The organism is Micromonospora echinospora (genome assembly GCF_900091495.1).
GTDB classification, from domain to species: Bacteria; Actinomycetota; Actinomycetes; order Mycobacteriales; family Micromonosporaceae; genus Micromonospora; species Micromonospora echinospora.
The window spans coordinates 53,857-111,527 of sequence record NZ_LT607413.1 but is presented as its reverse complement, the minus strand read 5'-3'; the positions used below and the strand labels follow the sequence as shown (position 1 = coordinate 111,527).

The following is a 57,671-nucleotide window of genomic DNA, read 5'->3' as shown; positions in this document are numbered from 1 at the left end:
TGCCTCCACCCCGTCCCGCCCCTGCTACCGCGCTGATCGTGGTGGGAAACGGCCCTCAGTGGGGCCGTTTCCCACCACGGTGTGCGGGACAGCGAGGAGCAAGTCCCGAGGGCCTGCCGCGGCGTTCCGCGACCGGCCCGGGGTGTCGCCGGGCATCTTGCCGACCAGTGAGCCCTTGCCGTGTACCACCTCGTCGTGGCTGATCGGCAGTACGTAGTTCTCGCTGAAGGCGTATGCCAGGGAGAAGGTGAGCTGATGGTGGTGGTGCTGCCGGTAGACCGGGTCCTGTCACCGCCCGCTGCCGCCGCCCCTGGCGTTTGCCGTGCCCGAGAGCACGGGAGACACTCGTCCAGGTCTTAGCCGTAGACCAGGGTCCGGTCCGACCTGTCAGAAGCCGTTGATGATGATCACGGGTTCATCCTGGATCACGCTTTGTAGCTTCTTGTACTGCGGGAGATGCGCACACTCACTCGGGGGAGATCATGTTCGGGAGTCTCATCGGAGCCGTCGTTTCGCCGACGCACAGGGTCCGGGGCCGCGGCAAGCCCGGCACGTTCACCCAACGGCGGGGGAGCCGTCCGCGCACCCGCCGTCCTGCCTCGGTGGCGCTCGCCGCCGCGGCGTGCATCGCCCTGGCGGCCTGCCAGTTCTCACGGCCCGCTGAACCAGCCCTTCCATCACGTACGGTGAGCTCGTCGGAGTTCTCCGCGCTGGATGCCGCAGGCGTCGAGAGGATCCGCAGCGAGCTCCGGGCCCGGCTGGACCTGCGCAGCGGCAAGCTGACGAAGGCGGCGGTCGGGCTGACCGACAGCAGCTACGGCCCGGAGATCAACACCCGACGCGAAGGCAAGATCGCCCTGAGCATCGCCGCGCCCAAGGGAACGATCGAAGCCCGCACAGACCGCATCCGCTTCAACACCACCGACGCCCGTCCCGACTTCAGCCAGGTGACCTACTTCCTGACTGCGTCATCGGCCGACGAGTTCTTCGCGCTGATCCGCGACGGAGTGCAGAAGTACGGAATCGACAGCGACCCCGCCGAGGGCTGGATCAGTTCGGCGAGCGCCGATCCGAGAATGCGGAGCGACTTCTCCATCACCAGCGGCACCAGCACAGGACTTGAGGTGAACTACGACCTGCGCTTCGACGGCAGCAAGGACACCCAGGTGATCATCGTGCACATTCTGCCGGCGGAATAGCCGGCCAGGGGCCAGACGATGACGGTGCGAAGCCCTTCCGGGTCTCGCACCGTCATCGTTCACGCGGGTGTATTGCTGACGCTTCGACTCATCAGCCGGTCGGGCGGAGCCAGATCGCGCCGAGTGGGGGGACCTGGAGGGCGGCAGACGCGGGCAACCCGTGCCAGGGGACGGACTCCGCTCGTACCGTGCCGAGGTTGCCGACACCGGACCCGCCGTAGTGGTGGGCGTCGGTGTTGATGATCTCCGTCCAGGTGCCGCCGGCTGGCAGGCCGATCCGGTAGTCGTGCAGCGGGCGGGCGGAGAAGTTGACCACGCAGACCAGGGTGGAGCCGTCCGGGGCGATCCGGATGAAGGAGGCGGTGTTGTTGGCGACGTCGTCTCCGGCGATCCAGCGGAAGCCGGCCGGCTCGGTGTCCTGCGCCCAGAGTGCCGGGGTGTCCCGGTAGACCGTGTTCAGGTCCTTGACCAGTCGTTGCACGCCGGCCCGCGCGGGGTCGTGCAGGAGGTACCAGTCGAGGCCGCGTTCCTCGCTCCACTCCCGTTCGTCGCCCAGTTCGCAGCCCATGAAGAGGAGCTGCTTGCCGGGGTGTGCCCACATGTACGCCAGCAGCGCGCGTACGTTGGCCAGTTTCTGCCAGGTGTCGCCGGGCATCTTGCCGACCAGTGAGCCCTTGCCGTGCACCACCTCGTCGTGGCTGATCGGCAGCACGTAGTTCTCGCTGAAGGCGTACGCGAGCGAGAAGGTCAGCTGATGGTGGTGGTGCTGCCGGTAGACCGGGTCCTTCGAGGTGTAGAGCAGGGTGTCGTGCATCCAGCCCATGTTCCACTTGAACCCGTAGCCGAGCCCGTTGTCGCTGGTCGGTCGGGTCACGCCGGGCCAGGCGGTGGACTCCTCTGCGATCATCACCACCCCGGCGTGGTGCTTGTAGACGGTGGCGTTGACCTCCTGCATGAAGGCGATCGCCTCCAGGTTCTCCCGGCCGCCGTACCTGTTGGGCTCCCACTGCCCCTCGCCGCGCGAGTAGTCCAGGTAGAGCATGGACGCCACCGCGTCGACCCGCAGCCCGTCGACGTGGAACTCGTCGAGCCAGTAGAGCGCGTTGGCGACCAGGAAGTTGCGCACCTCGCGGCGGCCGAAGTCGAAGACGTACGTGCCCCAGTCGGGGTGCTCGCCGCGACGCGGGTCGGGGTGCTCGTAGAGCGGGGTGCCGTCGAACCGGGCGAGGGCCCACTCGTCCTTGGGGAAGTGGGCCGGCACCCAGTCCAGCAGCACGCCGACCCCGGCGTTGTGCAGGGTGTCGACCAGGTGGCGGAACTCGTCCGGGTCACCGAACCGGGACGTCGGGGCGTAGTAGCCGGTGACCTGGTAGCCCCAGGAACCACCGAACGGGTGCTCCATCACCGGCAGGAACTCCACGTGCGTGAAGCCCAGGTCGGTGACGTACGCCGTCAACTGCTCGGCCAGTTCCCGGTAGCCGAGGCCGGGCCGCCAGGAACCGAGGTGCACCTCGTACACGCTCATCGGCTCCTGGTGCGGCTGCCGCTTCGCCCGGCGCTCCAGCCAGGCCGCGTCGGTCCACACGTACGTCGAGCGGTGCACCACCGAGGCGGTGGCCGGCGGCACCTCGGCGTACGCGGCCATCGGGTCGGCCTTGTCCCGCCAGTGCCCGTCGGCACCGAGGATGCGGTACTTGTACCGCTGCCCGACGCCTGCCCCGGGGACGAACAGCTCCCACACGCCGCTCGACCCGAGCGAGCGCATCGGCCAGCCGTCGTCCGGGCCCCAGCCGGTGAACTCGCCGACCAGCCGGACCCCCTTGGCGTTCGGGGCCCACACCGCGAACGCCACCCCGGCGTCGGTGACCCGCGCGCCGAGCGCCTCCCAGAGCCGCTCGTGCCGGCCCTCGCCGATCAGGTGCAGGTCCAGCTCACCCAGGGTGGGGGCATGGCGGTACGGGTCGTCGTGCGCGATGCCGTCCACCTCGACCCGGTAGTCGAGCACCGTGCCCGGGACGGTCGCCTCGAACACGCCCACGTCGTGCACCCGGCGCATCGGGTGCCGTGCCCCGTCGGCCAGCAGGGTCACCTCCGCCGCGCCCCGGCGCAGGGTCCGGATGGTGGTGCGCCCGTCGGCGGGGTGCGCGCCCAGCACGGCGTGCGGATCGTGGGCCACACCGGCGATCAACTGGTCCATTCCACATCCTTGTCAGCGGGGGCGACCGGTGCGGTGCCGCCGGAGAGATCGTCCGGAACCGCCTCGACGGTCAGCTCGGTGGGGGCGGTGGGGGAGGTCGGCGTGGGCTCGACGGGAGCGGGACGCCGCACTGTGAACACGTGCGCGGGTTGCAGGAACGGGTCGAGCCGGACGGCGTTGCGCTGCCCCCACTCGTACGTGGCCCCGGTCAGCTCGTCGTGCACGGTGAAGCGGTCGTGCCAGTCGAGGCCGAGGGCGGGCATGTCCAGGGTGGTGTTGCCCCACTGCACGCTCCGCGAGTCGAACGAGCAGACCACCAGCACGGTGTTCCCGGTGTCCGGGTCGCGTTTCGACCAGCAGAGCAGCGTCGGGTTGTCGATCTCGTGGAAGACCAGGTTGCGGAGCTGGTGCAGGGCCGGGTTCTCCTGACGGACCCGGTTGAGCGTGGCGATGAACGGCGCGAGCGACCGGCCCTGCGCCTGCGCGCCGGCCCAGTCCCGGGGCCGCAGCTCGAACTTCTCGTTGTCGAGGTACTCCTCCGCGCCGGGACGGGCCTCGTGCTCGAACAGCTCGTAGCCGGCGTACATGCCCCAGGAGGGGGAGAGCAGGCTCGCCAGCACCGCCCGGATCTTGAACATCGGCGGGCCGCCGTGCTGCAACGTCTCGTGCAGGATGTCCGGGGTGTTGGGCCAGAAGTTCGGCCGCATCCAGTCGACCGAGGCGACCAGCTCCTCGCAGTACTCCCGCATCTCGGCCGGCGTCGTCCGCCAGGTGAAGTACGTGTACGACTGGGTGAAACCGATCTTGCCGAGTCCGTGCATCATCGCCGGCCGGGTGAACGCCTCGGCGAGGAAGAGCACGTCCGGGTCGGCCTTCTTCACCTCGGCGATCAGCCAGTACCAGAAGTCGACCGGCTTGGTGTGCGGGTTGTCGACCCGGAAGATCTTCACGCCCTCGCCGACCCAGTGCAGCACCACCCGCAGGATCTCCGCCCGGATGCCCTCCGGGTCGTTGTCGAAGTTCAGCGGGTAGATGTCCTGGTACTTCTTCGGCGGGTTCTCCGCGTACGCGATCGTGCCGTCGGCCCGGGTGGTGAACCACTCCGGGTGCTCGGTCACCCACGGGTGGTCCGGCGCGCACTGCAACGCCAGGTCCATCGCCACCTCCAGGCCCACGTCGGCGGCGGCGGCGATGAAGTCGCGGAAGTCCTCCGGCGTACCCAGGTCGGGGTGGAGGGCGTCGTGGCCGCCCTCGGCCGCGCCGATCGCCCACGGCGAGCCGACGTCGTCCGGGCCGGCGACCAGGGTGTTGTTCCGACCCTTGCGGTTGACCCGGCCGATCGGGTGGATCGGCGGCAGGTAGAGCACGTCGAAGCCCATCGCGGCGACCCCGGGCAGCCGCTCCATCGCGGTCACGAAGGTGCCGGACTGGGCGGGCGCGTCGACCGTCGCCGGGATCGCCCCCTCGGAGCGGGGGAAGAACTCGTACCAGGCGGAGAAGAGCGCGCGGGGCCGGTCCACCCAGAGGGCGTACTCGTCGGCCGGGGTGACCAGCTCGCGGACCGGATGCTCCCAGAGCAGCTCGGCCAGCTCCAGGGCCGGGGCCACCCGGCGCGGCACCGGCAGCTCCTCGTCGCGCAGCGCCGCAGCGGCGGCCCGGATCCGGTCGCGCTCGTTTCGTGGTACGGCGGTCGCGGCGGCGTCGAGCACCCGGGCTCCCTCGGCCAGGTCGTTCGCCAGGTCCTCGGCCCCCTGCCCGGCGGCGATCTTCTTCGTCACCGCGTTCTGCCAGGTCAGGTACGGGTCGGCGAACGCCTCGACGGTGAACGTCCAGCGGCCGACCGCGTCCGGGCGGATGGTGGCGTGCCAGCGGTCCTGCCCCGGCTCGCCGGGACGCATCCGCACCGCCGGGCGCTCCCGCCCGTCGGGGCCCTGCCAGCGCACCGCGCAGCCCAGCGCGTCGTGCCCCTCCCGGTACGCGCGGGCGGACACCGGCACCACCTCGCCGACGACCGCCTTGGCCGGGTAGCGACCGCAGGCCACCGAGGGGGTGATGTCTTCGATCGGGAACCGTCCAGTCACCCCGTCAACCTACTGCGCGAGATCCCTTCGCGCTCGGCCGAGCGCTCCTGTCGTCGACTTGCGTGGCCACCGGTACGGCAGGACGCGCCAGGTCGTACCCCGGCGGGCTCTCTCGATCACCAGATCCGGAGCGTTCGTGACCTCGGGCTGGCCGCGTTGCGGCATCCGGTGTCGGACCCGCTCGCTAGCATCGCCGCGAGCGTCAACGGGAGGGAAGCGTCGTGGCACAGGAAGACGTCACCACGTTCGTCGACAGGGACCTGCGGGGCGCGTGGTTCAACAGGTCGACGTTGGCCGGCGCGGTGATGCGCGGCGTCGACGTGCGCGGGCTCGACATCGATGCGCCGTGGCTGGCGGACGGCCCATTGCTGATCAACGGGGTCGACGTCGTGCCGCTCGTCGAGGTCGAACTCAACCGGCGGTTTCCCGGGCGCGAGCTGCGGCACGCCGAGGATCCCGACGGCCTGCGTACGGCGTGGGCGGCGCTCGAACGGGCCTGGGAGGCTGCGGTCGACCGGGTCGAGTCCATGCCCGAGGGCGCTGCCGACGTCACGGTCGGTGGCGAGTGGTCGTTCGCGCAGACCCTGCGGCACCTCGTGTTCGCCACCGACGCATGGCTCGGAAAGGCGATCCTGCGCCTGCCGCAGCCCTTCCATCCGCTCGGGCAGCCGCACGCCGAGTACGAGACGGATGGATACGACATGTCGATTTTTGCCGCCGGGCGGCCGAGTCTCGCCGAGGTGCTCGATCTGCGTGCCGGGCGGCAGGCCATGGTCCGGGATTTCCTCGCGGGCGTCACGCCGGAGCTGCTCGCCGAGCCTCGGCCGACCGCGTGGTCACCCGACCACGAGGAGCCGGTCCTGCACTGTCTCCACGTGATCCTCGATGAGGAGTGGGAGCACCTTCGCTTCACGCTACGCGACCTCGACGCTCAGGAGCACGGCCTGGCGTGAATGTGCTCCAAGGCGGCCGTCACTCGTATCCCATGGCCGGGATGACCGTGCCGAGTGCTTCTTCGACGAACTTGCGGGTTTCGCCGTCGAACTGGTGGCTGCGGTTCGTCAGCCGGTGCGACTGGAACGTCGAAGGGGTGGCGAAGTCGTCGACGTCGAGCCGCTCGAACAGGGCACGGCGCTGCCCGGGCCAGTCGGCTGCGAGATCTTCCGCTTTCACCTCGATGTATCGCCTGCCCGTCAGGTCGACCGTGTTCTTCCAGGTCAGCCATCGGTGGTAGATCGGCTTGAGGTAGGCGAGCGCGCCGTCGACGGTGGACGGTGCCCACGGCTGGGCCAGGTGGGACGCGAGCACTGAGACCGGGTGACGCTTGATGTGCACGATGGTCGCCTCGGGGACCAGTTCCCAGAGGAAGTCCATGCACAGCAGGTTGAACGGTGTCTTCTCGCACCAGGTCGGCTTGCCCGCGTCGGCGGCTGCTCCGCCGAACAGGGTGTCGACCATGCCACGGAGGATCCCGAGCAGTTCGCCCCGGTCGCCGAAATGCCGGGGAACCACCCGCCGACGGCTCGAACGGCCCGGCCGGCCGGTCGGCGTTCCCGAAGCCCTCCGCGGGCGCAGGCTCGTCGTACGTGTACGCGATCAGCTGCGGCCAGAGCTGGTGCACCGCGTCCCGGTAGCGCTCCTCGCCGACCAGCTCGGGAACGGTCTTGCCACGATCGTCTCGCCGGCCGGGCACCCTTACGGTGAGAACGTCGCCCAGCCGGTGCAGGGCGTCCTCACCGACGGTGGGGTCGTATCGATCGGTGAGCGCGTCGGTCAGGTCCCGCAGGCCACCCGGGTCGACGAGAAACCTGGTCTCCATGGGAATCCGATGGATCAGCGGATGCTCGCCGATGATGTTGGCGATCCGTGACGTTCCCGAACGACCCGTACCCGCGACGAAGACCGGTGAGGGGGTAGGCATGGCGAGCAGTCAAACTCGCCGTCCGGCGCCTGGGCAAGCCATATCCCCTTCGTAGGCCTCTGAAGATGACAGCCTCCCCGGGCCGGACCGGCACGGTTCAGGAGCGCCCGAGGCGGTCCAGCAGCTCGCCGAGGAGCGCGTGCTCCCCGGCGGTGAGCCCGGTCGAATCCTGCTCCAGCAGGGTCCGCAGCGCCAGCGCGGTGCTGGCGCGGGTCGCCGCCGGGGACTCACCGCGCGCGGTGGTGTCGAGGACGCCGGCGAGTGCGGCCTCCCGCACCCGATTCGAGAGGCCCGGGTCGCGCGCCTCCTCGGGCTGCGTGATCAGGCTGAGGGTGACGCCGACGTTGGCTGCGAGGATCTGCTCGGCCGCGTCGTCGACCGGTACCCGTAGCAGCCCCTGGCGCGCGGCGGCGCCCAGCAGGTCCCGCAGCATGGCGTGGGCGGGCGCGGTGATGGCGCAGGGTCGGCCGGGCTCGACCCGCCCGTAGAGCAGGGCGTAGAAGGTCGGATGTTCCAGTCCGAACCGGACGTGCTCGTCCCAGCCCCGGCGGATGTCGTCCAGCGCGTCCCGGGTGTCGCCGGAGGGCCGCGGCGAGTGGACGTACTGGCTGAAGCCGTGGTTGATCACCGCGTCGATCAGGCCCTGCTTGCTGCCGAAGTGGTGGTAGAGCGTCGGCGCCTGCACCCCGGCGCGCTCGCAGACCGCCCGGGTCGACACGTCACGGTCGCCGGAGCTGTCCATCAGCTCGGCGGCGGCCAGGAGGAGACGGTCCCGGGCATTACCGCTCAGCGCACGACGAGGCATAGCGCTATGGTAACTCATGTAGCGCTACACTATGCTGTGTAGCGTGTATAGCGGCAGAGGGGGAGAGACATGGACGCGGCAGTTCCCAGCGTCATCCGGGACTACTTCGACGCGAGTGCGAGTCGCGACGTCGAGCGCGTCGTCGGCCTGTTCACCGAGGACGCGGTGGTAGTCGACGAGAACGAGACCCGGCGCGGCCGGTCGGAGATCCGGGCCTGGCAGGAGGGGCCGGCGTCGCGGTACGAGTACACGACCGAGCTGCGCCGGGTGGAGCCGGCCGGGGCGGACGCCTTCCTGGTCAGCGGCCGCATCGAGGGGAACTTCCCAGGCGGTACGGCCGACCTGATCTGGCGGTTCACGCTCTCCGGCGACCGGATCAGCCAGCTGGAGATCGCACCCTGACGCCCTCCGCTCCCCAGGACCGGCGAACCGTTTCAGGAAGGGAATCGGGAAGGAAGTCATGAGGACCTGGTTCATCACCGGAGGCACCCCGGGCGGCTTCGGTATGGCGTACGCGGACGTCGTGCTCGGCCGTGGCGACCGGGTGGTGCTGACCGCGCGGCGCCCCGACGAGTTGCGCGACTGGGCGGCGCGGCACGGCGACGACGCGCTCGTCCTGCCCCTGGACGTCACCGACGCCGAGCAGATCCGGCTGGCCGTGGCGGCGGCCGAACGGCGCTTCGGGAGCATCGACGTGCTGGTCAACAACGCCGGACGCGGCTGGTACGGCTCGGTCGAGGGAATGGACGAGGCCGCCGTACGCAACATGTTCGAACTGAACTTCTTCTCGGTGCTACGGGTGACGCGCGCCGTGCTGCCCGGGATGCGGGCCCGGCGCGCCGGCTGCATCGTCAACATGTCCTCGGTTGCCGGCCTGGTCGGTGTACCCGGATTCGGTTTCTACACGGCGGCGAAGTTCGCCGTCGAGGGGCTGACGGAGGTGCTGCGGCAGGAGGTCGCGCCGTTCGGCATCAGGGTGCTCGCGGTGGAGCCCGGCGCTTTCCGCACCCGGGCCTACGCCGGCTTCGCCGACGAGCCGGTCGAGGAGGGCGTCGAGGAGTACCGGTCGATGCTGGCGACCGTGCGGGCCAGCATGATCGAACAGAACGGCCGGCAGCCCGGCGATCCCGTGCGTGGCGTCGAGGCCGTGGTCGCGGCGGTCGACCGCGGCCAGGCCCCGAGGCGCTTGGTGCTGGGCAGCGCGGGGTACGACCGGGTGGCGGACAACCTGGAGGCCATGCTCGCCGAGCTGCGGGCGGACGAGGCGGTCAGCCGGGGCGCGGACTTCCCGGTCGCGGCGGACACCGGGACGGGCACCCGCAGGTGACCGCCCCGCCGGGGTCCGTGCTCGGGACCTTCGCTGGTGGCATGACGGTGGAGTACAGCTAGGCCGCGACGTAGCCGTTGAACACATGGACCCCGTCGTACGCGCCGCTTGAGTTCGCCCGGTTGGTGTTGAAGTACAGTCTGCCTCCGCTGATTCCCACGCCTTCGATCTCGAACTTGGACGAGTACGCCGAGGACGTGATGCGGAAGGAGAGGTCGGTGGCCGCAGGCGCGGTCCCTGTCGTAGTCGGCGACACATTCCGGTAGACAAGCACGATGCTGCGGTTGTCCTTGGTCAGTGGGTAGTAGAGAACCTTCTTGGACGCGTCGTAGAAGAACCCCTGGTTGACGAAGGTCCCCAGGTCGGGCACGGTGGCACCGTTGACGAGGGCACCCTCGACCTGCAAGGTGAACGCTTTCGTCAGGTCGATGGTCCCGGAGCTGGCGCGCAGCGGGAGACTGCCGTTGTAGATCGTCCTGCCACTCTTGAACATGAACGTGATCGCGCTGCTGCTGACCGAGACCCGATTGATCCCGGACGGTGTCGCCACAGCCCCGTTGAGACGAATTTGGTACGACCCGGCGTGGTAGTAGGTGGTGCCGTCGTAGCGGAGCCTGACGAGCTGCGCGCCGCTCGACTTCATGGTGACCACGAACATGTGGTGCTTCCCGTCGATGTCGACGATCGTCATGTCGTTCGCGTGCCCGAGCCAGGTGTTGGTCGACGTGTTGTTGGTGCCGTTCGTCATCACCACTCGCGCGCCGGTGTCCTTGTGGACACGGTAGATGACGGAGACGTCGTCGTAGTTGGTGCGCGTCTTGACCGAGTAGAGGTAGGTGGCTCCGGCGGCGAAGCCCTGTACCCCGGTGCAGCATCCTGTGTCGGGTGTGCTGGCAATGTCGCTGTACGTGTTGTAGTAGGCGGCCTGGGCCGGCTGCCCAGACAGGACCAGAAGGCTGAGAACCATCGCGACCGAAAGCGTCAGTCGTCTAGCGAACCGCATGTCGTCCTCCCCGGACTCCCGACGACCTGAGGCCGGGTGCCTCAGAGATCGCCAAGTGCAGGGTCATTGTGCGGCATCGACGGTCTTGAGATCGACATCTGTCAGGTTGTGCCTGGTGGGTGAGGGTGGCGTGGGCAGCGTGGCCGAGGGCGGGGTCACCGGCTGCGGCGCGGGTCAGGACTCCGGCCTGGCGGGCATCGTCGACATCGGTCGCGGCACCGAGAGGCACGCGGTCTTCAAGGTCAGGGCGTCGGTCTACACCTGTCCGGCGACGCGCCCTCAAGCTGCTCGCGCGGCAGGTCATTTGATCACCCCCGCGTGCGCGGGGAGCAGTCCGGCGTTTCCTCCGGACTCTGCGCCGACACCGGATCACCCCCGCGTGCGCGGGGAGCAGGGCGTCAGCTCCGAGTAGCGCGCGCCGGAGTCCGGATCACCCCCGCGTGCGCGGGGAGCAGCGACGCTCGCCGGGCGCGACCGGGTGCGAGACGGGATCACCCCCGCGTGCGCGGGGAGCAGGGGTCGTACGGCCCGAGGCTGCCGGGCGTGACCGGATCACCCCCACGTGCGCGGGGAGCAGTAGCCGCAGTGCAGGCAGTGCTGCTGGCTGGTGGGATCACCCCCGCGGTGGCGGGGAGCAGAGCGGTCATGCCCGCTGGACGTTCACCCACGAGGGATCACCCCCGCGTGCGCGGGGAGCAGGGCCGACATGATGCGGCTGACGGCGCGGCAGTACGGATCACCCCCGCGTGCGCGGGGAGCAGGAACGCGGCAGCGCCTCCAAGTACGCCGACCAGGGATCACCCCCGCGTGCGCGGGGAGCAGACCACCTCCGTGGAGGAGATCCAAAAGGAGTGGGGATCACCCCCGCGTGCGCGGGGAGCAGGGTGCGTTCGACCTGGGCCACGACCACGGCCTGGGATCACCCCCGCGTGCGCGGGGAGCAGCACCTGGTCGCCGTTGCGGTCGATGACGACGTGGGATCACCCCCGCGTGCGCGGGGAGCAGTGGTGGTGGTCGGCGACGATGCCGCCGTGGCCGGGATCACCCCCGCGTGCGCGGGGAGCAGTGGCCGCACACGGCGGCGGGCCCGACCGGTGACGGATCACCCCCGCGTGCGCGGGGAGCAGGGCACGGATCACCGGCAGCAGCGAGTGAGCGGCCGGATCACCCCCGCGTGCGCGGGGAGCAGGCTCGTGGCTCCAACCCTTCAACGTGGTCTGTAGGGATCACCCCCGCGTGCGCGGGGAGCAGAACGCATCGGTGGGCATCCTCTCCCCGGACCAGGGATCACCCCCGCGTGCGCGGGGAGCAGGTGCTCGCGTCGGTGCGCGTAGCGCGGGGGCTGGGATCACCCCCGCGTGCGCGGGGAGCAGATCGTCATATGTCACGTCGGCCCCGCCGCCTACGGATCACCCCCGCGTGCGCGGGGAGCAGACTTCTTGACCTGAGGCTCTAAAGATCAACTACTGCGTTTTCGTTCACTTTGACTCTCAAGATCAATTTCCCGAGTGGTAGTGGGTGGTTGTTCAGCCTTTAGGCTATCGGTCGTACGTCTGAGGGCTTGCCTGATCTAGGCGGGCGGGCTTGGTGCCACGTAGGACCCCTTGCCCTGCCGGGTGATGATCCAGCCGCGCTCCTCCAGGATCCGGAGGGCGTACCGGACTGGCCACGCGCTCGACTGGTACTGCTCGCGCAGTTCGGCGATAGACGGCAGTTTGTCACCCGGTTGCAGCGTGCCTTCGCGAATCGACGCTGTCACGTCGGCGATGAGCTGCTCGTATAGCGGTGCCTGCGGCATGGTCGTGCCACCTCTCGTCAGCGGCCCGATTTTCGCACCAGGAGTGACACACCGTGCATGCTCTGTTGACTGTGCAGGCACTGCCTTCTAAGTTCCTCCCTGTGAGGTCCTCTCGTCAGCAGGGGAGTGCCTCCCTACCGGGCGGGGTGGTTCCTCCCCGTGCCACCCCGCCCTCTCCTCGTCCCGACCTCGAAGGAGGCACGGATGCGTGAGCGTCCCCATGACGGGCCGCCGCCGACGGCGCGTCCGGTGCCGGGTGCCCGGCCGCCGCACCCCGACGGTGACCGGGTGCCCCATCCGGTCCGCCCGCCCCGTCCGCCGCTGAGCCGCCGGCAGTACGCCTACGGCCTGACGGTCGCGCTGATCATCCTGGTCCTGCTCGTGGTCGGGATCCTTCGGTGAGCGGGGGTCGGCGGTGAACGAGCTACCGGTGGGTCGCCGGGTCGCCCAGTGGCGGGTCCGGCGGAACATGACCCAGCAGCAGTTCGCCGACCGCCTCGGCAGGTCGAAGAGCTGGGTGGACAAGGTCGAGCGCGGGGTGCGCCGGCTGGAGCGGGTGTCCAGTCTCCGCGAGGTCGCCGACGCGCTCCGGATCGACCTGGGGGTGCTACTGACCGACCAGCCCGGCCGACCGGACCCCGCCGCCGCAGGCGTGGAAGGGGTACGCACCGCCCTGTCCCGGTACCACGTCGAGCCGCCGGCCGGGCCGGTCGGCCTGACGGAGTTGCGGGCCCGGCTCGACCATGCGGAGCAAACCTACCGGCACGCCCGCTACCCGCAACTGCTTGCCCTGCTGCCCGGCCTGCTCGACGCCGCCCGCCTCGCGCGGGCCGCACGTCCCGACCGGACGACCGCTGGATTGCTGGTCTCCGGGTATGCCCTCACTGCCCTGGTGCTGGTCAAGGTGGATCAGGGGGAGTTGGCCTGGTTGGCCGCCGACCGGGGGATGGCGCTCGCCCAGGCTACGGGCGACCCGCAGGTCGCCGCCGTGGCCACGGTGTCCCTGGTGCAGGCCCTGCGCCTCGGTGACCGGCGACGTTCGGCGATGGAGGCGGCCGTCGTCGCCGTACACCGGCTGCGGTCGACCCGGCCCGGTGTCCCGGATCCGTGCCTGCTGGGGACGCTGCTGGTCCAGGCCGCGCTCGCTGCCGCCGGCCGGGGGCTGGACCGGGACGCGGAACAGTTGCTCGACCAGGCGGCGGAGGCCGATCGGGAGGCCGGTGCGGGTGCCGTCGGGGCCGGCCGGGCGGCGGTGGAGGCGGCCCGCGTGGTGGTCGAGACGATCCTCGGGGACGCCCCGGCGGCGACGGCCCGGCACGAGCGGTTCACGGCGGGCGGCGGGTGGCGGTGGCTGCCGACCGAGCACCGGGCCGCGTACCTGCTCGACGTGGCCCGCGCGTACGTGCTCGCCGGTGACCTGCGGCGGGCGGGCCGGGCGCTGCTGGACGCCGAACGTACCGCGCGGGGCGAGGTGCACGACCGCCCGGCGGTCCGGGACCTGGTCGCCGTCGTGGCCCGGTCCGCCGCCGCCCCGGCCGACCTGGCCCGCCTCGCCGCCGCCCTGCACGTCACCTGAGCCGGACGGGTGACGGGCGTCAGGTGGTGGCGCCGACCGAGCGGTACACCTCCACGGTGCGTTCGGCGATGGCGTCCCAGGAGAAGTGTTCGACGGCCCGGCGGCGGCCGGCGCGGCCGAACCTCTCCACCCGCTCCGGGTCGGCGAGCAGCGCGTTGACCGCCCCGGCCAGGTCCGCGACGAAACGGTCCGGGTCCAGCGGGGTGCCGCTGCCGTCGGTCGCCTGCTCGATCGGGACGAGCAGCCCGGTCTCGCCGTCGGCGACCACCTCGGGGATGCCGCCGGTAGCGGTCGCCACCACCGCCGTCTCGCAGGCCATCGCCTCCAGGTTGACGATGCCCATCGGCTCGTAGACGGACGGGCAGACGAAGACGGTGGCGTGGGTGAGCACCTGGATCACCTCGTGCTTGGGCAGCATCTCGGCCACCCAGACGACCCCGGACCGCTTCGCCCGCAGCTCGTCGACGAGCCCCTCCACCTCGGCGGCGATCTCCGGGGTGTCGGGCGCGCCGGCCAGCAGCACGAGCTGCGCGTCCGCCGGCAGGTCCCGGGCCGCCCGGAGCAGGTACGGCAGGCCCTTCTGCCGGGTGATCCGCCCGACGTAGACGACGCTGGGGCGGGTCGGGTCGACGCCGAGCCGGGCCAGCACGTCGGTGCCGTGGTCCGGGGCGTACTGCGCGGTGTCGATGCCGTTGTGCACCACCCGGACCTTCGCGGGGTCGACGGCCGGGTACGCGGTCAGCACGTCGCGCATCATGCCGGCGCTCACCGCGATGACCGCGTCGGCGGCCTCGATCGCGGTCCGCTCGCACCAGGAGGAGAGCGCGTACCCGCCGCCGAGCTGTTCGGCCTTCCACGGGCGCAGCGGCTCCAGGCTGTGCACGGTCACCACGTGCGGCACCCCGTGCAGCAGCTTCGCGGTGTGCCCGGCGAGGTTGGCGTACCACGTGTGGCTGTGCACCACGTCGGTGCCGGCGCATCCGGCGGCCATCGCCAGGTCGACGCCCATGGTGCGCAGCGCCGCGTTCGCCCCGGTCAGCTCGACCGGCTCGGGGTACGCGGTGACGCCCGGCTCGGTGCGGGGCGCGCCGAAGCAGTGCACCCGTACGTCGGCCAGTCGGCGCAGCTCACGGGCCAGGTACTCGACGTGCACGCCGGCCCCGCCGTACACCTCCGGCGGGTACTCCCGGGTGAGCAGGTCGACGCGGAGCGGGGTGGTGCCGGCGGCGCGCGGCGACGCGGAGTCGGTCATGCCCGCAATGTAGTGCACGCCGGGCCGCGCCACCCGGTGTAGAACCAGCCGTGAAGTGTGCCCGTACGAGTGGTGGGATCGCACTCGGGTGGTTAGCGTCTGAACATGGCTGAGAAGGTGCTCGCGATCGTCCTGGCCGGTGGGGAGGGCAAGCGCCTGATGCCGCTCACCGCCGACCGGGCCAAGCCCGCCGTGCCGTTTGGCGGGATGTACCGGATGGTGGACTTCGTCCTGTCCAACCTGGCGAACGCCGGGTTCCTCAAGATCGTCGTGCTGACCCAGTACAAGTCCCACTCGCTGGACCGGCACATCACCAAGACCTGGCGGATGTCGACCCTGCTCGGCAACTACGTCACCCCGGTCCCGGCCCAGCAGCGGCGCGGCCCGTGGTGGTTCGCCGGCTCGGCCGACGCGATCTACCAGAGCTTCAACCTGATCTACGACGAGCAGCCGGACTACGTGATCGTCTTCGGCGCGGACCACATCTACCGGATGGACCCCCGGCAGATGGTGGACGAGCACATCGCCTCCGGGGCCGCCGTCACCGTCGCCGGGATCCGACAGCCGCTGTCGATGGCCGACCAGTTCGGCGTGATCGAGGTGGGCGAGGACGGCCGGCGGATCCGCGCGTTCCGGGAGAAGCCCACCGACGCGGTCGGGCTGCCGGACGCCCCCGACCAGATCTACGCCTCGATGGGCAACTACGTCTTCTCGACCAGAGCGCTGATCGAGGCTGTCGAGCGCGACGCGGAGGACAAGACGAGCAAGCACGACATGGGCGGCAGCATCATCCCGATGCTGGTCGAGCGGGGTGAGGCGAACGTCTACGACTTCCGCGACAACGAGGTGCCCGGCAGCACCGACCGGGACCGGGGCTACTGGCGCGACGTGGGGACGCTCGACTCGTTCTACGACGCGCACATGGATCTGATCAACGTCCACCCGATCTTCAACCTCTACAACTTCGAGTGGCCGATCTACACCGGGCAGTTGACCTACCCGCCGGCGAAGTTCGTGCACCAGTGGGGCGAGCGGGTCGGCCGGGCGGTCGCCTCGATGGTCTCGCCGGGCGCGGTGATCTCCGGTTCGTTGGTGGAGAACTCGATCGTCTCTCCGAAGGTGAAGGTGCACTCCTGGGCGCACGTGGACGGCGCGGTGCTGATGGAGGGAGTCGAGATCAGCCGGCACGCGGTCGTCCGCCGGGCCATCCTGGACAAGAACGTGTTCGTCCCCGAGGGCGCCGAGATCGGCGTCGACCTCGAGAAGGACCGGCAGCGCTACACCGTCTCGGACAACGGCATCGTCGTGATCGGCAAGGGTCAACGCGTCGAGGTCTGAGGCACCGCCGTCCCCGTTCCACCCCGTCAGCAGGAGGTTGCAGAAGTGGTCCACGCCCGTGCCGGACAGCCCGCCGAGCCCGCCGACCTGGTCGACGTGCCCCGGCTGGTCACCGCCTACTACGCCGAGCACCCCGATCCGGCCGACCCGGCGCAGCAGGTCTCCTTCGGCACGTCCGGGCACCGTGGGTCGAGCCTGCGCAACGCCTTCAACGAGCACCACATCCTCGCCGTCACCCAGGCGCTCTGCGACTACCGGCGGGCCAACGGCGTCGACGGTCCGCTCTTCCTCGCCCGGGACACCCACGCGCTCTCCGCCCCGGCGGCGGTGACCGCGCTGGAGGTGCTCGCCGCGAACGACGTGACGGTGCTGGTCGACAGCCGGGACGGCTACACCCCGACCCCGGCGCTGTCGCACGCGGTGCTCACCCACAACCGGGGCCGCACCGCGGGGCTCGCCGACGGCATCGTCATCACCCCGTCGCACAACCCACCGGACGACGGCGGGTTCAAGTACAACCCCACCAACGGCGGCCCGGCCGACACCGACGCGACCCGGTGGATCCAGGACCGGGCGAACGCGATCCTCGCCGCCGGGCTCGCCGAGGTGAAGCGGGTGCCGTACGCGCGGGCCCGCGCCGCCGACACCACCGGGGAGTACGACTTCCTCGCCGGCTACGTCGACGACCTGCCCGCCGCGCTGGACATCGCCGCGATCCGGGACGCCGGGGTACGTATCGGCGCGGACCCGCTCGGCGGGGCGAGCGTGGCGTACTGGGGCGAGATCGCCGAGCGGCACAAGCTCGACCTGACCGTGGTGAACCCGACGGTCGACCCGACCTGGCGGTTCATGACCCTCGACGGGGACGGCAAGATCCGGATGGACTGCTCCTCGCCGAACGCGATGGCCTCGCTGATCGCCGCCCGCGCCGACTACCAGGTCTCCACGGGCAACGACGCGGACGCCGACCGGCACGGCATCGTCACCCCGGACGGCGGTCTGCTCAACCCCAACCACTACCTCGCGGTGGCGATCGCCCACCTGTTCCGCACCCGTACCGAGTGGGGGCCGGACGCGGCGGTCGGCAAGACCCTGGTCTCCTCCTCAATGATCGACCGGGTCGCGGCCGACCTTGGGCGACCGTTGCTGGAGGTGCCGGTCGGCTTCAAGTGGTTCGTGCCGGGGCTGCTCGACGGCACGGTCGGCTTCGGCGGCGAGGAGAGCGCCGGGGCGTCGTTCCTGCGCCGGGACGGCAGCACCTGGACCACCGACAAGGACGGCATCCTGCTCTGCCTGCTGGCCGCCGAGATCATCGCCACCACCGGCCGGACGCCGAGCCAGCACTACGCGGACCTGACCGAGCGGTTCGGCGCGCCCGCGTACGCCCGGATCGACGCCCCGGCCAACCGCGAGCAGAAGGCGGTGCTCGGGAAGCTCTCCCCGGAGCAGGTCACCGCGACCGAGCTGGCCGGTGAGCCGATCACCGCGACGCTCACCACCGCGCCGGGCAACGGGGCGTCGATCGGCGGCCTGAAGGTGACCACCGCCTCGGGCTGGTTCGCCGCCCGCCCCTCCGGCACGGAGGACGTCTACAAGATCTACGCCGAGTCGTTCCAGGGTCCGGAGCACCTCACCCGGATCCAGGAGGAGGCGCGGGACCTGGTCTCGACGGTGCTCGGGCAGGGCTGACGCCGTCCCGGTCCCGGGTGCCGGGGACGCGTCACCGCACTGGCCGTCGGCTCGTTGGCCCCTCCGTGGCGTCGACGAGGGGAGCACGACCGTGACCAGGGTGATGACCGTGGTCGGCACCCGGCCGGAGATCATCCGGCTGGCCCGGGTGATGGACCGGCTGGACCGGACCGTGGACCACGTCCTGGTGCACACCGGGCAGAACTGGGACCACTCGCTCTCCGAGGTGTTCTTCAGCGAGCTGCGGCTGCGCCGGCCGGACCGGTTCCTCGACGTGGACACGTCGTCGCTGGGGCGCACCCTCGGCGGCGTGCTGGTCGGCATGGAGCAGGTGCTCGCCGAGGTGCGCCCGGACGCCCTGCTGGTGCTCGGCGACACGAACAGCTGCATCGCCGCGCTGATGGCCCGCCGGATGCGGGTGCCGGTCTACCACATGGAGGCGGGCAACCGCTGCTACGACCTGAACGTGCCGGAGGAGACTAACCGTCGCCTCGTCGACCACGTCGCCGACTTCAACCTGGTCTACACCGAGCACGCCCGACGGAACCTGCTCGCCGAGGGGCTGCACCCGCGCCGGATCCTGCACACCGGATCGCCGATGCGGGAGGTGCTGGAACACTACCGTCCGGACGTCGACGCCTCGACGATCCTCGACCAGCTCGGCCTGGCCCCGGGTGGGTACTTCCTGGTCAGCGCGCACCGGGAGGAGAACGTCGACGCCCCCGCCCGGCTCGGCCGGCTGCTGGACTGCCTGCGGGCGGTCCGGGACGAGTGGGGCCTGCCGGTGCTGGTCTCCACCCACCCCCGGACCCGCAAGCGGCTGGAGACGCTCGCCCCGGACGACAGCACCCTGGACGGGATCACGTTCCACGAGCCGTTCGGCCTCTTCGACTACGTCCGGCTCCAGCTCGGGGCCGGGTGCACCCTCTCGGACAGCGGGACGATCAGCGAGGAGGCGGCGATCCTCGGGTTCCCGGCGGTGACGCTGCGCGAGTCGATCGAGCGCCCCGAGGCGCTGGACGCCGGGGGCATCATCATGACCGGACTGGACCCGGCCGGCGTGGTGGAGGCGGTTTGGGTGACCGTCGACCAGGTGACGGCCGACGGGGTGCCCTGCCCGGCCGACTACCGGGTGCCGGACACCTCCCGTCGGGTGGTCGACTTCGTCCTCTCCACGGTCCGCCGGCATCACGACTGGGCCGGTGTCCGCCGCTGACCCACTTCCTGCCCGGATCCCGCCCACCCCGCCCCGTCCCGCCCGGCCCGGCCTTGTCCGCCCGACGGCCCGTCTTGCCGGGCGGTCGGGCGATGATCGACTCCGATTGCGGCATCTTGGGGTGTCGGAGGGACCGGGACACCCCAAGATGCCGCATGTCGCGTCGATCATCGGCCCGGGAAGGGCCGAGGAGGGCCGGGGAGGGCCCCGCCCCTGGTGGGGACCACCGGGGCCGGGGCCGGGCGGGAAAGGTAGGTCAGGGGCGGGGGCGGCCGAGCAGGTGGGTCAGTGAGCGGGCGACCAGGTCGTTCCGGGCGGCCGGGGCCAGCCCTTCCAGCCCGAACCCGAGGTAGACGGTGTCGGCGGTGACCACCGCCGCGCCCTCCTCGAAGGCCCGCTGGCTACGTGACCAGTCGTTCGAGGCGGGCAGCGAACCGGGCGGCGGCCCGGAAACCGTCCAGCCGCCCAGGTCGGCGGTCTCGAACGAGGTCTCCGCGACGGTGGCCCCGTCGACGATCACCCGGGCGTCGTCCAGGAAGACGCCGAGCCCCTGGGTGCCCCAGTCCGAGACGTACGAGATCGCCACCTCGACCTGCTTGCCGGCGTACGCCGACAGGTCGACCGAGAACTCCTTCCAGCCGTTGGAGGCCCCGGTGGCGGCGTGCCACTGCCCGGTGCTGCCGGTCGGCGAGCAGTCCGCGCCCTGGTAGTGCAGGAGGAACGGGTGCAGCTCGGTGGCCAGGCCGCTCTCGCAGCTGTCCCCGGTGTCGGTGCTGGTCTTGCCGTTGCGGTCCGGCAGGGTGGTCCAGTCGTCGGTGCCCACCTCGTGCGCCTCGACGATCATGAAGTCCCAGTTCGGCTCGATGTCGTACGAGGCGAAGAAGCGCAGCTCACCGCTGGTGGCCGAGGTCAGGTCGACGGTCCGGGTGAGCCGCTTGTACGCCTCGTCGGCCCGCCCGCTGTAGACGTACCAGTCGCCGGTGCGGGGGTCGAAGGGCGCGCCGCCGGGGCGGACCCAGTCCACCGTCGTGGTGGAGGAGAACTGCGGGAACTGGTCCGGCGGCAGGAAGCTCGACGTGCTGAGCAGGGACGCCGTGTGGTCCTGGTTGCCGGCCGAACCGGGGGCGTTCAGGGTGCCCTGGAAGCCGGCGAACGCCCCCTCGGAGCCCCGCACCGGGTACGGGGTGCCGTCCGCGCTGCCGCCGTCGCTGACGTAGTTGTACGCGCCCAGCCAGTACTGGAGGAAGTCGTTCGACAGCGGCAGGCAGGTGGGGTCGTCCGGATCGGCGCACTCGGCGGGCCCGGTCGGCTGGTAGGCGTACGCCCCGTCGCCTGCCTGCGCGTAGAGCGCGTACTTTCCGCTGACCAGCACCTTGCCGCCCTCGTTGAGGTAGTCCCGGACGGCCAGCTCGGTCTCGGCCGCCGCCCGGGCCGCCGTGCCGGGGACCTGGCCGGGGGAGCGGGGGATGACGTCGTCGCCGGTCTCCCAGACCACCGCCCGGTAGTGCGACAGCACGCCCAGGTGGTGCGGGGCCGTCCGGCCCATCGCGTCGAGGTCGTAGACGTCGCTGGTGCGTCCGGCGGCGGTCAGCGCGGCGGTCACCTCGTCGGCGTACTTCGCGCCGGTGCCGTCCTGCTCGGGGCTGAGGCCGGTGACGTCCTCGGCGGCCAGCACCAGCACCTCGCCGCCGATGTCGGTGTGCACCCGGTAGGTGAAGTGCTCGCTGGCGACCACGCCCCGGCCGCGCTTGGTGCCGGTGAACCAGACCTCCACCCGGTCACCCGGCCGGGCTCCGGTGACCGTGCCGCGCAGCTCGGCGTAGTAGTCGTCGTGGGTGTCGCCGTACCGTTCGCCGCCGCGCCACTCGCGGACCGCGACGGTCTTCGGTCGGCCGCCGTTGACCGTGTAGTGCATCCGCACGTTGCCCAGGGCCCGCCGGGTGATCGCGGCGACCTGCTGGGTGCGGCCGTACGAGGTGTCGAAGGCGTCGACCACGAAGTCCGGGGTGCTCCGGCCGACCACCGAGACCGGGTCGTCCGGGTCGTGGGTGGACTGTGCGACGGCGAGCGCGAACGGCAGGTTCTTCGCCACCTCGGCGGCGATCAGCTTCTCGTCGTCGGGGAAGACGAAGCCGCTCACGCAGTCCTCGGGACGCCACTGGTCGTCCGGGTCGGACGCGGCGGCGACCTGGCAGGTGGACATCTCCGGGGTGAAGCCGAGCGCGCCGTACCGCGCGACGGCGTGCGCGTCGGTGTCGCCGTTGGCGACGTACAGCTCGGCGGAGAGGTCCGGGTCGTAGCCGGGGACGGCCGGGTGGTCGTCGTCGCCGACCATCGCCTGGTAGATCACGTCGTCCGGGGTGGGGGTGGCGACCTGCCAGCCGAGGCCGTAGAGCAGCAGGTTCGCCGCCGAGTGGTAGTTGACGAAGAACTCGAAGCCGACCCGGCGGAAGAGCCGGTCCAGGGCCTGGGTCTCCGGCTCGGAGTTGGGGCCGGGACCACGGTAGGTGTCGCTGGCCGGATCCGGTGAGGAGCCCTCGTTGTCGTAGCCCCACCGGAAGGCGTAGTTGCGGTTCAGGTCGACCCCGTCGACGGCGGTGATCTTCCCGTCGCCGTCGTTGTCGCGCAGGTTCTTGCGCCACAGCCGGTTGCCGGGGGTGAAGGTGTGGTCGTAGCCGTCGGGGTTGGCCACCGGCAGGAACCACAGCTCGGTGGTGTCCACCAGCCGGGTGATCGCCCGGTCGCGGCCGTAGTTGTCCAGGACGTGGTGCATCAGCCGCCGGGTCATCTCCGGAGTGATCCACTCCCGGGCGTGCTGGGTGCTGGCGTAGAGCACCGCCGGCCGTCGGCCGTCCGGCACGGTCCGGGCGTTCTTGGTGACCTTGACGGCGAGGATCGGCTTGCCCTGGTGGGTGCGGCCGATGGTCTCCACCTTGGTCAGCTTCGGGTGGCGCGCGGCGGTGGCGGTGATCTCGTCCCGGATGCCACCCGGCGCGGAGTACGGGCGGAACACCGTCGGGCCGTCGGCGGCCTGCTCGCGCAGCGCCCGGGAGGCGTCCCGGCCGTCGACCTGCTTGACCCGGAGCGGGATGCCGCTGCTGGTCAGCCGGTCGGCCTGCCGGCGACTCAGCACGGTCTCGACCGTGGTGGTGCCGCCGGGGCCGGTGCCCCGGTGGTCGTGGCCGAGGTCGACGCCGGCCGCCCGCAGCTGTTCGAGCTGCCGCGGGTTCACCGTGCCGACGTACACCTCCAGGCTGTCGTCGCGACCGGCCGCCTCGGACGGGGGCCGCGCGCTCACCGGAGCGGTCAGCGCCACTGCGCCGACCAGGGTGAACACGCCGACGACCGCCAGTCGTGTGCGCCTCATCGCGCTCCCTTCGGTGGGGAAGGACCTCTGCTGGCGAGCCTTCCGGAATCGCTTTACGCATGTCAATGAGTCGATCGGATCGTCACTGCGCCCGGCCCGGTTCGTTGGCCGAAGCGGAGACATAGGAGCTGATCACGACATGCGCGCGACCGAGACGTACCACCCACCACCCCGGCCGGGGGTGGGGGTCGGCCGGGTTCGTGAGCTGGCCCGCCGCCGACCGCAGCCCGGCCGCCGGTGGTTGGTGTTCCTCCTGCTGGCCGGCTACGTCGTCCTGTTGCACCACGTGTACCAGCACGAGGTCGCGCCACTGTTCGAGTACCTGAACCTGGTGTACCGCGCGCCCGACCCGTGGAACTACGGCCTGGCGCTCGGCATGCTCGGGCTGGTCGCCCTGGCGATGCCGCAGCGGATCCGCCAGCCGTCGGACTTCGTCCTCTGGATCCTGTTCGTGACGGTGGTGACGCCCAGCATCGTGGTTCCGCAGTACGCCGACATCCTGCCGGCCGCCGCGTCGCTGGAACTCGCGGCGGTGGTGGCGGCGGTCTTCCTGCTGGTGATCTGGGGCGCGAGGATCGGCCCGTCGTGGACGCTGCGGATCAGAGGGGTCCACGTTCTCGACGTCTGGTCGATCGTGGTGGTCCTCTCCCTCCTCACCTACGTCTACATGGCGGCGACCGCCGGGCTGAGCTTCCGTCTGGTGGGCCTCGGTGACGTGTGGGAGATCCGGTCGGCGTACCGCGACCAGGTCGCCGCCAGTGGCCCCGTGCTGGGGTATCTGGTCCGGCTCCAGGGCAACGTGCTCAATCCGCTGCTCATGGCCCGGGGGCTCTACGCGCGGCGGTGGACGATGGTGCTGCTGGGCGGGGTCGGCCAGATCCCGATCTTCGCGGCCACCGGGTTCAAGCTGACCCTGCTCTCGATTCCCGCGATCCTCGTCCTCGCCCTGCTCTTCCGCTGGCGGGCCCGGCCCCGGGCGTGGACGATCCTGGCCGGCGTCGTCGCGGCCATCGTGGCCGCGCTGGTGGCCGACGCGCTGCTGGACTCCCTGCTCTACACCCAGGTCTTCGTCAACCGGATGTTCCTCGCGCCGGGTGTGGCCACCGCCGCGCACGTGATGGTCTTCGACGGTCTGCCGAAGGCGCGGTGGGGGTACAGCTTCCTCCGGCCGTTCGTCGACTACCCGTACGACCAGGTGCCCGACCACATGGTCGGCGCGGTGATGTTCGGGCGGCCCGAGACCTCGGCGAACGCCAGCCTCTTCGGCGACGGCTACAGCAACCTGGGGTACGGGGGCGTGCTCATCGAGGCGGTCGTCCTCGTCCTGCTGCTCTGGGCGGTCGACGGCGCGGCCCGGCACCTGCCGCTGCGCGTGAGTGCCGCGATTCTGCTGGTGCCCAGCATCGCGCTGGCCAACGTGAGCGTCTTCACCAGCATCCTGTCGAACGGCTTCGCCTACGCGATCGTGCTGATGGCCTGTCTGCCGGCCGTGGGATGGACCCGTGGCGAGTCCGGGCGGGAAAGACACTCCGCGTCGGGCCCCGCCCGATCCGTACCTTATTGAGGCTTTTTGTCGTTGTGGGGGAGTGCGCGCCGGACAGGAGGGGAGGCGCGATGAGCGTCGGGCACGAGAGCTCGCCGCCGTTCGTGCCCGACCGCGCCGGACGCCGGCCACCCACGGTGCGGCCGGCCGCCGCCGTGGCGCCCGCGACGACCGACGTGTGCGTCGGGGCGCGTGACGTCGCGATGGTGCTGCCCGTCGTCGCCTTTCCCGCGGCCACCGCGTTGGACGCCTCGGGCGTGCCGACCGATCTGGCGAGGTCCCTGGTCGGCGGGGCCGTTCCGCTGGGGCATGTGCTCCTCTACGTCGACCTCGCCGCCGTCGCGGTGCTGATCGTGGTGACCTGGGCCGCCCGGGGCTTCCGGGCGCCGGCGGGAGCGTTGCCGTTCCTCGTGCTGTTCCTGTCGTTCCTGCCCGGCTTCGCGTTGACGTCGATCGGTGGGTACCAGTCCGGCAAGACGTTGCAGATGCTGACCACCACCCCGGCGTTCGTCGTCGCCGCGCTCCTCGTGGTGGACCGGCCGGCCCGGCGGATGGCGCTGCTCTGGGCCAGCGCGGGCATCGGGGTGCTCGTCGCGCTGCTGGCGATGGCCCGGCCGGATCCGGCCTACCAGGCTCTCGACACGGTCGTCCTGGCCGGCACCGTCTCGATCACCACGGCCCGGCTCATCGGGTACGGCGTGGTGGGCCTGCTCTGTCTGGGGGTCCTGGTGCGCCGGTTGCGGCTGGTGGCGCTGCTCGGTGCGGTGGCGCTCGCCGTGCCGCTGCTGATGACGGGCTCCCGGGGGCCGCTCGTCGCGTTGGCCCTCGCCAGCCTGGTTCTCGCCGTCACCGTCAGGGGCGCCCGGCGCTGGCGGCTGCTGCCGCCGCTGGCCGGGCTGGTCGGTGTCACCGCCCTGACCGCCGCGACGGTCCTGCCGGAGGCGTTGACGTCACGCTTCGCGGTGCTCTGGGGCGGGCCGCTGGACGCTTCCGCGGAGATCCGCGTGATGCTCTCCCGGCTGGCCGCCGAGGTCTTCCTGGAACGCCCGCTCGGACTGGGCTGGGGCGGCTTCGGCTCGGTGGTGCCGGGCGGCTCGCTGTTCGTCCTGCCCGGCCTCGAGGACGCCATCTACCCGCACAACCTGCCGCTCGAAGTGGCGGTGGAGGGCGGTCTCGTCGCGTTGGCCGGGCTGGTGCTGCTGCTGGTGACCGCCGGCCGGACGCTGTGGCGGTTCCGGACGGATCCCTCCGTGGTCGCTGCCGCCGCCCTGCTGACCTTCGCCTTCGTCAACTCGCTGTTCAGCGCGGACCTCAACGGCAACTACCTGGTGTGGGTGTTCGCCGCCGCCGTACTGGCCGCCCAAGGACAGACGTCGCGGCGTGACCGGCCGGACCGGGCGGGTGGGCCGAACTGGGCGGGTCGGGTGGCGGTGGTGCCGCCCCCGCAGGCCCGGGCCCGATGAGGCGACCCGCCGTGGCGCTGCCCGTGCCGAGCCGGGACCGCGTGCAGACGGCCGCGCTCATGATGTCGGCGCAGGCGGTGAACCTGGCCGGCATCCTGCTGGTCACCCGTCTCTACACCCCGGCCGCGTTCGGTCGCTACGCGGCGGTGGCGGCGGTGGCGGCGGTGGCCGGTGGAGCCGGGGCGCTGCGCCTCGACGTGGCCGCCGCGACCGCCGCCACCGAGCGGGACGCCACGCTGCTCCTGCGGATCGCCGCCCGGCTCAACGGCGTCGTCGGGGTCGTCGTGGCGCTCCTCGCGGTGGCCTGGGCGGCGGTCGTCGGCGACCTCGACCGTCCCGCGTTCGTCGAGGCGGTCGCGCTCGGCGCGCTGACCACGGCCCTGGGCCTGTCCGGCACGATGGTCTACGCCCGGGTCCGGGACCGCCGCTACCGTCTGGTGGCGGTGGTGAAGCTGGTCACCACGCTGGTGCAGGGCGTCGCGATGGTGGCCTTCGCGCTGCTCGGTGACCGCTCGGCGACGGTGTTGCTGGCCGCCACGGCCCTGGGCTACGCGACCGGCGCGCTGCTGCTGTTCCGCCCGCGTCCGCCGGCCGCCGGAGTCGGTGTCCGGGACGTGCTGCGGCGGCACCGGCCGTTCATGACCGCCTCCGCCCCGGCGAGCCTGATCAACGGCCTGACCCTCAACGTCCCACTGTTCGTCGCCGCGGCCGTGAGCAGTGTCGCCGCAGCGGACCTGGCCCTGGCCCTGCGGGTCGGCGCGCTGCCGTCGGCGCTCCTCGGTCAGGCCCTGATGCCCATCCTGTTCGGCGAGATCGCCCACCAGTTGCGGTCCTCGCCCCGGCGTGCCCGCGCCAGCTACGACCGTGCGCTGGCCGGACTCTCGGTCGCCGGCGTCGTGCTGTTGACGGGGCTCGCGGTCGGCACGCACCTCGCCGCGCCGCTCGTGTTCGGCGCGGAGTGGGCCGGCGCGGCGACGGTGCTGCTGCTCCTGTTGCCGTTCCTGGTCGGGCAGTTCGCCGTCGTCCCGCTCAGCCAGACGCTCGCCGGCACCGGCGGCAACCGGCAGCAACTGCTCTGGGACGTCGGACGACTGCTGACGACCGGGCTGGTCTTCCTGCCGACCCTGGCCGGCTGGATCAGCTGGTCGACGTCCCTGCTGTCGTTCTCCCTCGCGATGGCCGGGTGGTACGGCGGGCACGTCCTGTTGACCCGCGCGGCCCTGACCCGCGCCCGTCCCGTCGAGGACCGGCCGGCGTCCGGCACCACCCCCACGAACCCTTACGGAGGAGACATGATCGTTGACGCAGACGTGATCACTACCGCGCACTGGCGGCTGCGGGCGCCGACGGTGGCGTCGGCGGGCCGGACGGTGTGCGTGCCCACCGTCCACCCGGTCGGCGACCGGCGGGTGCTCCGGTGCGCCCAGGCGGTGCTGGACGCCGGCTTCGACGTCCACCTGATCTGGCTCGGGGGCGAGCCGGGCGAGTCCCGCCCCCACCCCCGGGTACGGGAGACCCGGCTGCCCGAACCGACCTCGGCGCGGCAGCGGCTGCGGCTGGTGCCGGCGGTCGCGGCGGTGGCCGAACGGACCCACGCCGACCTGTGGCACATCCACGACTACTACCTGCTGCCGCGCGCCCGGCGCTGGTCCCGCCGCACCGGGCGACCGGTGCTGTACGACGTCCACGAGTACTACCCCGAGTACTACTCGCAGCGGTTCGCCGCCCCCGCGCCGGTGCAGCACGCCGCGCGCCGGCTCGTGGCCGGGGCGGAGCGGTGGTACGCCGGCCGCCTGGGGGCCGCCAACGCGGTCAGCGAGCAGTTGGCAGACCGGTTCCGGGCGCTCGGGCTGCCCGCCGTGGCCACGCCGAACTACCCGTCGGCCGACGCCTTCGCCCGACCGGCCCGGCCACTCACCCCGGACCTGCTGCGCCGGGTCGTCCACACCGGCAGCCTGACCACCGACTACGGGGCTGACGTGCTCGTCGGCCTGGCCGTGGAGTTGGCGCGGCGGGCACCCGACGTGGAGGTGCTGGCCGTCTCCCGGTTCCCCAGCGAGGCCGCCCGGCGGCGGTTCACCGAGGCGGTGGCGCGGGCGGGCCACCCGACGAACCTGAGGATGCTGGACCCGGTGCCGGCACACGAGGTGGCGGACCTGCTGGCCACCTGCGGCATCGGCCTGTCCCTGATGCAGGACGTCGGGGAGGCCCGGCTCTCGGTCAACTCCAAGTTCTACGAGTACGCGATCATGGGGCTGGCGGTGGTCACCTCGGACCTGCCCGCCGCCCGTCACTTCGTCGAGGAGCACGCGGTGGGGCGCTGCGTGCCACCGGCCAGCCCCGACCGTTTCGCCCAGGCGATCACCGACCTCCTCGCCGACGCCGAGGCGACCTGCGCCGCCGTGGACCGGGCCGCCGCGCGGGCCCGCGACGAGTTGTCCTGGGAACGGACCTGCGCGCCGCGACTGCGGGCGATCGTCCGTCACCTGCTGGACGTGGGGGACGGGCTGCCCGGTCAGGCCGTTCCCCGGCCCACCTCGGTCGGCGTCGACCGGCCGTAGCGGGCCGGGCCTGCCCCGGCGTCGACCGGCCGTGGCGGGCCGGGGCTGCACCGGCGTGCACCGGCCCTGGCGGGGGCCTCCGGGGCGTCGACCGGCCGTAGCGGTCGGGTCCTCAGAGACGTGGTGCGGCACCGGGGGTGGGACTGACCGCGTACACCAGGTTGTTCCCGGCATTGCTGCCGACGCCCTCCGCGCCGGCCGCGACGTAGCAGTCGTGCAGGCTGTTGCCGGGAGCTTCGAGGATCCAGCCGAAGCGCACCTGAAAGGCGACGCCCGCGATCTCGTTGCCCCGGCAGGGGGCCACCGAACCGTCGGCGGTGGTGCCCTGCGTCCCGTTGCTGAGCGAGACACCGTACCCGGGGCTGGAGATGGTTCCGGTGACGAACCTGTTGTGGCAGCCCCCGACCACCGCCAGGGCGGGGGCCCGGGAGTCGGTGATCCGGACGGTGAAATCGGTGACCAGGTTGTCGTCGTTCGGGCCGTCCCAGCCCTCCTCGGCCGTGGTGGTCCGGTCGTCGAGGTAGACGGCCGTCCAGGTCGCGCCCGTGACGCAGACGCCCCGGACCCGGTTGCGCCGGCAGCCCTGGTACAACCACAGCGCGCTGCCCTTGACCGTCTCCGGGGTGCCGCAGCCGTGCAGGTGCAGGTCCACCAGCGTGCAGTCGCTGGCGCCCCGGGTGAGCGCGAAGCCGTTCTCGGCGTTGCGGACGGTCATGTTCTCCACCCGTCCCCACCGGACCTGGCGCCAGGTGACCGCGAAGAGGGAGCGGACCGCGCCGCCCCAGACCTTGTTCCCGTCGACGGTGAGGCCGTCGACGGCGGGTCGTACGCAGCCGACCGAGACGGTCACGCCGGTGGCGCCGATCAGGGCGGGTGTGTCGATGGTGACCGTCGTGCCGGTGACCGCGACCACGAGGGCGTACAACCGGCGGGCCACCCCGATGGACGCTGTGGTGGTGTGCGGGGCGGGGGTGGTTCCGTACGCGCCGCGGGTGACGCCGGTCAAGGTGGCCCCGTCGAGCCCGGTGTACCTGACCAGTTCGCTGTCCACCTGGAGGGTGCCGGCCACCGGGAACCCGGTGGTGGACGCCAGCGTGAGGCCGGTGGTCTGCGTCGCGGTGACCGGCTGGACCAGGCGGGTGAACTGGGTGTCCAGGATGCCCCCGACCGCCTGTACGGCGACCACCGCGTCCACCTGGATGCCGGCGCCGGAGGCGACGGTGAGCTGTCGACCGCCGGCCGCGATCGAGCCGGTGGTGGTGACGACGCGGGTGGTGAGCACCTCGGGCAACTGTCCGTCCGGGCTGCGCAGCGTCACCCCGGGCAGGACGAACCCCACGCCACCATCCTGGATGATCCCCTTCGCCTGGTAGGTGCCCGGCGGCGCGGTGACCTGGCCGCCCCCGGCCTTCCGGGCCGCGTCGTTGGCGGCCTGGAAGGCGTCCCGGTTCACCGTCCAGGTCGCGTCGGGGCGGGCTCCGTAGTCGGCGGCGTCGAACAACGGTCCTCCTCGGGGAAGCGGCGGATCCCAGTTGGTGCCGGGTCCATGCACGCTACGGAGCGCCTCCGGTCCGTTGAGTCAGCTCTTTGACTTTCCCGTCCGGGTAGTGCTGATTTGCCTGGTATGCGTTTCTTCGCGTCTTCGGTGGTCGTTGTTCCGGGCGTCATGACATGTGTGAACGACGAAACGGGGGCTCTGCGTGACCGTGTTGCCTGCCGGGTGCCGAGTGTTGATCACCGGTGGTACCGGCTCCTTCGGACAGACGATGGTGCGACGCCTGCTCGACCACGACGTCGCCGAGATCCGGGTGTTCAGTCGGGACGAGGCCAAACAGGACGCCATGCGCCGGGTGCTCGCCGACGACCGGATCCGCTACCACGTCGGCGACGTCCGGGACCTCGACTCGGTCCGGGCCGCCACCCGGGACGTCGACCACGTCTTCCACGCCGCCGCGCTCAAACAGGTGCCGTCCTGCGAGTTCTTCCCGCTGGAGGCGGTCCGGACCAACGTCCAGGGCAGCGCCAACGTGATCGAGGCGGCGGAACACCACGGCGTCGGGTCGGTCGTGCTGCTCAGCACGGACAAGGCGGTCCACCCGGTCAACGCCATGGGGATCAGCAAGGCGCTGATGGAGAAGGTCGCCCAGGCGTACGCCCGGAACAACCCGCGCAGCCGGACCACCGTCTCCTGCGTCCGGTACGGCAACGTCATGTACTCCCGGGGCTCGGTGATCCCGCTCTTCGTCGAGCAGATCCGGGCCGGGCGCGCGCCGACGGTCACCAACCCGGCGATGACCCGGTTCCTGATGTCGCTGGACGACTCGGTCGAGCTGGTCGAGCACGCCTTCACCCACGCCCGTCCCGGCGACGTCTTCGTCCGCAAGGCGGTGGCGTGCACCATTGGCGACCTCGCCGAGGCCGTCTGCCAGCTCTTCGACGTGCCTGCCAAGATCGAGATGATCGGTGTACGGCACGGCGAGAAGCAGGACGAGACCCTGGCCAGCCGGGAGGAACTCGCCCGCGCCGACGACTTCGGCGACTTCTTCCGGGTGCCGCTCGACGCCCGCGACCTGAACTACGCGCTCTACGTCACCGAGGGCGACCTCGGCGGCTCCCCGGCCGAGGACTTCACCTCGGCCAACGCGCCCCGGCTGGACGTACCGCAGATCGTGGACCTGCTCCGGACACTGCCCGAGATCCGCGCGGAGCTGGCGCTGCGCGACCCGGTGCTGGCATGTTGAGGGTCGCGGTCACCGGAGCGGGTGGCTTCCTCGGCTGGCACGTCCGGGTGCTCGCCCGGGCGCTCGGCTGGCCCGAGCCGGTCGTGCTCACCCGCGCCGACCTGACCGACCCGGCGACCGTGGCCGCCCGGATCGCCGGGGTGGACCGGCTGCTGCACCTGGCCGGGGTCAACCGGGGCGATCCGACCGAGGTCGCCGCCGGCAACGTCCGGCTGGCCGCCGCCCTGGCCCGGGGCCTGGAACGCTGTCCGCAGCCGCCGGGGACCGTGGTCTACGCCAACTCGACGCAGGCCGGCAACGGCACCCCGTACGGCGACGCGAAGGCCGTCGCCGCAGCCTCCCTCGCCGCCGTCCGCCCCGACCTGGTCGACCTGCGGCTGCCCAACCTGTACGGCGAGCACGGCCTGCCGTACTACAACTCGGTGGTGGCCACCTTCTGCCGGCTGCTCGCCGAGGGCGGGCGACCCGAGGTGCACCACGATCGTGAGCTGACCCTGGTGCACGTCACCGACGCGGCGGCCCGGCTGCTCGGCGCGCCCGACGGCCACCCCTGGGACGCCAGCATGCCGGGCCTGCGCATCGGGGTGCGGGACCTGGCCGCGCTGCTCACCGGCTTCGCCGCCGCCTACCGCACCGGGGAGATCCCCGACCTGCCGGACCGGCACACGGTACGGCTGTTCAACACCTACCGGTCGCACTGCTTCCCGGGGCACTACCCGGTGCCGCTGGTCCGTCGCTCCGACGCCCGGGGCGACCTGGTCGAGGCGGTGCGGGCGCACGGCGGCGGGGGACAGACCTTCTGCTCCACCACCCGCCCCGGGGCGGTCCGGGGGGAGCACTTCCACCTGGCCAAGCTGGAGCGGTTCTGCGTGCTCCAGGGCTCGGCGGAGATCCGGCTGCGTCGGATCGGCGACGACACGGTGGTCCGGTTCCCGGTCGACGGCGACGAGCCGGTGGTGGTGGACATGCCGACGATGTGGACGCACCACATCGTCAACACCGGCCGGGACGACCTGCTCACGCTCTTCTGGACCAACGAGGTCTTCGACCCGGCCCGCCCGGACACCTGGCCCGAGCCGGTCGGGCAGCCCGCCCCCGAGCCGGCCGCCGCCCTGGCCGGCTGACCGCCCACCCCCGACGCCCCGAGCCCCGCCGACCGTCACGGTCGGCGGGGCTCCCGCTCGCGGTGCTCGACTCCGGTTACGGCAGGTCGGTCCCTCCGGCCGACCGGAGGGCCCGACCTGCCGCAGGTCGTGTGGATCAACGCTGGTGGGCGGGCCGGGTCAGCGGCCGAGGACGGCCTGCACGGTGCGGGCCAGGATCAGCAGGTCACCGAGGAAGCTGCGGGTCTCGACGTACCGGACGTACAGCTCCACCTTGCGCGGCAGCACCACCGAGACGTAGTACTCCTCGGGCCGGTCCGCGCGGGCCAGCTCCGCCGACTCGTTGCGGTACGCGATCGACGCCGGATCGGTGATGCCCGGCCGGACGGACAGGATGCGCCAGCGGGCCACCGACGGCCAGTGGTCGACGTAGCAGCGGACCTCGGGACGGGGACCGACCAGGCTCATCCGGCCGAGCAGCACGTCGTAGAGCTGGGGCAGTTCGTCGAGCTTGCTGGCCCGCAGCAGACGGCCGACGCGGGTGATCCGGTCGTCGCCGTCGGAGGTGACCTCCGGCCCGGGCGCGGTGCGCATGCTGCGGAACTTGTGGATGTGGAAGGGACGGCCCCGTCGGCCGGTGCGTTCCTGCCGGAACAGCACCGGCCCGCCGTCCTCCCAGCGGATCGCCACGGCGATCACGAGCAGCAGGGGAGCGCAGAGCACCAGCCCCACCGCCGCGCAGACGATGTCGAAGAGTCGTTTGATCATTGCAGGACCTTGCTGACGGTACGGATGACGAGATCCACCTGTTCGTCGTCCATGGCCGAGAAGAGCGGCAGGCTGACCACCCGCGCGAACTCCCGGCTGGCGACGGGGAACATGTCGTCGGTCAACGCGAGCCAACGACGCCAGTGGGTGTGCTGGTGCAGTGGGATGAAGTGGACGCTGCACCCGACGCCGAGCCGGGACATCTCCACGATGAACCGGTCCCGGTCGACCGGGGCGTCCGGCCGGAGCCGGACCACGAAGAGGTGCCACGCGTGCACGTCCGCCTCCGGCGCGGGGGCCGGCAGGTCCAGCGGCAGACCGGCGAACGCGGCCCGGTACCGGCCGGCGATCTCCTCCCGTCGCTGCCGCATCGACTCGGCGCGGGCGAGCTGCACCAGCCCCATCGCCGCCGCCGGGTCGGTCAGGTTGTTCTTGAACCCGGCGTCGACCACGTCGTACCGCCAGGCGGGCCGGTCGCTGCGGTAGCGGTCGAAGCCGTCCCGGTCGAAGCCGTGCAGCCGCATCACCCGGACCCGGCGGGCGAGGTCGGGGTCCCGGGTGACCAGCATGCCCCCCTCGCCGGTGGTGATGGTCTTGGTGGCGTAGAAGCTGAAGACCGTGGCGGCGGTCGGGCCGGCACCGACCGGCACGCCCCCGCTCGCCGCGGGGAAGGCGTGCGCGGCGTCCTCCACGACGGCCACGCCGTGGCGGCGGGCGAACTCGTGCAACCGGGCGCCGTCGACCGGCTGACCGGCGAAGTGCACCGGCAGGACGGCGACGGTGCGCCCGGTGACCTTGCGGGCGGCGTCGTCGAGGTCGATGGTGAGGGTCACCGGGTCGACGTCCACCAGCACCGGGACCGCGCCGACGTGCACCACCACCTCGGCGGTGGCGGTGAAGGTCCAGGTCGGGACGAGGACCTCCGTGCCCGGCCCCACCCCCAGCGCCTCCAGCGCGAGGTGCAGGCCGGCGGTCGCCGAATTCAGCGCGACGGCGGTGAGACCCGGACCGCAGTACGTGGCGAACCGCTCCTCGAACTCGCGCACGAGCGGACCGCTGGAGAGCCAGCCGGACCGGATCGCCGACGTGACGGCGGCGATCTCCGCCTCCCCGACGTCGGGTAGCGCGAAGGGAAGAGTGCGGTCATCCATGCCGGTCCTCCTGCATATGCGTTTTACGCACCAATTGATGTGGCTGAGGATAAACTGCCGATGTCCGTTAGATGCCTGATTTCACGTATTGCAGTTGTTTGGGAATGAGGTGAGGGTGTGCGGCTCGGCCTGCTCAGCCAGTGGTTCGACCCGGAGCCCGGTCCGGCCGCGCTGCCCGGCGTTCTCGCCCGTGGCCTGGCCGCCCGTGGCCACGACGTACAGGTGCTCACCGGCTTCCCGAACTGGCCCACCGGGCGGCTCGCCCCCGGCTACCGGATGACCCGCCGCGCCGACGAGGTCGCCGACGGCGTCCACGTCCGGCGGGTGGCCCTCTACCCCAGTCACGACCGCTCGGCGGCACGCCGGCTCGCCACGTACGGCTCGTTCGCCGCGTCCGCGCTGGTCTCCGGCACGCCCGCGTTGCGCGGCCTCGACGCGCTCTGGGTGAGCAACTCACCCATCACCGTCGCGCTGCCGATGTGGTTCGTCCGGTACGCCCACCGCGTGCCGGTCGTGCTGCACGTGCTGGACCTGTGGCCGGACAGCGTCCGGGCCAGCGGCTTCCTCGACGCCGGACGCGCCGGCCGCCCGCTCGCCGAACGGGCGATGCACACCTGGTGCGCGGCGATGTACCGCGCCGCCGCCCGGGTCGCCTACATCTCGCCCGGCGTCGGCGACCTGCTCGCCCGGCGGGGCGTGCCGGAGGAGAAGCTCGTGCACATTCCGATGTGGGCGGACGAGACCCCGACGCCCCCGCCTCCCGACCTGCGCGCCGAACTCGGCATCACCGACGACCGGGTCGTTCTGGTCTACGCCGGTACGCTCGGCGAGGCCCAGGGCCTCGACACCCTGGTCGACGCCTGCGCCCAGGTCGACGACCCCCGGCTGCTCTGCCTGGTCGCCGGTTCCGGCACGGCCGAACGGCGACTGCGGGACCGGGCCGCCACGACTCGCCTGACCAACCTCCGGTTCCTCGGACGGCTGCCCCGGGAGCGGATGCCCGCCCTCATGGCGGCGGGCGACGTCCACTACGTCGGTCTCCGGCCGGGCGGCATGTCGGCGTACACCATGCCGAGCAAGGTGCAGGCCACCCTCGCCGCCGGTCGCGCCCTGCTGGTCGCCGCCGAGGGGGACGCCGCCACGGTCGCGCGGGACAGCGGAGCGGGGATCACCGCCCGACCCGGCGTCCCGGAGTCGGTCGCCGCCGCCATGCGCGAAGCCTGCCAACTCGGCCGGGAGAAACTGCACCTGCTGGGCGCGGCCGGTCGGGACTACTACCGGCGCACCTTCTCCGTCGCCTCCGGGGTCACCCGGATCGAGGCGGCGTTGCGGGAGGCCACAGCGACCGGAGGACGACGATGACCGCCGTCGACCTCGCCCCGCTGACCGGCCACGACGTGCGCGACGCGGCCGACCTGCACCTGCGGGCCTTCCCCCGGTTCTTCCTGTCCAGCCTGGGCGCGCCGTTCCTGCGCGAGTTCTACGCCGGGTTCGTCGACGACCCGGACGCGGTCACCGTCGTGTCGCGGAACGAGGACGGCCGGCTGCTCGGGGTCGTGGTCGGCACCGTCACGCCCGACGGCTTCTTCGGTCGGCTGCTGCGCCGACGCGGCCACCGGATGGCGGTGGCCGCCGTCCGCCCCGCCCTGCGCGACCCCCGCGCCGTCGGGCGTCTGCTACGCGGCATCGCGTACCGGGGGGACGTCCCGGTCGCGGCGCGGGGGGCGCTGCTCAGCTCGATCTGCGTCGACCCGGCGGCGGCCGGCGGCGGTCACGGCCGGCAGCTGATCGACACCTGGTGGCGGCGGGTACGGGAACGCGGGGTGTACGACGCCTACCTGAGCACCGACGCCGACGACAACGACCGGGTCAACGCCTTCTACCAGCGGGCCGGGTGGACGCTGGTCGGCGACTACGCCACCCGGGAGGGACGGCGGATGAACTGCTACGCAGTCTCGGTCGGTTCGACCGTCGGATCAGGGACGCGTCGGATCGATCTCTGACGGGTAGAGTGCTGCGGCCGGCGGCAGGTACGCCGCCCGACCGCAGGGAGCCCGTCCGTGCTGCACTTGAGGATCATCACGCCGGCCGACCGGTCCGAGGCGGTGGCCGACCTGCTCGCCGCCGATCCGGGAGTGGCCCATCTGGCCGTCCTCCCGGGAGCCGCCCGCCAACCGGTCGGTGACCTGATCCTCTGCGACGTGGTCCGGGAGAGCGCCGACCACGTGCTGCACCGCCTCCAGGAACTCGGCGTGGAGGCCCGGGGCGGGGTCAGCGCCGACGACGTCGAGCTGACCCTCTCCTCGGCCGCCGAGCGGGCCGCCCGGGAGGCCCCCGGGCACGCCGACGACGCCGTCGTCTGGGACGAGATCGCCGCCAAGACCGGCGAACAGACCGAACTCTCCGGCACCTACCTCGTGCTGATCATCGTCGCCACCATGCTCTCCGGCATCGCGGTGCTGCTGGACCAGCCGATCCTCATCGTCGGGGCGATGGTCGTCGGCCCCGAGTTCGGGCCGCTCGCCGCGCTCTGCGTCGCCCTGCTGCGCCGCAAGCCCCGGATCATCGTCCGGTCGGTGCAGGCCCTGGTGGTCGGCTTCCTGGCGGCGATCGTGGCCACCATCCTGAGCACCTGGGCGCTGACCGCCGCCGGCCTGGTCGACCGGGGGATGCTGCTCGCCGAACGGCCGGTGACCGACTTCATCTGGCGCCCCGACGCGCTCTCCTGGGTGGTCGGGCTGCTCGCCGGGATCGCCGGCATGCTCTCGCTCACCTCGAAGAAGTCCGGCAGCCTGGTCGGCGTGCTGATCTCGGTGACCACCGTGCCGGCCGCCGCGAACGCGGCGGTCGCCCTGGCCTACGGGGTGTGGCACGAAGCGGGCGGCTCGATGCTCCAACTCCTGATCAACGTCTGCGCGATCGTGGTCTCCGGGCTGCTCACCCTGGCCGTGCAGCAACTCTGGTGGTGGCACGTGGCCCGGCGCACCACCGGCCCGGTCACGGCCAGTCGTCCCCCGCGTCGAGTCGTCGGGTGAGCAACTCCCGCAGCGGGACGGAGTCGCCGTCCCGGCCGCCCTCCCCGACGATCAGCGGCGCGGGGTGGGGCTGCGGCGTCGCCCCGAACAGTCGGGAGCGTAGGCCACCCGGAACGGTCAGCAGGTAGAAGCGTCCCTCGACGTCCACCGCCCGGGTCGCGGCGCGGTCGACGTACCAGCCGGTCAGGCCGGTGCGGTACCGACCGCCGCCGGAGTAGGAACCGGCCACCAGCGGAGTCGTCCGCAGTCCGCGCCGGGTCGCCTCGTCGACGAACCAGGCGACCACCTGGGCGGCCTCGGCCTGCTCGACGGCGCGGCGCTGCTCGTCCGCGGCGGCGTGCGCCCGCACCGCGCGCTGCCGCTGATCCCGCCACTCCCGGCCGTCGCCCTCACCCACGCCCCCGACGGTACGCCGCCGCGCGGTCGGCGGCGGCGCGGGCTCCCGGACCGGCGTCACCGTGCCGGTCGGGGCAGGTGCGGGTCGAGGACCGCGCAGACCTCGTCCAGGTGGGCGGCACGCACCCGGCCCGGCTCTCGGCCTACCTTCGGCTCGTGCCCGGCTTTCGGCTCGTGCCCGGCTTTCGGCCGGCCCGACGGCGTCGTCACCGGGCCGATTCGGTGATGCGATTCGACACCGCGCCGTGGTCCGACCGAAGGTGCGGGCGGGGGACAGGGTGGAGGACGGCGTCCTTTGGAGCTGCCCCGTTTGTGCGCCCACTGCCAGTGCCGTCAGCGCCCCGCTGCGCGGCCGGGGCGCTCAAAGGTCTCCCCGGCGAGGACGAGCCCGACGACGGGTGCTGTCCCTGATGGACGAGTGGCTGGCCGGTGTTCCCACCACGTGCCCCACGGTGAGCGCGCCCGGCCGTCGGTGCGTTCACTGTCGGTGCGCTCGTGCGGGCGCAGAGCGGTGCCCTGATCCGACCATGGTCCGGTGTGAGGCCCGGCAGGGCCGGCTATGGTCCGGTGTGTGGCGCGGCAGGGCCGCCTACCGTCCGGCGGTGGTGCGCGTGCTGCCGATTCTCTGCCCCGTCTGTGCGGGCAGCTCCAAAGGGCATCGTGTGCCACCGCCCCGCCCCGCCCCGACGCGTCCCACGGGCCGACCCGTCGGGCGAGTTCGGTCGCCGGATCCGGATCCGGCGACCGAACTCAGCGTCCGGGTCGGTCGGCGTCGGCTCAGGCCAGGCCGGCGCGGCGGAGGGCGTCAGCCATCGCCCCGGACGGTGGCGGGGTCGAGTTGCCCCGCCCCTGGCGCTGTGGCGCGCCGCCGCTCCGCGCACCCCGGGCACCGCCCCGGTCCGCCGTCGAGGCACCCCGGTCGCCGCGTCCGCCCTGGTCCCCTCGGGCACCGCGTCCGCCCTGGTCGCCCCGGGGGCCACCGCGTTCCCGCCGGGCCCCGTCGGCCGGGCCGCGTCCGCCGGGCGTGCCCGGCTCGTCGTCCAGCCGCAGGGTCAGCGAGATCCGCTTACGCGGCACGTCCACGTCGAGGACCTTGACCCGGACCACGTCCCCGGACTTCACCACGTCCCGGGGGTCCTTCACGAAGGTGTGCGACATGGCCGAGACGTGCACCAGGCCGTCCTGGTGCACGCCGACGTCGACGAACGCGCCGAAGGCGGCCACGTTGGTGACCACGCCCTCCAGGACCATGCCCGGGGTGAGGTCGCCGATCTTCTCCACGCCCTCGACGAAGGTGGCCGTCCTGAACTCCGGTCGCGGGTCGCGGCCCGGCTTCTCCAACTCGGCCAGGATGTCGGTGACCGTGGGCAGGCCGAAGGTGTCGTCGACGAACTCGGTCGCCCTCAGTCCACGCAGGATCGCGCTCTGGCCGATGAGCGAGCGCAGGTCCTGCCCGGTCGAGGCGAGGATGCGCCGCACCACCGGGTACGCCTCCGGGTGCACGCTGGAGGAGTCCAACGGGTCGTCGCCGCCGGGGATGCGCAGGAAGCCGGCGCACTGCTCGAACGCCTTCGGCCCGAGGCGGGCCACCTTCTTCAACTCGGCCCGGGTCCGGAACGGCCCGTTGGCGTCCCGGTGCAGCACGATGTTCTCGGCCAGCCCCGCGCCGATGCCGGAGACCCGGGTCAGCAGCGGGGCGGAGGCGGTGTTGACGTCCACGCCGACCGCGTTCACGCAGTCCTCGACCACCGCGTCCAGCGAGCGGGAGAGCTTCACCTCGGACAGGTCGTGCTGGTACTGCCCGACACCGATCGACCGCGGGTCGATCTTGACCAGTTCGGCGAGCGGGTCCTGGAGCCGGCGGGCGATGGAGACCGCCCCGCGCAGCGAGACGTCCAGGCCGGGCAGCTCCTGCGAGGCGTACGCGGACGCGGAGTAGACCGACGCGCCGGCCTCGGAGACCACCACCTTGGTCAGCTTCAGCTCCGGGTGCCGCTTGATCAGGTCAGCGGCGAGCTTGTCGGTCTCCCGGCTGGCCGTGCCGTTGCCGATGGCGACCAGTTCGACGCCGTGCGCGGCGGCCAGCCTGGCCAGGGTGGCGATCGAGGCGTCCCACTGCCGGCGCGGCTCGTGCGGGTAGATCGTGTCGGTGGCGACCACCTTGCCGGTGGCGTCCACCACGGCCACCTTGACCCCGGTCCGCAGCCCCGGGTCCAGGCCCATGGTCGGGCGGGTGCCGGCCGGCGCGGCGAGCAGCAGGTCCCGCAGGTTGGTGGCGAAGACCCGGACCGCCTCGTCCTCGGCCGCCTGCCACAGCCGCATCCGCAGGTCCGCGCCGAGGTGGATGAGGATCCGGGTACGCCAGGCCCAGCGCACCGTGTCGGTCAGCCAGCGGTCCGCCGGCCGCCCCTGGTCGCTGACGCCGAACCGACCCGCGATGGCCGCCTCGTAGCGGGTCGGGCCGGTGACCGGGGCGTCGGCGTCGCCGTCCGGCTCCGGGTCCATGGTCAGGTCGAGCACGCCCTCCTTCTCGCCCCGGAGCATCGCCAGGATCCGGTGCGAGGGGAGCTTCGGGTACGGCTCGGCGAAGTCGAAGTAGTCGGCGAACTTCGCGCCGGCCGTCTCCTGACCCTCGCGTACCCGGGCGACCAGGCGGCCCCGCGACCACATCTGCTCGCGGAGCGTACCGATCAGGTCGGCGTCCTCGGCGAACCGCTCGATGAGGATGGCCCGCGCGCCCTCCAGCGCGGCGGCCTGGTCGGCGACGCCCTTCTCGGCGTCGACGTAGCCGGCGGCGACGGTCTTCGGGTCCTGCGTCGGGTCGCCCAGCAGCGTGTCGGCGAGCGGCTCCAGGCCCGCCTCCCGGGCGATCTGCGCCCGGGTCCGCCGCTTCGGCTTGTACGGCAGGTAGATGTCCTCCAGCCGGGCCTTCGAATCGGCGGCCAGGATCTGCGCTTCCAGGGCCTCGTCGAGCTTGCCCTGGCTCCGGATCGACTCCAGGATGGCGGCGCGCCGCTCGTCCAGCTCGCGCAGGTAGCGCAGCCGCTCCTCGAGGGTGCGCAGCTGCGCGTCGTCGAGCAGGCCGGTGGCCTCCTTGCGGTACCGGGCGATGAACGGCACGGTCGCGCCGCCGTCGAGCAGCTCCACGGCTGCGCGTACCTGACGTTCGGTGACGCCGAGTTCCTCGGCGATCCGCTGATGAACGGACTGGGTCACGATCTGATCCGCCTTCTCGGGTGGGGTACGCCCTGCATTGTGCCGCCCTGCCCCGACAGCACCGTCGTCCGGTACGTGGGCGCGCCGGCGGGACCGCTGCGCTAGCGTTGCGATCATGGAACAACCTGCGGACCCCCGGGCCCGGCGGCTCTTCGGCGGCAGCGCCCGCGCCCTGGGTGACCTCGCGGCGAGTCCGTTCCGCGCCGACCGGGACCGGATCGTGGGTTCGCCCTTCTTCACCCGCCTCGGCGGCGTGACCCAGGTGGTCAGCCCCGGCGGCTCCGGGCTGCTGGTGCACAACCGCCTCACCCACAGCCTGAAGGTCGCCCAGGTGGCCCGGGCCATCGCCGAGCGGCTCACCGCCGACGACCGGTACCGGGACCTGCTGGCCGCCCTCGGCGGCTGCGACCCGGACGTGGTGGAGGCCGCCGCGCTCGCCCACGACCTCGGACACCCGCCCTTCGGGCACCTGGGGGAGCGGGTGCTGGACCGGCTGGCCCGCCAGCGCCTCGGGCTGGCCGACGGATTCGAGGGCAACGCGCAGTCGTACCGGATCGTCACCTCGACCGAGATCGGCGGCGCGGCCACCATCGGTCTCGACCTGACCGCGGCGGTCCGGGCCGCGATGCTGAAGTACCCGTGGACCCGGCTGGACCACCCCGACCCGCACCCCCGGCACCTGGACCCGCCGCCCCGGGGGGCCGCCGCCCCGCCCGGCGACCCGGCCAGCGGTTCGGTGAAGTTCGGCGCCTACCGCACCGAGCTGGACGACCTGCGGCAGGCCCGGGAGCCGTTCGTCGGACGGATCGCCGACTGGCAGCAGACCGTCGAGGCGTCGGTGATGGACACCGCCGACGACATCGCGTACGCCATCCACGACGTCGAGGACTTCCACCGGGTCGGCGTGCTCCAGCAGGGCGCGGTGGCCGCCGAGCTGATCGCCTGGCAACGGGAGCACGGGCACTACCGGTCGGTCACCGACGCGGCGCTGGCCAGCACCGCCCGCCGTCCCGGCGCGGCGATCGAGCGGCTGCGCCGACAGCTCCACCGCAAGGACGACTGGATCGCCGACGACGAGGCGTTCGCCGCCGCCGTCGAGCACGTCCGCCGGGAACTGGTGGAGGGGCTGCTGGCGCTGCCGTTCGACGGCTCGATCGAGGCGGAGCAGTACGTGGCCCGGTTCTCCGCCCGCTGGACGGCCCGTTTCGTCGACGCGATCCAGGTGGTCGAGAAGCCCTCGATGCGTTCCGGGCACGTGCAGCTCGCCGCGCCGCAGTGGCACGAGGTGCAGGTGCTCAAGTTCGTCCACCACCGGTTCGTGCTGGCCCGACCGGACCTCGCCCTGCACCAGCGCGGCCAGGCCCGGCTGCTCGGCTCGCTGGTCGAGGCGCTCTGGGAGTGGCTGCTCGACCCGGAGGAGGAGTCCCGTCTGCCGCGCCGGCTGCACGACCTGGTGGAGCTGGCCGAGGCGGAACTGCACCCGCGCACCCCGGACCGGTCGGCGCGGGCCCGGGGGCGGGCCATCGTCGACTTCGTCGCGCTGCTCACCGACTCGCAGGCGGTGGCGATGCTGGACGCGCTCTCCGGCCGCTCCGGCGCGCTCTGGACCGACGCCTTCGTGCTCTGACCCGGCACCGCTCAGGCGATGTGGTCCCACCAGGCGTCCACCGGCGGCGGGGCGTCCACGGTCACCCGCTCGCCGGGGCGCGGCACGGCGAGCCGGACGCCCCGGGCCTTCGCCTCCCGCCAGAGCCGGTTCACCGGCTCGGCCCAGTCGTGCAGGGCCAGGTTGAAGGTGCACCAGTGCACCGGCACCAGCAGCCCGCCGCGTACGTCGAGATGGGCGGCGACCGCCTCCTCCGGGAACATGTGGATGTTCGGCCAGGCCCGGTCGTACGCGCCGATCTGGGTCAGCGTCACGTCGAACGGCCCGTACGTCTCGCCGATCTCGGCGTACCCGGGGAAGTAGCCGGAGTCGCCGGTGTAGAAGACCCGGCGGTGCGCCCCGGCGACCACCCACGAACCCCAGAGCGTGCCGTCGCGGCGCAGGCCCCGGCCGGAGAAGTGCTGCGCGGCGGTGGCGGTGATCGTCAGCCCGGCCACCCGGTGGCTCTCCGCCCAGTCCAGCTCGACGATCCGGTCCGCCGGCACACCCCACCGGTCCAGGTGCGCGCCGATGCCGAGCGGCACCAGGAACGGGGCGGACTGGGTGTCCCGCAGGCGACGCACCGTCGCCATGTCGAGGTGGTCGTAGTGGTCGTGGGAGATCAGGACCGCGTCCACCGGGGGCAGTTCGTCGAGGCGTACCGGCGGGGCGTGCAGCCGGCGCGGGCCGACCACCTGCGACGGGGAACAGCGGTCGCTCCACACCGGGTCGACGAGCACCCGCCGTCCCTCGATCTCGACCAGCGCGGACGCGTGGCCGTACCAGACGACGGCGAGTTCCCGCTCGTCACCGCTGCCGGGGCTCGGACGCAGCAGCGGCACCGGCCGCGTGGGCCGACGGCGCTGCTGCCCGAAGAGCAGTTCCCACACCAGGTTCCGGCCGGGGTCGGCGATCGTGGTGCGGACGTCGGCGGGATTGTGGAACGCGCCGTCGTGGAACTGCGGTGAGCGGCGGACGCGTTCGGCACGGGCACCGGCCAGCCGGCCACCCAGGGCGGCCGGCACGTCCCGGGCGGCCCAGGCCAGGGCGGCCAGCGCGGCCAGTCCCAGCACCCCGGCGACCCCGCCGCCCCGGCCCCGCCGTGTCCGCTGCGCGCGTCCCCCCATGATCGTTCCCTCCGCCCGGTGGATTCCGGGTGCCCACGGTAGCCCCCGGCGCGTCAGCCGCCGTTGCTCGGGCGCTGCCGGGTGACCCGGTGGGCCGTCCCGGTGCCGGTCAGCCCGTCCACCGCGTCGAGGAAGCTCCGTCCCATCTTCGCCCGTGCCGTGACCGCCGGGTGGGTTCCGCCGAAGTTGCCCGGGTCGGCCTGCCCGGTGGCGAAGAGGGCGTACGTCAGCACCGGCGCGCCGGCCCGGTCGAAGATCAAGCCGGCCTCGCAGCGGGCGTCGGCGTACCAGCCGCCCTTGCTGGCGATCCGGGCGCGCTCGTCGGAGGACATGGTGCGGCGGACGCCGTCGGTGTGCGCGATCGGGGAGCGCAGCTGCCGCAGCAGGAACGCCGTGGAGGCGGGCGAGAGCAGGGTGCCGGCGACCAGCGCCCGGAGCAGGTCGTGGGTCTCCCGGGGCGTGCTCGTGCCGAGGTAGAACCGGTTGGGGTTGGCCACCGGCTGGACCTGGGTGTTCGGGAAGCCCTTGGCGACCAGGATCGCGTTCAGTTCGGCGGCCGGGCAGACCAGCCCGCACAGCCGTACCGCGGTGTCGTCGGAGACGGTGAGCAGCGCGGCGAGGGCATGGCCGAGGGTGACCGAGCTGGGGTACGCCCCGTCCAGGCTGAAGATCCCGTCCCCGCCGGGGACGACGATCGCGGAGGTGACGTCGACCCGCTGGGTGAGGGTGAGCAGTCCCCGGTCGACCTTGTCCAGCACCGCCGTGGCCACGGCGATCTTGTTGACGCTGTACGCCTCCAGCCGGAGGTTCGGCTCGTCGCTGACGGCCGGCAGGGGCGCGCCCGCCGCGTCGGCCACGCTGACGTACGCCTGCCAGCTGCCGCCCGCCTCGGCGATGCGCTGCTGGTACGCGGCGGCGACCAGCGCCGCGGCCTCGGCGGGGGTGCTCGCGGTCGGTGTCACACCACGCTCCTCGGCCGACGCCGGCGTCCCGTTGCCGAGCACCGCGCCGGCGGTCGCCGCGGTGCCCAGCCCGAGAGCGGTCCTTCGGTTCATCCTGGCAGTCAAGCGCGTCTCCTCGTCGTGCGACCGGGTGTCCCCGGTCACCCTAGGCGATGAGACGGTTCCGGTGGGTGCCCTGCCCGGTGCAGTGGGTGGAGGCGGACGGGCACCGGCTCGGTGGGTGAGGCACCCACCGGGCTCACGGCGCGAGCACGACCTTGACGCAGCCGTCCTCCTTCTTCTGGAACATCTCGTACGCCTTCGGCGCGTCGCCGAGCGGCAGCCGGTGGGTGCGCAGGTCCTCCACGCCCAGCGGGTCGTCGTCGGCGGCCAGCAGCGGCAGGATCTCGTCGGTCCAGCGGCGGACGTGGCACTGTCCCATCCGCAGCTGCACGCCCCGGTCGAACATCTCCATCAGCGGCAGCGGGTCCACCTCTCCGCCGTACACCCCCGAGATGGATACGGTGCCGCCCCGGCGGACGGCCTTGAGCGCGGCCTTCAGCACCACCAGCCGGTCCACGCCCACCTTGTCGATCATCGGCTGAGCCAGTCTGTCCGGCAGCAGTCCGGCGGCGGCCTGGGCGATCCTGCCGGAGGTGGAGCCGTGCGACTCCATACCGACCGCGTCGATGACCGCGTCCGGGCCGCGCCCGTCCACCAGGTCGATCAGCGCGCCCGGGACGTCGTCCAGTTGGGCGACGTCGAGCACCTCGATGCCGTGCCGGCGGGCCATCTCCAACCGCTCCGGCACCAGGTCCAGCCCGATCACCCGGCCCGCGCCGAGGTGCCGGCCGATCCGGGCGCAGAACTGCCCGACCGGGCCGAGCCCGAAGACGGCGAGCGTGCCGCCGGGCGGGGTGTCCGCGTACTTCACCGCCTGCCACGCGGTGGGCAGGATGTCGGAGAGATAGAGGTAGCGTTCGTCCGCGCCGGTCTCGGGCACCTTGACCGGCCCGAACTGGGCGTGCGGCACCCGCAGGTACTCGGCCTGCCCGCCGGGCACCGAGCCGTAGAGCGAGGTGTAGCCGAACAGCGCCGCGCCCTTGCCCTCGGCGGTGACCTGCGTGGTCTCGCACTGCGCGTAGAGCTGCCGCTCGCACATCCAGCAGGAGCCGCAGGCGATGTTGAACGGCACCACCACCCGGTCGCCCGGCTTCAGCCGGGTCACCCCCGAGCCGACCTCCTCGACGATCCCCATCGGCTCGTGCCCGAGGACGTCCCCCGGCTTGAGGAACGGCCCGAGCACCTCGTAGAGGTGCAGGTCGGAGCCGCAGATGGCGGTCGAGGTGATCCGGACGATCGCGTCGGTCGGCTCCTCGATCCTCGGGTCGGGCACCTCCTCCACCCGTACGTCCCGCTTCCCGTGCCAGGTCAGTGCCTTCATGCCGGTCCCTCCGCCGCGTCGGGTCGTCCTGTCCAGGACTGCTACCCGGGAAGCGACCGGTGAACCGTCCCGCCGGTCATCCCGCCCGGGGCGTGGGCAGCGAGACGGTGACGACCAGACCGCCGCCCGGCCGGGGCAGCGCCTGCACGGTGCCCCCGTGCGCCCGGGTCACCGCCCGGACGATGGACAGGCCCAGCCCGAAGCCCCGGTTGCCGGCCACCCGCTCCCGGTTCAACCGCCGGAACGGCAGGAAGATCGACTCGACCTCGTATCCGGGCACGACCGGCCCGCTGTTGCTGACGGTCAGCACGGCCCGGCCGTCGGCCGTCGTGGTGGTGACGGTCAGCCACCCGTCCTCGCCGAGGTTGTGCCGTACCGCGTTCTCCAGCAGGTTCTGGGTCAGCCGTTCCAGCAGCACCGGGTCACCGACCGTCCGGGCCGGGGCCAGCGTCCGGGAGACCGCCAGGGTCGTCCCGGCGGCGGTCTGGTCGGTCAGGTGGCCGGCCACCTCGGCGAGGTCCACCTCGGTGCGCTCGGTCAGCGTGTTCTCCGACTCGGCGAGGGTGAGCAGCCCGTCGATCAGCCGTTCGTGCCGTTCGTTCACCGTGAGCAGCGTCTCCCCGAGCTGGCGCAGCTCCGCCGGGGCGTCCGGCCGGGTGACGGCCACCTCGATCAGGGAACGGTTGATCGCCAGTGGGGTGCGCAGCTCGTGGGAGGCGTTGGCGACGAACCGCCGCTGGCCGTCGAAGGACCGGTCGAGCTTCTCCAGCATCAGGTCGAAGGTGTCGGCGAGTTCCTTCACCTCGTCGGTCGGCCCGTCCAGAGCGATCCGCTCGTGCAGGCCCCGCCCGGCGCCGTCCGCGCCGGCGATCCGGCGGGCGGTCCCGGTGATCTGGTTCAGCGGCTGCAACGCCCGCCCGGCGACCAGCCAGCCGAACGCGACGGCGGCGACCGTCACCACGGCCAACGCCACCCCGCCCTGGGTCAGCAGGGAGTCCAGCGCGTCCTGGCGGGCGTCCTCCTGCACCTGCCGCACCAGCCCGCGCAGGGTCTCCGCCTGCTCAGGGGTGATCTTGGTGCCGGACTGCGGCAGCGACACCCGGTCCGGGTCCCGGCTGCGCAGGTCGAACCCGAGACCCCGGGTGAGGCGCTGGTCGACCAGCACGTAGGTCACGGCGAGCAGCACCGTTCCGGCGAACAGGAACAGCCCACCGTAGACCAGCGTGAGCCGGGCGCGGATGGTCAGCTTCTTCATCGGATCCGGTACCCCGCGCCGGGCACCGTCTCGATCACCGGTGGCTCGCCCAGCTTGCGGCGCAGCTTCATCACGGTCACCCGCAACACGTTGGTCAGCGGGTCGATGTGCTCGTCCCAAGCCCGTTCCAGGAGTTCCTCGGCGGAGACCACCGCCCCGTCGGCGCGCAGCAGCTCGGCCAGCACCCCGAACTCCTTGCGGGACAGCGGCACGGGACGCCCGTCCCGGGTCACCTCCAGCCGGGCCGGGTCCAGCACGATGCCGGCCCGGGTGAGCCGGGGCGGCGCGGCCGGCCGGGTGCGCCGGGTCAGGGCGTGGACCCGCGCGCTCAGCTCGATGAACGCGAACGGCTTGGTCAGGTAGTCGTCGGCGCCGATGGCCAGCCCGGCGACCCGTTCCCGCACCGCGGTGGCGGCGGTCAGCATCAGCACCCGGGTCTCCCGGTCGGAGTCGACCACCGCCCGGCACACGTCGTCGCCGTGCACCACCGGCAGGTCCCGGTCGAGCACCACCACGTCGTACCCGTTGACCCCGAGCCGTTCCAGCGCGGCGTCCCCGTCGTACACGACGTCCACCGCGAACGCCTCCCGGCGCAGCCATTCGGCGATCGCGTCCGCCAGGAGCCGTTCATCCTCGACCACCAGTACCCGCACCGTTCCATCCTCGCCCACCTCGGCATAACCACGCCGTTAACGGCACTCCGACGTTTACGCCCCGGCTACGCCCCGTGACGTTGACTCGACGGTGGACGCCGGCTTCCCGCCGGTCACGAAAGATGAGGAGCACGAGACGATGCGGAGACGGCTGACGAGCGTACTGCTCGCCCTGCCCCTCGCGGCGGCCTTCGGTCTGGCCGGCTGCGGTGGGGCCGACCGAACCGACGACGGGGTGGCCACGGCCGGTGGCGGCGGTGCGAAGCCGACGGTCGACGCCGCCGCGCTGAGCGACGAGGAGCGCCGGATCAAGTTCACGAGTTGCCTGCGTGACCAGGGGCTGGACGTGGCGGACCCGGAGCCGGGCCAGAACGGACCGCGCTTCCGACAGGGCTCCGACGTGGACCGCACGAAGGTCCAGGCGGCCCTCCAGGCGTGCCGCGAGTTCGCCCCGAACGGCGGACAGCCCCGGGAGCTCAACGCCGAGCAGGTCGAACAGGTCCGCAAGCTCGCCCGCTGCATGCGGGAGAACGGCGTGCCGAACTTCCCCGACCCGGACGCCGACGGCCGGATCCAGCCCGGCAAGGCCGACATCGACCGGAAGGACCCGGTGGTCCGGGCGGCGTTCGACAAGTGCCGCGAGGTGATGCCCAACCTCGACGAGCGCCTGGGGAACTCGTGAGCGCGCCGGTGGGGGCCGCCCCGGCGGGCGACGGAGACGGCACCACGGAGGCGTCGACCCGTCGACGCCGGTGGCGACCGGTCAGCGTGCTGGCCGCCGGGGCGGTCGTCGTGCTGGCCGGCGGGGCGGTCGCGGTCGGCGTGGCCTCCGACGGCAGCGCCGGGGAGTCGGCCGGGGCCGACCCGCTTCCGCCGACCAGCACCACCGTCGCCCGGCAGACCCTCGTCGACCGCGAGACCAAGACCGGCGAGCTGGGGTACGGCACCCCGCGCGCCCTGGACACCCGGTACAACGGCACGCTGACCTGGCTGCCCGCCACCGGGACCACGGTCGCTCGGGGCAAGGCCCTGTACCGGGTCGACGACGATCCGGTGGTGCTGCTGCACGGCAGCCTGCCGGCGTACCGGCCGCTGCGTTCCGGGGTCAGCGGCCGGGACGTCAAGCAGTTCGAGCAGAACCTCGCCGACCTGGGCTACACCGGGTTCACCGTCGACGACGACTACACCTCCTCCACCGCCGACGCGGTCCGCCGCTGGCAGGAGGACCTGGGGGTGACCGAGACCGGGCAGGTCGAGCCGGGCCGGATCGTCTACGCCGCCGGCACCGTCCGGGTGGCGAGTCAGGGCGCCGAGGTGGGGGACGCCGTCGGTCCGGGCCGGACGCTGCTCTCGATCACCGGCACCGCCCGGCTGGTCACCTGCACCCTGGACGTCGACGACCAGCGGCTGGCCCGCAAGGGCGCGGAGGTGACCCTCACCCTGCCGGACGGGAAACGGACCACCGGCCGGGTCGGCGCCGTCGAGACGGTCGTCCAGACGTCGGCCGGCTCGGCCGGACAGGACCCGGTCAGCGAGACGAAGATCGAGGTCTCGGTGACCGGGAACGACCCGGCCGCCCTCACCGGCTTCGACCAGGCGGCGGTCGACGTCGGGTTCGTGGCGGCGGAGCGCGCCGACGTGCTCACCGTGCCGGTCGCCGCGCTGCTCGCCCTCGCCGAGGGCGGATACGGCCTCCAGGTGGTGGACGACGGCGGCACCCGGATCGTCGCGGTGAAGACCGGCCTCTTCGCCGCCGGCCGGGTGGAGGTCTCCGGCGACGGGGTCGTCGAGGGGCTGACGGTGGGGATGCCCGGTGACTGACCAGATCCGCGCCGGGGCCGACCACGTCGTGCGGTTGCGGGACGTGACCCGGCGGTACGGCGACACCGTCGCCGCCCTCGACCGGGTCGACCTGACCATCGGCCGGGGCGAGCTGGTCGCCATCGTCGGTCCCTCCGGCTCCGGCAAGTCCACCATGCTCAACGTCATCGGCACCCTGGACCGGCCCACCTCGGGCACCGTGTCGGTCGACGGGTACGACACGTCGCGCCTGACCGACCGGGAGCTGTCCGCGCTGCGGGCCAGCCGGATCGGTTTCGTGTTCCAGCAGTTCCACCTTGCGGTGGGGGTGCCGCTGGTGGAGAACGTCGCCGACGGGCTGCTCTACGCGGGCGTACCCCGGCGGGAGCGGCACCGGCGGGCGGAGGTCGCGCTGCGCCGGGTCGGGCTGGGCCACCGCCTCGACCACCGTCCGCACCAGCTCTCCGGCGGCGAACGGCAGCGGGCGGCGATCGCCCGGGCCGTGGTCGGCGAGCCGCCGCTGCTGCTGGCCGACGAGCCCACCGGCAACCTGGACTCCACCTCGGGGGCCGGGGTGATGGAGCTGCTGCACGGGCTGCACGCGGCCGGCACCACGGTCGTGGTGATCACCCACGACCGGGAGATCGCGGCGAGTCTGCCCCGCCAGGTGCGGATGCGCGACGGGCGGATCGTGACCGAGGACGTCCCGCTGGTCGAGGGGGTGTCCCGGTGACCGCGACGACGACCCGGGCCGCCGCCCGCCCGGAACGGCTGCGGCCCGCCCGGATGCATCCGCGCGACGTGCTGCGGGTCGGCGGGGTGGGGCTGCGTACCCGTCCGCTGCGGGCCTTCCTCTCCGCGCTGGGCATCGCCATCGGCATCGCGGCGATGATCAGTGTCGTCGGGATCTCCTCGTCGTCCCGGGCCGACCTGGACCGGACCCTGGCGGCGCTCGGCACCAACCTGCTCACCGTCGCGCCGGGCAGCACCCTCTTCGGAGCCGACGCCCAACTGCCGGTCGAGTCGGTGGAGATGATCTCCAGGATCGGGCCGGTGCAGCAGGTGGCGGCGGTCGCCCAGCTCGCCGACACCCCGGTCTACCGGTCGGACCGGATCCCGGCGGCGCAGACCGGTGGCCTGGGCACCCAGGCGGTCACCCTGGACGTCCTGGACACCGTCGGCGGCACGGTCGCCCACGGCACCTGGCTCAACGACGCGACCGCCCGGTACCCGGCCACCGTGCTCGGCGCGGTCGCCGCCGAACGGCTCGGGCTCGGCGCGGCCGGCCCGGACATCCAGGTCTACATCGACGGCCGGTGGTTCACCGTGATCGGGATCCTCCGGCCGGTGCCGCTCGCCCCGGAGATCGACTCGGCGGCGCTGGTCGGCTGGCCGGCGGCCACCACCTACCTCGGGCTGGACGGGCACCCGACCCGGATCTACACCCGTTCCGCCGAGGAACACGTCGAGGCGGTACGGGGAGTGCTGGCGGCGACCGCCAACCCGGAGCAGGCCAACGAGATCCAGGTGTCCCGGCCCTCCGACGCGCTGGCCGCCCGGCAGGCCACCGACGAGGCGTTCACCGGCCTGCTGCTGGGCCTGGGCGCGGTGGCCCTGCTGGTGGGCGGCGTCGGGGTGGCCAACACCATGGTCATCTCGGTGCTGGAGCGGCGGGCGGAGGTCGGGTTGCGTCGGGCGCTCGGTGCCACCCGGGGACAGATCCGGACCCAGTTCCTCGCCGAGTCCCTGCTGCTGTCCGCCCTCGGCGGGCTGGGTGGGGTGCTGCTGGGGGTCCTCGTCACCGCCGGTTACGCCCTCTCCCAGGGCTGGCCGACGGTGGTGCCGGCGTGGGTGATGGCGGGTGGCATCGGCGCGACGGTCGTCATCGGCGCGGTGGCCGGGCTCTACCCGGCGATCCGGGCCAGCCGGCTGTCGCCCACCGAGGCGCTGGCCACGCCCTGAGGCGATGGTCGCCCTTCCCCGGCCCGGGGGACGGGTGCGGCGCCCGACGGCCGGTGGGGACACCGGTCGTCGGGCGCCACGTGGCGTCGGGTCAGCGTCGGGTCACCTTGACGAGTTCCCAGCCGCCCAGGTGCGTGTTCGGGTCGGTCCGCAGGTTCATCGGGTTCGCCATGCCGACGTAGAGCGTGGACCCCTCCGCGACCATGGTCCGGACCCCCTGGTTGAGCGGGTTGCCGAAGCCGGTCTTGTCGACCGCGCGGGCCGGCCGCCCGGGAACGTCGAACGACCACAGGTCGGAGCCGAAGGTGGGCGGGTCGACTCCGGGCTCCGGCTCCGCCGGCATCTCGCCGTCCAGGCCGATGTAGGCGAAGTCCATGGTGCCGACGTAGAGCCGCCCGCCGGCCACGATCATCTTCCAGGCGTACAGGTTGTACGGGTCACCGAAACCGGACCCGCCGTGCGCCGGGGTCACGCCGGTCGGCGCGGTCAGCCAGGCGCCGACGCCGTTGTTCGCCGCCGGGTCGTACTTCGGGAGCTGGGACTCGCCGTAGAGCGTCTCGACCGTCTCGTCCGCGCCGCCGAAGTCCCGGCCCCGGAGGACGACGAACGCCCGCTGGGTGTTCTCCACGGTGGCCGCGAGCTGCTCCTGGTTCTTCGGCGGGTAGACCTTGACGTGCAGCGCGGTGGCCTGGAGCGGGACGTGCATGGTGCCCCAGTAGAGGTACCCGCCGTAGGAGGCGAGGCCGCCGAGCGCGTACGTCCGCCGGACCACCGGGTCCGGCTCGTACTCGGCCGGCGACCAGACCTGGGTCCAGCCGGTGGCGTCCGGCGGGTTGAGGCCCGCCTCCCCGTCGGCCAGCGGCGGGCTCATCCAGAGGCTACCCAGGTCGGCGGTGTTGTCGGCGGCGGTCGCGGCACCCTCCACGATGGCCTTCGGCCAGGTGGTGACGTAGAGCCGGCCCTTGTGCGCGGTGATGTCCGCGGCCTGGGTCGGCAGGTCGCCGACCACGGTGAAGGCGAACGGGTTGCTCCGGTCACCCGTCCAGCGCAGGACCCGGCCGGCGTCACCGCCGTTGGTGCCCATCCCGACGCCCGCGTAGAGCACCCCGTCGGCGACGGCGAAGTGCCGGATGTTCTCGTAGTCGGCGAGGTTGGTCGAGCCGAGGTAGTGGCCGGTGAGGGTGTCGAAGGCGAACAGGTTGATGCCGGCGACGAGGCTGGGCCCGGCGAGCAGCACCACGCCCCGGTGGGCGGCGCCACTGCGCAGCCCGGCCGTCGAGCGCAGCAGGGCGGCGTCCGCCGGCGACGCGTCGGTGACGTCCGCGGTCCGCTCGGTGAGCTGCTCGTCGGTCAGGTCGTAGGTGTAGACCTCCGGCGGCCGGTGGTCGCCGAGGTTGGCCGGCAGGGCGGGGTTCTGCCGGGCCGGCTGGCTGTTGGCGAACTCGCAGGCGTAGTCGTCGTTCAGGATCGGTTCCCGGACGTTGTAGCCCTCCGGCTTGAGGCAGAGGACGTTCGCCCCGGTGCCGAACCAGAGCTTGCGTCCGGCCTTGGCCAGACCCCAGACGTACGACTGGTTGACCTTCTCCTGGCCCACCGCGCAGGGCGGCCCGGCCGGGTAGTCGACGCCGACCCCGGCGAAGCACTCGTCGGCGGCGGCCTTGGCCAGCAGCCGTACGCTCTCCGGGGGCCGCCCGCCCCCGGCCTCGACCTCGGCCGCGGCCGGGACGGCCGAGGTGGTCACGAGACCCAGGGCGACGAGGACGGTCAGTAGTCGACCTGGTGGTTGGAGCCGACGCATCTGTCTTCCTTCCGAAACCGTGCGGGAGCGGCGTCGGAGCCCGGAACGGGTCACCGGATTCGCCGCCGAGTGGAGGGGTTGCCACACGACTCGCCGGGTGTGCCCGTGCGTCGGGTTACTGCATTCCGGGAGCGTGCGGGAGAGACGTTAACACGCTCATCAATGGCATTCTATCGAATGTCGCCATTAAATAATTTGGAACGACGGGTGATCCGTCGATCGATCGTCGCACCCGGTCGGAACGTGTGCCGGGAGGCGGTCGCGCGCATTGTCGATCAACCGCAAAGCTGGCCAAAGGTGCACAAGGTGCCGGTCGCCCAAGAGCCGGCGCAACCAGGGCGGGCGGGTGTGTCCACAGTGCCCCGGCACGGCGGTGGGCCGGGGGCGCGCGATTGTCGCCGGGGATTCTGGTGCGGCTATTTCCGGCCTGCGTGAAAAGCACCGTTGTTTACTCGGCATAAACCCGTGCCATGACCGTTGTCCGGGTTCACCACAAGTTCTCGATCGCCCGTGGAATTTCCACCGTCATCCGGTGCAATCTCAGGTGCCGGAGGTGTCGCCCCGCTTCGTCGTCGCCCTCAGGTAGTCGCGGTTCAGTCGGCCGATGGTGTTCAGCGGGATGCCCTTCGGGCAGACCACCGTGCACTCGCCGGCGTTGGTGCAGCCGCCGAAGCCGGCCTCGTCGTGCGCGTCGACCATGCCGAGCACCCGGGTGTACCGCTCGGGCTGGCCCTGCGGCAGCAGCGAGAGCTGGGTGACCTTGGCGGCGGTGAAGAGCATCCCGGAGCCGTTCGGGCAGGCGGCCACGCACGCGCCGCAGCCGATGCAGGCCGCCGACTCGAAGGCGGCGTCCGCGTCGGCCTTCGGGACCGGAGTGGCGTGTGCCTCCGGCGCGCTGCCGGTCGGCGCGGTGACGTATCCGCCGGCCGCGATGATCCGGTCGAAGGCGCTCCGGTCGACCACCAGGTCCTTGATCACCGGGAAGGCACGGGCCCGCCACGGCTCGATGTCGATGGTGTCGCCGTCGGAGAACTGTCGCATGTGCAGTTGGCAGGCGGTGGTGCCGCGCTGCGGCCCGTGCGCGTCGCCGTTGATCATCAGGCCGCACATGCCGCAGATGCCCTCGCGGCAGTCGTGGTCGAAGGCGATCGGCTCCTCGCCGCCGAGGATCAGCCGCTCGTTGAGCACGTCGAGCATCTCCAGGAAGGACATGTCCGGGGAGACGTCCTCGACCCGGTAGGTCACCATCCGGCCCCGGTCCCGGGGGCCGGACTGTCGCCAGATGCGCAGGGTCAGGTTCACTTGTAGCTCCGCTGCGTCGGGTGGACGTATTCGAAGGTCAGGTTTTCCTTGTGCAGCACCGGGGGCTGGTCGCCGTCGGCGAACTCCCACGCCGCGACGTACGCGAACCGCTCGTCGTCGCGCTGCGCCTCGCCGTCGGGGGTCTGGTGCTCGGCCCGGAAGTGGCCGCCGCAGGACTCCTCCCGGTGCAGGGCGTCGACGCACATCAGCTCGGCCAGCTCGAAGAAGTCGGCCACCCGGCCGGCCCTCTCCAGCGACTGGTTGAGCCCCTCGCCGTCGCCGGGCACCCGGACCCGCTGCCAGAACTGCTCGCGCAGCGCCCGGATCTCGTCGATCGCCTTGCGCAGCCCGGCCTCGGAGCGCTCCATGCCGCAGTGCTCCCACATGATCTGGCCCAGTTCGCGGTGGAACGAGTCGACGGTCCGGTCGCCATTCACCGCCAGCAGGCGCTGGATCCGGTCCTCGACGTCACGTCGCGCCTCGACCGCCGCCGGGTGGCTCGCCGTCACCGGCGCGAACGGGCCGGCGGCCAGGTAGTTGGCGATGGTGTTCGGCAGCACGAAGTACCCGTCGGCGAGGCCCTGCATCAGCGCGGACGCCCCGAGCCGGTTCGCCCCGTGGTCGGAGAAGTTCGCCTCACCGATGACGAACAGGCCGGGGATGGTGGACTGGAGGTCGTAGTCGACCCAGAGCCCGCCCATCGTGTAGTGCACCGCCGGGTAGATCCGCATCGGCACCTGGTACGGGTCCTCGCCGGTGATCCGCTCGTACATCTCGAAGAGGTTGCCGTACTTCGCCTCGATGGCCTTGCGTCCGAGCCGGTCGATCGCGTCGGCGAAGTCCAGGTAGACGCCGAGCCCGGTCGGCCCGACGCCCCGCCCCTCGTCACACACGTTTTTCGCGGCCCGCGAGGCGATGTCCCGGGGGACCAGGTTGCCGAAGGAGGGGTAGATCCGCTCCAGGTAGTAGTCCCGCTCGTTCTCGGGGATGTCCTTCGGGCCGCGTCGGTCGCCCTTGGCCTTCGGCACCCAGACCCGGCCGTCGTTGCGCAGCGACTCGCTCATCAGGGTCAGCTTCGACTGGTGGTCGCCGGAGACCGGGATGCAGGTCGGGTGGATCTGCGTGTAGCAGGGGTTGGCGAAGTACGCGCCCTTGCGGTGCGCCCGCCAGGTGGCGGTGACGTTGCAGCCCTTGGCGTTGGTGGAGAGGTAGAAGACGTTGCCGTACCCGCCGGTGGCGAGCACCACCGCGTCGGCGAACTCGGAGGTGATCTCGCCGGTGACCAGGTCCCGGACCACGATGCCCCGGGCCCGGCCGTCCACCACGATCAGCTCCAGCATCTCGTGCCGGGCGTTCATCTCCACCGTGCCCAGCCCGATCTGCCGTTCCAGGGCCTGGTACGCCCCGAGCAGCAACTGCTGGCCGGTCTGCCCCCGGGCGTAGAAGGTGCGCTGCACCTGCGCGCCGCCGAAGGAGCGGGTGTCCAGCAGGCCGCCGTACTCGCGGGCGAACGGCACGCCCTGGGCGACGCACTGGTCGATGATGTTCACCGACACCTCGGCCAGCCGGTGCACGTTCGACTCCCGGGAGCGGAAGTCGCCGCCCTTGACGGTGTCGTAGAAGAGCCGGTGCACCGAGTCGCCGTCGTTGCGGTAGTTCTTCGCCGCGTTGATGCCGCCCTGCGCGGCGATCGAGTGCGCCCGGCGCGGGCTGTCCTGGTAGCAGTAGGTCCGGACCCGGTAGCCCTGCTCGGCGAGGGTGGCGGCGGCCGACCCGCCGGCCAGCCCGGTGCCGACCACGATCACCGTCATCTTCCGGCGGTTGGCCGGGTTGACCAGCTTGGCCTCGAAGCGGCGGCGGTCCCAGCGGGTCTCGATCGGACCGTCGGGAGCCGTGGCGTCGGCGACCGGGTCGCCTTCGACGTAGAGATCCATGATCAGTCCACCAATCCGGTGAGTACGGCGAACGGGACCGCCAGGTAGCCGGCGCAGAGCGCGACGGAGAAGAGCAGGGCGACGAGCCGGGCCCGGCGCTCGCCGCGCGGGGTCTGCTGGCCGAGGCTGCGCAGCGCGCTGAAGAGGCCGTGTCGCAGGTGGAACCCGACGGTGACGATCGCCAGGGTGTAGAAGAGCGTGACGTACCACCGCGCGGGGGCGAAGTCGGCGACCACGTTGGCGTACGGGCGGCTCGGGTCGCCGACCGGGTTCAGCGTCCCGGTGGTCAGGTCGAGCAGGTGGTAGACCACGAAGAGCAGGATGATCACGCCGCCCCAGCGCATGGTCCGGGCGGCGTAACTGCCCTGCACCTTCTTGCGGTGGGCGTAGCGGACCGGGCGGGCGGCGCGGGCCCGCCGGGCGAGCGCGGTCGCTGCCGCGATGTGCCCCAGCACCGCCACGAGCAGGCCGACGCGCATGATCCAGAGGAACCAGACGCCGGGCAGGATCGGCGCGCCGATCTCCCGGAGCCAGTGGGCGTAGTGGTCGAACGAGGTCTGCCCGGCGAACGTCTTCAGGTTGCCGAGCATGTGCGCGACGAGGAACAGCACCAGGACGATGCCCGTCACCGCCATGACGGCCTTCAGGCCGACGCTGGAACGGACGGGCGATCGGGACGACGTGACTACCACGCGATCGACGCTAGGAGGAACTGCAATCAGTCGTCCAATGCATCGAACTCGCAGCTTGTATAGCTATAAGCTATGTAGATGCAGTTCCATCAGCTTCGGTACTTCGTGGCAGTGGCTGAACTACGACATTTCACGCAAGCCGCCGACCTCGTGGGGATCACCCAGCCGTCGTTGAGTAAGCAAGTTCACGCCCTGGAGACGTCACTCGGCACCCCGCTCTTCGAGCGTGTCCGAGGCAACATCGCCCTCACCGCCGCCGGTGAGGTGCTGCTCCCGTCCGCCAAGCGGATCCTCGCCGACGTGGAGACCGCGCAGCGCGAGGTGCAGGAACTGGTCGGCCTGCGCCGGGGACGGGTCCGCCTCGGTGCCACG

General features: G+C 72.3%; 46 protein-coding genes and 1 CRISPR repeat array (1 of these 47 running past the window's edge). Of the genes, 24 read left to right on the top strand and 22 right to left on the bottom strand.

Annotated features, from left to right (window positions below; translation table 11 throughout):
• The first annotated feature begins 602 nt into the window (after positions 1-602).
• Positions 603-1,199 (top strand): hypothetical protein, encoded by a 597-nt coding sequence (locus GA0070618_RS00480; RefSeq protein ID WP_088979851.1) that lies wholly within the window; start codon positions 603-605, stop codon positions 1,197-1,199.
• Between the two features lie 91 nt (positions 1,200-1,290).
• Here the strand turns inward: GA0070618_RS00480 and glgB are convergent, their stop codons facing one another.
• Together glgB and GA0070618_RS00470 are read right to left on the bottom strand one after the other, a co-directional pair.
• Entirely contained in the window at positions 1,291-3,396 is a 2,106-nt protein-coding gene (gene glgB, locus GA0070618_RS00475; protein ID WP_088979850.1) for a 1,4-alpha-glucan branching protein GlgB, read from the bottom strand.
• The gene (locus GA0070618_RS00470) at positions 3,384-5,477 is read right to left on the bottom strand and encodes an alpha-1,4-glucan--maltose-1-phosphate maltosyltransferase (protein WP_088979849.1); all 2,094 of its coding nucleotides are present in this window, start codon (positions 5,475-5,477) and stop codon (positions 3,384-3,386) included. Before GA0070618_RS00470 ends, glgB begins: the two co-directional genes overlap by 13 nt.
• A gap of 290 nt (positions 5,478-5,767) precedes the next feature.
• On the opposite strand from GA0070618_RS00470, the gene GA0070618_RS00465 reads away from it, so the two are divergent.
• On the top strand, positions 5,768-6,430 hold the full coding sequence (locus GA0070618_RS00465; RefSeq protein ID WP_197701708.1) for a DinB family protein: 663 nt from the start codon (positions 5,768-5,770) through the stop codon (positions 6,428-6,430).
• Positions 6,431-6,449: 19 nt separating this feature from the next.
• Here the strand turns inward: GA0070618_RS00465 and GA0070618_RS34455 are convergent, their stop codons facing one another.
• Positions 6,450-6,935 (bottom strand): sulfotransferase family protein, encoded by a 486-nt coding sequence (locus GA0070618_RS34455; RefSeq protein ID WP_231931550.1) that lies wholly within the window; start codon positions 6,933-6,935, stop codon positions 6,450-6,452.
• On the opposite strand from GA0070618_RS34455, the gene GA0070618_RS34450 reads away from it, so the two are divergent.
• Complete coding sequence (locus GA0070618_RS34450; RefSeq protein ID WP_231931549.1) at positions 6,934-7,347, top strand: hypothetical protein; 414 nt, start codon at positions 6,934-6,936, stop codon at positions 7,345-7,347. The genes GA0070618_RS34455 and GA0070618_RS34450 overlap by 2 nt on opposite strands.
• Positions 7,348-7,495: 148 nt before the next feature.
• Here the strand turns inward: GA0070618_RS34450 and GA0070618_RS00455 are convergent, their stop codons facing one another.
• Positions 7,496-8,203, bottom strand: a complete 708-nt coding sequence (locus GA0070618_RS00455; protein WP_088979848.1) for a TetR/AcrR family transcriptional regulator — start codon at positions 8,201-8,203, stop codon at positions 7,496-7,498.
• 69 nt (positions 8,204-8,272) lie between these two features.
• Here GA0070618_RS00455 and GA0070618_RS00450 point away from each other — a divergent pair, with 69 nt between their 5' ends.
• Together GA0070618_RS00450 and GA0070618_RS00445 are read left to right on the top strand one after the other, a co-directional pair.
• Positions 8,273-8,605 (top strand): nuclear transport factor 2 family protein, encoded by a 333-nt coding sequence (locus GA0070618_RS00450; protein ID WP_088979847.1) that lies wholly within the window; start codon positions 8,273-8,275, stop codon positions 8,603-8,605.
• A 58-nt stretch (positions 8,606-8,663) separates the two neighbouring features.
• Positions 8,664-9,530 carry an oxidoreductase gene (locus GA0070618_RS00445; protein ID WP_088979846.1) on the top strand — a complete coding sequence of 289 codons (867 nt, stop codon included), beginning with the start codon at positions 8,664-8,666 and terminating at the stop codon, positions 9,528-9,530.
• 58 nt (positions 9,531-9,588) lie between these two features.
• Here the strand turns inward: GA0070618_RS00445 and GA0070618_RS00440 are convergent, their stop codons facing one another.
• Together GA0070618_RS00440 and GA0070618_RS00435 are read right to left on the bottom strand one after the other, a co-directional pair.
• Entirely contained in the window at positions 9,589-10,533 is a 945-nt protein-coding gene (locus tag GA0070618_RS00440; RefSeq protein ID WP_143740294.1) for a hypothetical protein, read from the bottom strand.
• Positions 10,534-10,838: 305 nt separating this feature from the next.
• Positions 10,839-11,967: direct repeats of the CRISPR family, unit length 28 nt; unit sequence GGATCACCCCCGCGTGCGCGGGGAGCAG.
• Positions 11,968-12,103: 136 nt separating this feature from the next.
• The gene (locus GA0070618_RS00435; protein WP_088979844.1) at positions 12,104-12,331 is read right to left on the bottom strand and encodes a winged helix-turn-helix domain-containing protein; all 228 of its coding nucleotides are present in this window, start codon (positions 12,329-12,331) and stop codon (positions 12,104-12,106) included.
• Between the two features lie 204 nt (positions 12,332-12,535).
• Here GA0070618_RS00435 and GA0070618_RS33230 point away from each other — a divergent pair, with 204 nt between their 5' ends.
• Positions 12,536-12,733, top strand: coding sequence for a hypothetical protein (locus tag GA0070618_RS33230; RefSeq protein ID WP_094977958.1), 198 nt, complete (start codon positions 12,536-12,538; stop codon positions 12,731-12,733).
• Between the two features lie 13 nt (positions 12,734-12,746).
• Positions 12,747-13,907, top strand: a complete 1,161-nt coding sequence (locus tag GA0070618_RS00430) for a helix-turn-helix domain-containing protein (RefSeq protein ID WP_231931548.1) — start codon at positions 12,747-12,749, stop codon at positions 13,905-13,907.
• Between the two features lie 19 nt (positions 13,908-13,926).
• Here the strand turns inward: GA0070618_RS00430 and glgA are convergent, their stop codons facing one another.
• Positions 13,927-15,159, bottom strand: coding sequence for a glycogen synthase (gene glgA, locus GA0070618_RS00425; protein ID WP_088979843.1), 1,233 nt, complete (start codon positions 15,157-15,159; stop codon positions 13,927-13,929).
• Between the two features lie 105 nt (positions 15,160-15,264).
• Here glgA and glgC point away from each other — a divergent pair, with 105 nt between their 5' ends.
• From glgC to wecB, 3 genes are all read left to right on the top strand, one after another.
• Positions 15,265-16,497, top strand: coding sequence for a glucose-1-phosphate adenylyltransferase (glgC, locus tag GA0070618_RS00420; protein WP_088979842.1), 1,233 nt, complete (start codon positions 15,265-15,267; stop codon positions 16,495-16,497).
• 45 nt (positions 16,498-16,542) lie between these two features.
• Positions 16,543-18,186: a phosphoglucomutase (alpha-D-glucose-1,6-bisphosphate-dependent) gene (gene pgm / locus GA0070618_RS00415; protein WP_088979841.1), complete on the top strand. Its 1,644-nt coding sequence runs from the start codon at positions 16,543-16,545 to the stop codon at positions 18,184-18,186.
• Positions 18,187-18,277: 91 nt separating this feature from the next.
• Complete coding sequence (gene wecB / locus GA0070618_RS00410) at positions 18,278-19,402, top strand: non-hydrolyzing UDP-N-acetylglucosamine 2-epimerase (RefSeq protein WP_088979840.1); 1,125 nt, start codon at positions 18,278-18,280, stop codon at positions 19,400-19,402.
• Between the two features lie 256 nt (positions 19,403-19,658).
• Here the strand turns inward: wecB and GA0070618_RS00405 are convergent, their stop codons facing one another.
• Complete coding sequence (locus GA0070618_RS00405; protein WP_088979839.1) at positions 19,659-22,769, bottom strand: M14 family metallopeptidase; 3,111 nt, start codon at positions 22,767-22,769, stop codon at positions 19,659-19,661.
• 139 nt (positions 22,770-22,908) lie between these two features.
• On the opposite strand from GA0070618_RS00405, the gene GA0070618_RS00400 reads away from it, so the two are divergent.
• The 3 genes from GA0070618_RS00400 to GA0070618_RS35105 are packed head-to-tail and all read left to right on the top strand — an operon-like array spanning position 22,909 to position 28,336.
• Complete coding sequence (locus GA0070618_RS00400) at positions 22,909-24,333, top strand: hypothetical protein (protein WP_088979838.1); 1,425 nt, start codon at positions 22,909-22,911, stop codon at positions 24,331-24,333.
• 50 nt (positions 24,334-24,383) lie between these two features.
• Complete coding sequence (locus GA0070618_RS00395; protein WP_088979837.1) at positions 24,384-25,775, top strand: O-antigen ligase family protein; 1,392 nt, start codon at positions 24,384-24,386, stop codon at positions 25,773-25,775.
• An 11-nt stretch (positions 25,776-25,786) separates the two neighbouring features.
• On the top strand, positions 25,787-28,336 hold the full coding sequence (locus tag GA0070618_RS35105; protein ID WP_269148465.1) for a glycosyltransferase: 2,550 nt from the start codon (positions 25,787-25,789) through the stop codon (positions 28,334-28,336).
• A gap of 112 nt (positions 28,337-28,448) precedes the next feature.
• Here the strand turns inward: GA0070618_RS35105 and GA0070618_RS00385 are convergent, their stop codons facing one another.
• A complete protein-coding gene (locus GA0070618_RS00385) occupies positions 28,449-29,837 on the bottom strand; it encodes a hypothetical protein (protein ID WP_088979835.1) in 1,389 nt (462 codons plus the stop codon).
• 199 nt (positions 29,838-30,036) lie between these two features.
• Between GA0070618_RS00385 and GA0070618_RS00380 the strand changes: the two genes are divergently transcribed.
• On the top strand, positions 30,037-31,077 hold the full coding sequence (locus GA0070618_RS00380) for a polysaccharide biosynthesis protein (RefSeq protein ID WP_088979834.1): 1,041 nt from the start codon (positions 30,037-30,039) through the stop codon (positions 31,075-31,077).
• Positions 31,071-32,201 carry a polysaccharide biosynthesis C-terminal domain-containing protein gene (locus tag GA0070618_RS00375; RefSeq protein WP_088979833.1) on the top strand — a complete coding sequence of 377 codons (1,131 nt, stop codon included), beginning with the start codon at positions 31,071-31,073 and terminating at the stop codon, positions 32,199-32,201. Before GA0070618_RS00380 ends, GA0070618_RS00375 begins: the two co-directional genes overlap by 7 nt.
• Before the next feature lie 159 nt (positions 32,202-32,360).
• Here the strand turns inward: GA0070618_RS00375 and GA0070618_RS00370 are convergent, their stop codons facing one another.
• Complete coding sequence (locus GA0070618_RS00370) at positions 32,361-32,948, bottom strand: sugar transferase (RefSeq protein ID WP_088979832.1); 588 nt, start codon at positions 32,946-32,948, stop codon at positions 32,361-32,363.
• Positions 32,945-34,099, bottom strand: coding sequence for a DegT/DnrJ/EryC1/StrS family aminotransferase (locus GA0070618_RS00365; protein WP_088979831.1), 1,155 nt, complete (start codon positions 34,097-34,099; stop codon positions 32,945-32,947). Before GA0070618_RS00365 ends, GA0070618_RS00370 begins: the two co-directional genes overlap by 4 nt.
• A gap of 117 nt (positions 34,100-34,216) precedes the next feature.
• On the opposite strand from GA0070618_RS00365, the gene GA0070618_RS00360 reads away from it, so the two are divergent.
• From GA0070618_RS00360 to GA0070618_RS00350, 3 genes are read left to right on the top strand one after another with little or no spacing between them, the layout of a single operon-like run.
• Entirely contained in the window at positions 34,217-35,461 is a 1,245-nt protein-coding gene (locus GA0070618_RS00360) for a glycosyltransferase family 4 protein (RefSeq protein WP_088979830.1), read from the top strand.
• Complete coding sequence (locus GA0070618_RS00355) at positions 35,458-36,102, top strand: GNAT family N-acetyltransferase (protein WP_088979829.1); 645 nt, start codon at positions 35,458-35,460, stop codon at positions 36,100-36,102. Before GA0070618_RS00360 ends, GA0070618_RS00355 begins: the two co-directional genes overlap by 4 nt.
• A gap of 57 nt (positions 36,103-36,159) precedes the next feature.
• Entirely contained in the window at positions 36,160-37,134 is a 975-nt protein-coding gene (locus GA0070618_RS00350; RefSeq protein ID WP_088979828.1) for a DUF389 domain-containing protein, read from the top strand.
• Here GA0070618_RS00350 and GA0070618_RS00345 read toward each other — a convergent pair.
• Positions 37,097-37,531, bottom strand: a complete 435-nt coding sequence (locus GA0070618_RS00345) for a hypothetical protein (RefSeq protein WP_088985175.1) — start codon at positions 37,529-37,531, stop codon at positions 37,097-37,099. The two genes, GA0070618_RS00350 and GA0070618_RS00345, sit on opposite strands and share 38 nt — an antisense overlap.
• A gap of 776 nt (positions 37,532-38,307) precedes the next feature.
• The gene (locus GA0070618_RS00340) at positions 38,308-40,746 is read right to left on the bottom strand and encodes a Tex family protein (protein WP_172900240.1); all 2,439 of its coding nucleotides are present in this window, start codon (positions 40,744-40,746) and stop codon (positions 38,308-38,310) included.
• A 115-nt stretch (positions 40,747-40,861) separates the two neighbouring features.
• Between GA0070618_RS00340 and GA0070618_RS00335 the strand changes: the two genes are divergently transcribed.
• Positions 40,862-42,373: a deoxyguanosinetriphosphate triphosphohydrolase family protein gene (locus GA0070618_RS00335; protein ID WP_088979827.1), complete on the top strand. Its 1,512-nt coding sequence runs from the start codon at positions 40,862-40,864 to the stop codon at positions 42,371-42,373.
• 11 nt (positions 42,374-42,384) lie between these two features.
• On the opposite strand, the gene GA0070618_RS00330 is transcribed toward GA0070618_RS00335, so the two are convergent.
• From GA0070618_RS00330 to GA0070618_RS00310, 5 genes are all read right to left on the bottom strand, one after another.
• Entirely contained in the window at positions 42,385-43,518 is a 1,134-nt protein-coding gene (locus GA0070618_RS00330; protein ID WP_088979826.1) for an MBL fold metallo-hydrolase, read from the bottom strand.
• Between the two features lie 53 nt (positions 43,519-43,571).
• Complete coding sequence (locus GA0070618_RS00325; protein WP_088979825.1) at positions 43,572-44,573, bottom strand: serine hydrolase; 1,002 nt, start codon at positions 44,571-44,573, stop codon at positions 43,572-43,574.
• Positions 44,574-44,718: 145 nt separating this feature from the next.
• A complete protein-coding gene (locus GA0070618_RS00320) occupies positions 44,719-45,903 on the bottom strand; it encodes a zinc-dependent alcohol dehydrogenase (protein ID WP_088979824.1) in 1,185 nt (394 codons plus the stop codon).
• Positions 45,904-45,979: 76 nt separating this feature from the next.
• A complete protein-coding gene (locus tag GA0070618_RS00315; RefSeq protein WP_088979823.1) occupies positions 45,980-47,158 on the bottom strand; it encodes a sensor histidine kinase in 1,179 nt (392 codons plus the stop codon).
• The gene (locus GA0070618_RS00310) at positions 47,155-47,811 is read right to left on the bottom strand and encodes a response regulator transcription factor (protein WP_088979822.1); all 657 of its coding nucleotides are present in this window, start codon (positions 47,809-47,811) and stop codon (positions 47,155-47,157) included. Before GA0070618_RS00310 ends, GA0070618_RS00315 begins: the two co-directional genes overlap by 4 nt.
• Positions 47,812-47,950: 139 nt before the next feature.
• On the opposite strand from GA0070618_RS00310, the gene GA0070618_RS00305 reads away from it, so the two are divergent.
• Genes GA0070618_RS00305 through GA0070618_RS00290 form a run of 4 tightly spaced genes read left to right on the top strand, consistent with a single transcriptional unit; the run spans position 47,951 to position 51,573 of the window.
• Positions 47,951-48,493 carry a hypothetical protein gene (locus tag GA0070618_RS00305; protein WP_088985173.1) on the top strand — a complete coding sequence of 181 codons (543 nt, stop codon included), beginning with the start codon at positions 47,951-47,953 and terminating at the stop codon, positions 48,491-48,493.
• Entirely contained in the window at positions 48,490-49,632 is a 1,143-nt protein-coding gene (locus tag GA0070618_RS00300; protein WP_231931546.1) for a peptidoglycan-binding protein, read from the top strand. The genes GA0070618_RS00305 and GA0070618_RS00300 overlap by 4 nt, the downstream gene beginning before the upstream one ends.
• On the top strand, positions 49,625-50,344 hold the full coding sequence (locus GA0070618_RS00295; RefSeq protein ID WP_231931545.1) for an ABC transporter ATP-binding protein: 720 nt from the start codon (positions 49,625-49,627) through the stop codon (positions 50,342-50,344). The genes GA0070618_RS00300 and GA0070618_RS00295 overlap by 8 nt, the downstream gene beginning before the upstream one ends.
• 53 nt (positions 50,345-50,397) lie before the next feature.
• Positions 50,398-51,573 (top strand): ABC transporter permease, encoded by a 1,176-nt coding sequence (locus GA0070618_RS00290; RefSeq protein ID WP_088985170.1) that lies wholly within the window; start codon positions 50,398-50,400, stop codon positions 51,571-51,573.
• Positions 51,574-51,664: 91 nt separating this feature from the next.
• Here the strand turns inward: GA0070618_RS00290 and GA0070618_RS00285 are convergent, their stop codons facing one another.
• The 4 genes from GA0070618_RS00285 to GA0070618_RS00270 form a co-directional block, all read right to left on the bottom strand.
• Positions 51,665-53,371 carry a hypothetical protein gene (locus GA0070618_RS00285; RefSeq protein ID WP_088979821.1) on the bottom strand — a complete coding sequence of 569 codons (1,707 nt, stop codon included), beginning with the start codon at positions 53,369-53,371 and terminating at the stop codon, positions 51,665-51,667.
• 540 nt (positions 53,372-53,911) lie between these two features.
• On the bottom strand, positions 53,912-54,673 hold the full coding sequence (locus tag GA0070618_RS00280; protein ID WP_088979820.1) for a succinate dehydrogenase/fumarate reductase iron-sulfur subunit: 762 nt from the start codon (positions 54,671-54,673) through the stop codon (positions 53,912-53,914).
• Positions 54,670-56,607, bottom strand: coding sequence for a fumarate reductase/succinate dehydrogenase flavoprotein subunit (locus tag GA0070618_RS00275; RefSeq protein WP_088979819.1), 1,938 nt, complete (start codon positions 56,605-56,607; stop codon positions 54,670-54,672). Before GA0070618_RS00275 ends, GA0070618_RS00280 begins: the two co-directional genes overlap by 4 nt.
• A gap of 2 nt (positions 56,608-56,609) precedes the next feature.
• Entirely contained in the window at positions 56,610-57,299 is a 690-nt protein-coding gene (locus tag GA0070618_RS00270; protein ID WP_088979818.1) for a succinate dehydrogenase cytochrome b subunit, read from the bottom strand.
• 78 nt (positions 57,300-57,377) lie between these two features.
• Here GA0070618_RS00270 and GA0070618_RS00265 point away from each other — a divergent pair, with 78 nt between their 5' ends.
• Positions 57,378-57,671, top strand: the beginning of a protein-coding gene (locus GA0070618_RS00265) for a LysR family transcriptional regulator (RefSeq protein ID WP_088979817.1). The gene runs 633 nt beyond the window's last position; 294 of the gene's 927 nt are visible here — the first part of the coding sequence; the start codon lies at positions 57,378-57,380; the stop codon falls past the right edge of the window.

What these genes read in the sequence shown, in the direction of transcription:
- GA0070618_RS00275 (WP_088979819.1), bottom strand. Translation starts at nt 56,607, where the DNA reads ATGGATCTCTACGTCGAAGGCGACCCGGTCGCCGACGCCACGGCTCCC.
- GA0070618_RS00450 (WP_088979847.1), top strand. Translation starts at nt 8,273, where the DNA reads ATGGACGCGGCAGTTCCCAGCGTCATCCGGGACTACTTCGACGCGAGT.
- GA0070618_RS00455 (WP_088979848.1), bottom strand. Translation starts at nt 8,203, where the DNA reads ATGCCTCGTCGTGCGCTGAGCGGTAATGCCCGGGACCGTCTCCTCCTG.
- GA0070618_RS00445 (WP_088979846.1), top strand. Translation starts at nt 8,664, where the DNA reads ATGAGGACCTGGTTCATCACCGGAGGCACCCCGGGCGGCTTCGGTATG.
- GA0070618_RS00325 (WP_088979825.1), bottom strand. Translation starts at nt 44,573, where the DNA reads ATGAACCGAAGGACCGCTCTCGGGCTGGGCACCGCGGCGACCGCCGGC.
- GA0070618_RS00375 (WP_088979833.1), top strand. Translation starts at nt 31,071, where the DNA reads ATGTTGAGGGTCGCGGTCACCGGAGCGGGTGGCTTCCTCGGCTGGCAC.
- glgC (WP_088979842.1), top strand. Translation starts at nt 15,265, where the DNA reads ATGGCTGAGAAGGTGCTCGCGATCGTCCTGGCCGGTGGGGAGGGCAAG.
- GA0070618_RS34450 (WP_231931549.1), top strand. Translation starts at nt 6,934, where the DNA reads ATGCCACGGAGGATCCCGAGCAGTTCGCCCCGGTCGCCGAAATGCCGG.
- GA0070618_RS00370 (WP_088979832.1), bottom strand. Translation starts at nt 32,948, where the DNA reads ATGATCAAACGACTCTTCGACATCGTCTGCGCGGCGGTGGGGCTGGTG.
- GA0070618_RS00395 (WP_088979837.1), top strand. Translation starts at nt 24,384, where the DNA reads ATGAGCGTCGGGCACGAGAGCTCGCCGCCGTTCGTGCCCGACCGCGCC.
- GA0070618_RS00285 (WP_088979821.1), bottom strand. Translation starts at nt 53,371, where the DNA reads ATGCGTCGGCTCCAACCACCAGGTCGACTACTGACCGTCCTCGTCGCC.
- GA0070618_RS00365 (WP_088979831.1), bottom strand. Translation starts at nt 34,099, where the DNA reads ATGGATGACCGCACTCTTCCCTTCGCGCTACCCGACGTCGGGGAGGCG.
- GA0070618_RS00355 (WP_088979829.1), top strand. Translation starts at nt 35,458, where the DNA reads ATGACCGCCGTCGACCTCGCCCCGCTGACCGGCCACGACGTGCGCGAC.
- GA0070618_RS00400 (WP_088979838.1), top strand. Translation starts at nt 22,909, where the DNA reads ATGCGCGCGACCGAGACGTACCACCCACCACCCCGGCCGGGGGTGGGG.
- GA0070618_RS00320 (WP_088979824.1), bottom strand. Translation starts at nt 45,903, where the DNA reads ATGAAGGCACTGACCTGGCACGGGAAGCGGGACGTACGGGTGGAGGAG.
- GA0070618_RS00435 (WP_088979844.1), bottom strand. Translation starts at nt 12,331, where the DNA reads ATGCCGCAGGCACCGCTATACGAGCAGCTCATCGCCGACGTGACAGCG.
- GA0070618_RS34455 (WP_231931550.1), bottom strand. Translation starts at nt 6,935, where the DNA reads ATGGTCGACACCCTGTTCGGCGGAGCAGCCGCCGACGCGGGCAAGCCG.
- GA0070618_RS33230 (WP_094977958.1), top strand. Translation starts at nt 12,536, where the DNA reads ATGCGTGAGCGTCCCCATGACGGGCCGCCGCCGACGGCGCGTCCGGTG.
- GA0070618_RS00315 (WP_088979823.1), bottom strand. Translation starts at nt 47,158, where the DNA reads ATGAAGAAGCTGACCATCCGCGCCCGGCTCACGCTGGTCTACGGTGGG.
- GA0070618_RS00405 (WP_088979839.1), bottom strand. Translation starts at nt 22,769, where the DNA reads ATGAGGCGCACACGACTGGCGGTCGTCGGCGTGTTCACCCTGGTCGGC.
- GA0070618_RS00440 (WP_143740294.1), bottom strand. Translation starts at nt 10,533, where the DNA reads ATGCGGTTCGCTAGACGACTGACGCTTTCGGTCGCGATGGTTCTCAGC.
- GA0070618_RS00290 (WP_088985170.1), top strand. Translation starts at nt 50,398, where the DNA reads ATGCATCCGCGCGACGTGCTGCGGGTCGGCGGGGTGGGGCTGCGTACC.
- GA0070618_RS00335 (WP_088979827.1), top strand. Translation starts at nt 40,862, where the DNA reads ATGGAACAACCTGCGGACCCCCGGGCCCGGCGGCTCTTCGGCGGCAGC.
- glgA (WP_088979843.1), bottom strand. Translation starts at nt 15,159, where the DNA reads ATGACCGACTCCGCGTCGCCGCGCGCCGCCGGCACCACCCCGCTCCGC.
- GA0070618_RS00330 (WP_088979826.1), bottom strand. Translation starts at nt 43,518, where the DNA reads ATGGGGGGACGCGCGCAGCGGACACGGCGGGGCCGGGGCGGCGGGGTC.
- glgB (WP_088979850.1), bottom strand. Translation starts at nt 3,396, where the DNA reads ATGGACCAGTTGATCGCCGGTGTGGCCCACGATCCGCACGCCGTGCTG.
- GA0070618_RS00305 (WP_088985173.1), top strand. Translation starts at nt 47,951, where the DNA reads ATGCGGAGACGGCTGACGAGCGTACTGCTCGCCCTGCCCCTCGCGGCG.